This window comes from Nocardia sp. NBC_01388 (genome assembly GCF_045040085.1).
Lineage (GTDB): Bacteria > Actinomycetota > Actinomycetes > Mycobacteriales > Mycobacteriaceae > Nocardia.
The window spans coordinates 8,810,038-8,856,540 of sequence record NZ_CP109553.1 but is presented as its reverse complement, the minus strand read 5'-3'; the positions used below and the strand labels follow the sequence as shown (position 1 = coordinate 8,856,540).

40 protein-coding genes (1 of these 40 only partly in view) are annotated in these 46,503 nt (G+C 66.8%); 22 read left to right on the top strand and 18 right to left on the bottom strand.

What is annotated here, in order from left to right; all coding sequences use genetic code 11:
• Positions 1 to 51: 51 nt before the first annotated feature.
• The gene (locus OG716_RS41840; protein ID WP_405135684.1) at positions 52 to 1,086 is read right to left on the bottom strand and encodes an AAA family ATPase; all 1,035 of its coding nucleotides are present in this window, start codon (positions 1,084 to 1,086) and stop codon (positions 52 to 54) included.
• Between the two features lie 183 nt (positions 1,087 to 1,269).
• On the opposite strand from OG716_RS41840, the gene OG716_RS41835 reads away from it, so the two are divergent.
• Together OG716_RS41835 and OG716_RS41830 are read left to right on the top strand one after the other, a co-directional pair.
• Complete coding sequence (locus OG716_RS41835) at positions 1,270 to 2,610, top strand: IS1096 element passenger TnpR family protein (RefSeq protein ID WP_405135683.1); 1,341 nt, start codon at positions 1,270 to 1,272, stop codon at positions 2,608 to 2,610.
• Positions 2,611 to 2,800: 190 nt separating this feature from the next.
• Entirely contained in the window at positions 2,801 to 4,222 is a 1,422-nt protein-coding gene (locus tag OG716_RS41830; protein ID WP_405135682.1) for a sugar porter family MFS transporter, read from the top strand.
• A 105-nt stretch (positions 4,223 to 4,327) separates the two neighbouring features.
• Here OG716_RS41830 and OG716_RS41825 read toward each other — a convergent pair whose 3' ends face one another.
• The 3 genes from OG716_RS41825 to OG716_RS41815 form a co-directional block, all read right to left on the bottom strand.
• Positions 4,328 to 5,197 (bottom strand): alpha/beta fold hydrolase, encoded by an 870-nt coding sequence (locus OG716_RS41825; protein WP_405135681.1) that lies wholly within the window; start codon positions 5,195 to 5,197, stop codon positions 4,328 to 4,330.
• Between the two features lie 81 nt (positions 5,198 to 5,278).
• Positions 5,279 to 6,475, bottom strand: a complete 1,197-nt coding sequence (gene tuf / locus OG716_RS41820) for an elongation factor Tu (RefSeq protein ID WP_355126872.1) — start codon at positions 6,473 to 6,475, stop codon at positions 5,279 to 5,281.
• A 160-nt stretch (positions 6,476 to 6,635) separates the two neighbouring features.
• Positions 6,636 to 7,190 (bottom strand): RNA 2'-phosphotransferase, encoded by a 555-nt coding sequence (locus OG716_RS41815; RefSeq protein WP_405135680.1) that lies wholly within the window; start codon positions 7,188 to 7,190, stop codon positions 6,636 to 6,638.
• Between the two features lie 228 nt (positions 7,191 to 7,418).
• Between OG716_RS41815 and OG716_RS41810 the strand changes: the two genes are divergently transcribed.
• Positions 7,419 to 8,924, top strand: a complete 1,506-nt coding sequence (locus OG716_RS41810; protein WP_405135679.1) for a leucyl aminopeptidase — start codon at positions 7,419 to 7,421, stop codon at positions 8,922 to 8,924.
• 86 nt (positions 8,925 to 9,010) lie between these two features.
• Here OG716_RS41810 and OG716_RS41805 read toward each other — a convergent pair whose 3' ends face one another.
• Complete coding sequence (locus OG716_RS41805; protein WP_405135678.1) at positions 9,011 to 9,343, bottom strand: oxidoreductase; 333 nt, start codon at positions 9,341 to 9,343, stop codon at positions 9,011 to 9,013.
• Positions 9,344 to 9,831: 488 nt separating this feature from the next.
• On the opposite strand from OG716_RS41805, the gene OG716_RS41800 reads away from it, so the two are divergent.
• The 10 genes from OG716_RS41800 to OG716_RS41755 all read left to right on the top strand — a co-directional run bounded on the left by OG716_RS41800 (position 9,832) and on the right by OG716_RS41755 (position 20,542).
• A complete protein-coding gene (locus tag OG716_RS41800; RefSeq protein WP_327141168.1) occupies positions 9,832 to 10,158 on the top strand; it encodes a WXG100 family type VII secretion target in 327 nt (108 codons plus the stop codon).
• 3 nt (positions 10,159 to 10,161) lie between these two features.
• Entirely contained in the window at positions 10,162 to 10,449 is a 288-nt protein-coding gene (locus OG716_RS41795) for a WXG100 family type VII secretion target (RefSeq protein ID WP_405135677.1), read from the top strand.
• The gene (locus tag OG716_RS41790; RefSeq protein ID WP_405135676.1) at positions 10,446 to 11,435 is read left to right on the top strand and encodes a hypothetical protein; all 990 of its coding nucleotides are present in this window, start codon (positions 10,446 to 10,448) and stop codon (positions 11,433 to 11,435) included. Before OG716_RS41795 ends, OG716_RS41790 begins: the two co-directional genes overlap by 4 nt.
• Before the next feature lie 324 nt (positions 11,436 to 11,759).
• On the top strand, positions 11,760 to 13,541 hold the full coding sequence (gene sucB, locus OG716_RS41785; RefSeq protein ID WP_405135675.1) for a 2-oxoglutarate dehydrogenase, E2 component, dihydrolipoamide succinyltransferase: 1,782 nt from the start codon (positions 11,760 to 11,762) through the stop codon (positions 13,539 to 13,541).
• Between the two features lie 9 nt (positions 13,542 to 13,550).
• Complete coding sequence (locus OG716_RS41780) at positions 13,551 to 14,447, top strand: TIGR01777 family oxidoreductase (protein ID WP_405135674.1); 897 nt, start codon at positions 13,551 to 13,553, stop codon at positions 14,445 to 14,447.
• 259 nt (positions 14,448 to 14,706) lie between these two features.
• Complete coding sequence (locus OG716_RS41775) at positions 14,707 to 15,219, top strand: GNAT family N-acetyltransferase (protein ID WP_405140288.1); 513 nt, start codon at positions 14,707 to 14,709, stop codon at positions 15,217 to 15,219.
• Positions 15,216 to 15,977: a lipoyl(octanoyl) transferase LipB gene (lipB, locus tag OG716_RS41770; RefSeq protein WP_405135673.1), complete on the top strand. Its 762-nt coding sequence runs from the start codon at positions 15,216 to 15,218 to the stop codon at positions 15,975 to 15,977. Before OG716_RS41775 ends, lipB begins: the two co-directional genes overlap by 4 nt.
• A 118-nt stretch (positions 15,978 to 16,095) precedes the next feature.
• A complete protein-coding gene (lipA, locus tag OG716_RS41765) occupies positions 16,096 to 17,079 on the top strand; it encodes a lipoyl synthase (RefSeq protein WP_405140286.1) in 984 nt (327 codons plus the stop codon).
• 327 nt (positions 17,080 to 17,406) lie between these two features.
• Positions 17,407 to 19,602, top strand: coding sequence for an elongation factor G-like protein EF-G2 (locus tag OG716_RS41760; RefSeq protein WP_405135672.1), 2,196 nt, complete (start codon positions 17,407 to 17,409; stop codon positions 19,600 to 19,602).
• Positions 19,603 to 19,795: 193 nt separating this feature from the next.
• On the top strand, positions 19,796 to 20,542 hold the full coding sequence (locus tag OG716_RS41755) for a DUF4191 domain-containing protein (RefSeq protein WP_327141176.1): 747 nt from the start codon (positions 19,796 to 19,798) through the stop codon (positions 20,540 to 20,542).
• A 309-nt stretch (positions 20,543 to 20,851) separates the two neighbouring features.
• On the opposite strand, the gene OG716_RS41750 is transcribed toward OG716_RS41755, so the two are convergent.
• The 5 genes from OG716_RS41750 to OG716_RS41730 form a co-directional block, all read right to left on the bottom strand.
• Positions 20,852 to 21,145: a DUF6510 family protein gene (locus OG716_RS41750; RefSeq protein WP_405135671.1), complete on the bottom strand. Its 294-nt coding sequence runs from the start codon at positions 21,143 to 21,145 to the stop codon at positions 20,852 to 20,854.
• 2 nt (positions 21,146 to 21,147) lie between these two features.
• Positions 21,148 to 22,041: an FAD-binding oxidoreductase gene (locus tag OG716_RS41745; RefSeq protein ID WP_405135670.1), complete on the bottom strand. Its 894-nt coding sequence runs from the start codon at positions 22,039 to 22,041 to the stop codon at positions 21,148 to 21,150.
• The gene (locus OG716_RS41740) at positions 22,041 to 22,640 is read right to left on the bottom strand and encodes a sulfite oxidase-like oxidoreductase (protein ID WP_405135669.1); all 600 of its coding nucleotides are present in this window, start codon (positions 22,638 to 22,640) and stop codon (positions 22,041 to 22,043) included. The genes OG716_RS41745 and OG716_RS41740 overlap by 1 nt, the downstream gene beginning before the upstream one ends.
• 155 nt (positions 22,641 to 22,795) lie before the next feature.
• Positions 22,796 to 23,710 carry an alpha/beta hydrolase gene (locus tag OG716_RS41735; RefSeq protein ID WP_405135668.1) on the bottom strand — a complete coding sequence of 305 codons (915 nt, stop codon included), beginning with the start codon at positions 23,708 to 23,710 and terminating at the stop codon, positions 22,796 to 22,798.
• 279 nt (positions 23,711 to 23,989) lie between these two features.
• Positions 23,990 to 24,520: an RDD family protein gene (locus OG716_RS41730; protein ID WP_405135667.1), complete on the bottom strand. Its 531-nt coding sequence runs from the start codon at positions 24,518 to 24,520 to the stop codon at positions 23,990 to 23,992.
• A 413-nt stretch (positions 24,521 to 24,933) separates the two neighbouring features.
• On the opposite strand from OG716_RS41730, the gene glnA reads away from it, so the two are divergent.
• Positions 24,934 to 26,370 carry a type I glutamate--ammonia ligase gene (gene glnA / locus OG716_RS41725; RefSeq protein WP_327141182.1) on the top strand — a complete coding sequence of 479 codons (1,437 nt, stop codon included), beginning with the start codon at positions 24,934 to 24,936 and terminating at the stop codon, positions 26,368 to 26,370.
• Between the two features lie 72 nt (positions 26,371 to 26,442).
• Here glnA and OG716_RS41720 read toward each other — a convergent pair whose 3' ends face one another.
• From OG716_RS41720 to OG716_RS41700, 5 genes are all read right to left on the bottom strand, one after another.
• A complete protein-coding gene (locus OG716_RS41720) occupies positions 26,443 to 26,742 on the bottom strand; it encodes a hypothetical protein (protein ID WP_405135666.1) in 300 nt (99 codons plus the stop codon).
• A gap of 130 nt (positions 26,743 to 26,872) precedes the next feature.
• Positions 26,873 to 28,549 (bottom strand): 3-oxosteroid 1-dehydrogenase, encoded by a 1,677-nt coding sequence (kstD, locus tag OG716_RS41715; protein WP_405135665.1) that lies wholly within the window; start codon positions 28,547 to 28,549, stop codon positions 26,873 to 26,875.
• Positions 28,550 to 28,582: 33 nt separating this feature from the next.
• Entirely contained in the window at positions 28,583 to 29,176 is a 594-nt protein-coding gene (locus OG716_RS41710; RefSeq protein ID WP_405135664.1) for a TetR/AcrR family transcriptional regulator, read from the bottom strand.
• Between the two features lie 160 nt (positions 29,177 to 29,336).
• Positions 29,337 to 29,804, bottom strand: a complete 468-nt coding sequence (locus OG716_RS41705) for a TY-Chap domain-containing protein (RefSeq protein ID WP_355127007.1) — start codon at positions 29,802 to 29,804, stop codon at positions 29,337 to 29,339.
• 119 nt (positions 29,805 to 29,923) lie between these two features.
• Entirely contained in the window at positions 29,924 to 30,100 is a 177-nt protein-coding gene (locus OG716_RS41700) for a hypothetical protein (RefSeq protein WP_405135663.1), read from the bottom strand.
• A 406-nt stretch (positions 30,101 to 30,506) separates the two neighbouring features.
• Here OG716_RS41700 and OG716_RS41695 point away from each other — a divergent pair, with 406 nt between their 5' ends.
• The 7 genes from OG716_RS41695 to OG716_RS41665 all read left to right on the top strand — a co-directional run bounded on the left by OG716_RS41695 (position 30,507) and on the right by OG716_RS41665 (position 38,683).
• Complete coding sequence (locus OG716_RS41695; RefSeq protein ID WP_405135662.1) at positions 30,507 to 31,421, top strand: oxygenase MpaB family protein; 915 nt, start codon at positions 30,507 to 30,509, stop codon at positions 31,419 to 31,421.
• Positions 31,422 to 31,546: 125 nt separating this feature from the next.
• Positions 31,547 to 33,193 carry a CocE/NonD family hydrolase gene (locus tag OG716_RS41690; RefSeq protein WP_405135661.1) on the top strand — a complete coding sequence of 549 codons (1,647 nt, stop codon included), beginning with the start codon at positions 31,547 to 31,549 and terminating at the stop codon, positions 33,191 to 33,193.
• Positions 33,194 to 33,200: 7 nt separating this feature from the next.
• Positions 33,201 to 34,766, top strand: a complete 1,566-nt coding sequence (locus OG716_RS41685) for a M20/M25/M40 family metallo-hydrolase (RefSeq protein WP_405135660.1) — start codon at positions 33,201 to 33,203, stop codon at positions 34,764 to 34,766.
• 321 nt (positions 34,767 to 35,087) lie between these two features.
• Positions 35,088 to 35,924, top strand: a complete 837-nt coding sequence (locus OG716_RS41680) for an alpha/beta hydrolase (RefSeq protein WP_405135659.1) — start codon at positions 35,088 to 35,090, stop codon at positions 35,922 to 35,924.
• A 56-nt stretch (positions 35,925 to 35,980) separates the two neighbouring features.
• Entirely contained in the window at positions 35,981 to 36,808 is an 828-nt protein-coding gene (locus tag OG716_RS41675) for a class I SAM-dependent methyltransferase (RefSeq protein ID WP_405135658.1), read from the top strand.
• Positions 36,805 to 37,137 carry a glyoxalase superfamily protein gene (locus OG716_RS41670; RefSeq protein WP_405135657.1) on the top strand — a complete coding sequence of 111 codons (333 nt, stop codon included), beginning with the start codon at positions 36,805 to 36,807 and terminating at the stop codon, positions 37,135 to 37,137. The genes OG716_RS41675 and OG716_RS41670 overlap by 4 nt, the downstream gene beginning before the upstream one ends.
• A 163-nt stretch (positions 37,138 to 37,300) precedes the next feature.
• Positions 37,301 to 38,683 (top strand): hypothetical protein, encoded by a 1,383-nt coding sequence (locus tag OG716_RS41665; protein WP_405135656.1) that lies wholly within the window; start codon positions 37,301 to 37,303, stop codon positions 38,681 to 38,683.
• 286 nt (positions 38,684 to 38,969) lie between these two features.
• Here OG716_RS41665 and OG716_RS41660 read toward each other — a convergent pair whose 3' ends face one another.
• From OG716_RS41660 to OG716_RS41650, 3 genes are all read right to left on the bottom strand, one after another.
• Positions 38,970 to 41,966, bottom strand: coding sequence for a bifunctional [glutamine synthetase] adenylyltransferase/[glutamine synthetase]-adenylyl-L-tyrosine phosphorylase (locus OG716_RS41660; RefSeq protein WP_405135655.1), 2,997 nt, complete (start codon positions 41,964 to 41,966; stop codon positions 38,970 to 38,972).
• Positions 41,967 to 42,211: 245 nt separating this feature from the next.
• On the bottom strand, positions 42,212 to 43,552 hold the full coding sequence (locus tag OG716_RS41655) for a glutamine synthetase family protein (protein WP_327141199.1): 1,341 nt from the start codon (positions 43,550 to 43,552) through the stop codon (positions 42,212 to 42,214).
• 323 nt (positions 43,553 to 43,875) lie between these two features.
• A complete protein-coding gene (locus OG716_RS41650) occupies positions 43,876 to 45,396 on the bottom strand; it encodes an alpha/beta hydrolase (RefSeq protein ID WP_405135654.1) in 1,521 nt (506 codons plus the stop codon).
• A gap of 284 nt (positions 45,397 to 45,680) precedes the next feature.
• Between OG716_RS41650 and panB the strand changes: the two genes are divergently transcribed.
• A protein-coding gene (gene panB / locus OG716_RS41645; RefSeq protein WP_405140284.1) for a 3-methyl-2-oxobutanoate hydroxymethyltransferase crosses the window boundary here: on the top strand, positions 45,681 to 46,503 show its 5' portion. Its footprint extends 11 nt past the window's final position; 823 of the gene's 834 nt are visible here — the first part of the coding sequence; it begins with the start codon at positions 45,681 to 45,683; its stop codon lies beyond the right edge, outside the window.

Genomic DNA, 46,503 nt, shown 5'->3' with positions numbered 1-46,503 from the left:
CTAAGTTACGGACGGCAGCGAACGAAGTCAAATCGGCTGCAAAAGGGCTGGTCACCGCCCCCAGGCCAGTTTTATGCGGGTCGTGGCGAGGAAGTCGGCGGTCAATTCGCGCAGCGCCAGGAACTGGCCGCCGGAACCGTACTTCTGGCGGAGGGTGCCGAAGTCGGTGAACTCGGCGGCGGCGGCGATCTGATTGGACTCCGGGATCCGGGTCGGGAAAAGGCGCGGCAGGCTGCGGTTCTCGCGCAGGTCCTCCAGGATGCGGCGATGGATCGCGGAGGAGCGGCGGTACTTCGTGATCACCACGCCGAGCTCCTCTATAGGAGTGGACCACCGCGTGGAGAGGTGACGGATGTGCGATTGCACCGGAGGAATGCCATAGGTGGACATCACGTCGGGGATGGTGGGGATCAGGTAGCCGTCGGAGATCCGGAGGCCGTTCTGGGTGATGATGCCGAGATTGGGCGGGCAGTCGATGAGGACGAAGTCGTAGCCTGCCAGGACTGCGGTGAGAGCATCAGCGAGGACCCTGGTCGGGTCGATTCCCGCGAGGCGCGTCATATCATCCTGCAGCGCAATGAGTTTCGGCGACGACGGCAGCAGGTCCACCGAGGTGACCATCTGCATCGGGGAAACCTCGTGCTGGACCAGCGCCGAGACATCCTTCAAACGTTTTCGGTTCAGCGCGGCGGTGAATACCGCGGTGAGGGTCTGATCATTCGAATCCAGTTCCGCCGCACGAGTTTCCCCGACCATCATGGTGGTCAGATTTCGCTGCGGGTCGAGATCGATGAGCAGGACTCGTTTTCCGAACTCTGCGGACAGTATTTCGGCCAGGGCAGCGGTGGTGGTCGTTTTTCCGACGCCGCCCTTGAGGTTGAAGGTGGCGACCACATAGGGGCGGACTCGGCCGGCGACCGGGTTCGGTTCCCAGACACGTTTAGGGCGGTCGAATTCCAGAGCCCGGGTGTTCTTGCCGGGCAACTCCCAGCCGAAACCGTTCTGGGGCGCAGCGATATCCGTCGAACGTGCCCGCCCGCCGGGCACCACATCACCACGCAACTCCACCAACTCAACACCCTTCATCACCGTGACCGTCACGACAGTCGGCACGAGCCTAGTTACTCGGGCTGCTCTGAGGGGCGCGACACGGAAAGCTGGGAATCGGCGGTTACCGAACTTCGCGACACGGCGGATAACGCGCCGAGTGGCCGAGTTCCTCGCGGCGAAGCACGGTTTCGAGGACAGAGCAGCGAATACACTTGCCGAGTGCAGAGAGATGACGCGCTCCGCAAAGGTTTTACGGACCGCGATGAGGCGCTTCGCAAAGCCCTGGAAACCATCGAAGCGCACTTCGGTCCCAGGCGGGAACCCACGAAGCGTCCCCCGCCGAAGGAGCCGCGGCGCCCGCGGCGCAGCAGCACGCTCACCTACCGGGTGCTGGTCGAGTCCGTGAAGCCGAACGGGCGGATTTGGCGGCGGCTCGAGGTTGCCTCCGATCTGTACCTCGATGAACTGCAGGATCTGCTGGAAACCGCCCTGGGGTGGGAATACCAGCAGCGGAAGCACTTCGGCTCGGCGGCGGTCTACAAGGATTACGACACCCAGCATTACCTGTGCTCATGGGAAATCGAGCGGGGATGGCGGGGCGTTCCGCTGGATCGGGTGCGGCTCGATGAGCTGCTGGTCGAGGCCGGGGATGAGCTGTTCCATCGCAATGGGCCCCGGAAGGAATGGCAGCGGGTCGTCCGTGTCGAGGCCGTGAGCGAATTTCACGCCGACTCCCCGCGCGCGGTATGTCTCGAAGGCCCCAAAGGTGTGGATGTCGAAGCCGTCAATCTGGAGCTGAGCACCTTCGGGCAGGGTCCGGCCGATGAGTCGCCCATCAACCCCGAGGGTTTGCCCGAAGCACTGGTGCGGATGCTGGGCGGTCCGCCGGGAAGGTCACTGCGGCGATTGCGGCATTTGACGGGGCAGGCCATGGTGAATCAACCGGTCACGATCGATCCCGTGGGGGCGGCCGATGCGATGCGGCCATATTTGCGGTTGCTTGCGCATATCGGCGCCGATGGAACTCCGCTGACCGACACGAATACACTGCCGCCGCAGGTTCTTTCACCCCTGCTGGCCGAACTTCAATTGAATGCGCGATGGCTGCACGAACGGGGTGAGCCGGTACCGGTCGACGAATTGCGGGGCACCGCAGCCTATTTCGGTTTGACCGAGGAGAGCGGCGACCGTGTGCGACTGACCGAAACCGGTATTCGACTGCTCGCGGATCCGGTGGCGCTGTGGTGGTATATCGCAGATCATCTGCCACGGTCACCGCGTGACGAAATGACTGTGCTGCAGGTGCTGGCACTGGCGACCGATACCGGCGATCCGATCCGCGCGACCATGGGAATCTACAACGACCTGTACCAGTGGCCCGGGCCGGACCCCGAGGAAGCGCCGGTAATCAGCTCGATGCACGATTCGTGGCGGGTTTTCCAATGTCTGCGGATGACGCCGCGAAATCAGCACTCGTACTATCGAATCCAGCATTCTTCGACCCGCAAATTCGCGCGAGCGGTGCTGCAGCGGTGGCCGCGCAGCACCGACTCCGACTAGGACGGCGAGCACAGTGCCCGCTCCCCCGCGCTGACTTCACCGAGACTTCCGTTGCGTGGCCCGTTGACAAGCAACTCCTCAGCAACAATCGTCGATGTTTGAGATCGTCGACAGGCGGAATGCTCGAGCTGATCAGGCCGCGCGGTTGGCTCGGGCCTGCTGAGCCTCGGGCCGGGACAGAGGAGTCTGCGTGAATTCACCGGTGGGTGCGCACAGGTCGACGGGATCGGGGGCGGACAGCCTCGGGTATGTCATCTTCATTACCGCGGCAGCCGCCATGGGCGGATTCCTGTTCGGGTACGACAGTTCGGTGATCAATGGCGCGGTCGAGGCCATCCGCGACCGGTACGACATCGGGTCGGCGACCTTGGCGCAGGTGGTGGCCATCGCGCTGATCGGCTGTGCGATCGGTGCGGCCATCGCGGGGCGAATCGCGGATCGGATCGGGCGGATCTGGGTCATGCGAATGGCCGCGGCGCTGTTCACCGTCAGTGCCATCGGGTCGGCGCTGCCGTTCGCGCTGTGGGATCTGGCCATGTGGCGTGTACTGGGCGGCATCGGGATCGGCATGGCATCGGTGATCGGGCCTGCCTACATTGCCGAGGTTTCGCCGCCGGCGTATCGCGGGCGGCTCGCCTCGTTTCAGCAGGCGGCGATCGTGCTCGGCATCGCGATTTCGCAGTTGGTCAATTTCGCGATCCTGAAGATGGCGGACGGCAACCAGCGCGGGCATATCGGGGGGCTGGAGGCTTGGCAGTGGATGCTCGGGGTGATGGTCATACCGGCGACGCTGTACGGGCTGTTCTCCTTTGCCATTCCGGAGTCGCCGCGGTACCTGATCTCGATCGGGCGGATCGATCGGGCCAAGAAGGTGCTCGAAGAGGTCGAGGGTGACAACCCCGATCTGGATGCTCGAGTCGCGGAGATTCAGCAGGCGATGCACCGTGAGCACAAGGCCTCGTTCCGGGATCTGCTCGGGTCGAAATTCGGCTTCCTGCCGGTGGTCTGGATCGGTATCGGGCTGTCGATGTTCCAGCAGTTGGTCGGCATCAATGTGGTGTTCTACTACTCCGCGACGCTGTGGCAGTCGGTCGGGATCGATCCCTCCAGTTCGTTCTTCTACTCCTTCACCACCTCCATCATCAATATCGTCGGCACCGTGATCGCCATGGTGCTGGTCGACCGGATCGGCCGGAAACCGCTGGCGCTGATCGGATCCAGCGGCATGGCGATATCGCTGGCGCTGGAGGCCTGGGCGTTCTCGGCCAAGCACGGATCCGGTGACAGTGTGGCGCTGCCACACCTGCAGGGCGTTGTCGCGCTGGTCTCGGCGCATGTGTTCGTACTGTTCTTCGCCATGTCCTGGGGTGTGGTGGTGTGGGTGCTGCTGGGCGAGATGTTCCCCAACCGGCTGCGCGCCGCCGCACTCGGAGTCGCGGCCTCCGCGCAGTGGATCGCCAACTGGGCCATCACAGCCAGCTTCCCCAGCCTGGCCGACTGGAACCTGTCCGGCACCTACGTCATCTACGCCGCCTTCGCCGTGCTCTCGATTCCCTTCGTGCTCAAGTGGGTTCCCGAAACCAAGGGCAAAACTTTGGAGGAGATGGGCTGAGCTGCGTGGTCACGCTGCGCTGTCTCATGGATGAAGCTAAACAGCCTGCCGAGGGGTGCGCTTCTGGTTCGAAAGGTTCGCACCCCAACACGCCGGTGCGCTGAGTTAGTTGTCCAGGACCTGGTGCAGCTTGGCGGCGAAGCCGTCCGGATCGCCCTGTTGGCCGAACTCGCCGCCGAGGAATCCGGCGTGGTTGCTCGGGAAGACGACGGGGTCGGTGCCCAGTTTGGCCGCGATGGCTTCTGCGCTGCGGCAGGCCAATTCGCCTGCGGACTCGACCCCGATGGCGATGACTACCCGGGTGGATGCGGTGCGGAGAGCGTCGAAGTCGACCTCGTAGTGGGTACAGGAGACGACGTTCTGGCCGAGCAGGGGGTCGCCGCGGGTGCCGTCGTCTTCGGTGGGCAGGCCGAATATGGCCGGATCCATCGGCTGGTCGACGAAAGCGGCGGGGATCTCGCCCTTCATCGAGACCAGGGCGATGAACTTGGCCATGGCGGGGCCGAAGCCGGCGCGCTCGTAGGTCTCGTGGATGTTCGTGGTGGCGGCGAGGGCCTGTTCGGCGTCCGCGCCGTAGCGGACGGCGGGCGGTTCGTGCACCACCACGGTGAGGATCTGCTCGGGATGCTTTGACACCACGGCGAGGGCATTGACCGCGCCGCCGCTGCTGCCGAACAGGTCGACCGGGCCGCCGCCGAGCGCGTCGATGACCCGGTGCAGGTCATCGGCGTGCTGGTCGGGGGTGGATTCGCTGGCGGGGTCGGCCTTGGTACTGCGGGCGGTGCCGCGGGGGTCGTAGGTCACGACGGTACGGTCCGAGAAGCGTTCGGCCAGGCTGACGAAGCCGCTGGCATCCATCGGCGAGCCGATGATCAGCAGCGTGGGCTTGTCGCCGGTGCCGCTCTCGGCCTGCCGTACGTCGTAGGTGATGACGGCGCCGGGGGCTTCCAGGGTGTAGGTCTTCATCTCGGACATCGGTGGCTCCTTGCTAGGTCGGTTGCTGGGTAGACGAACCGCGCCGGCAAAAATCATCGGTCTCCGCAGAGCCTACGACGGCTATTTGATGATCTTGGTGATCTGCCCCGCGCCCACCGTGCGGCCGCCCTCGCGGATGGCGAACTTCAGCCCCACCTCCATGGCAATCGGCTGGATCAGGACGACGCTCATCAAGACATTGTCGCCGGGCAGGACCATTTCGACCTCCTTCGGGAGCGTCACCATTCCGGTCACATCCGTTGTGCGGAAATAGAATTGGGGACGGTAATTGACGAAGAACGGGGTGTGGCGGCCGCCCTCCTCCTTGGACAGGATGTAGGCCTGGCCCTCGAATTCGGTGTGCGGGGTGACTGTGCCCGGCTTGATGACGCATTGGCCGCGTTCGACGTCCTCGCGCTTGATGCCGCGCAGCAGCAGGCCCACGTTCTCACCGGCTTGGCCCTCGTCCAACAGCTTTCGGAACATCTCTATGCCGGTGACGATGGTTTTGGTGGTCTTCGGGCGGATGCCCACGATCTCGACCTCGGCATTGACCTTCAATACCCCGCGTTCGATGCGGCCGGTGACCACGGTGCCGCGGCCGGTAATGGTGAAGACATCCTCGATCGGCATCAGGAACGGCTTCTCCACATCGCGGATGGGAGTGTCGATCCAGTCGTCGACGGCATTCAGGAGTTCGGTTATGCCGGAACCCCATTCGCCGGTGGGGTTTTCCAGCGCCTTGAACGCCGAGACACGGATCACGGGGGTGTTGTCGCCGTCGAAGTCGTACTCGCTGAGCAGGTCGCTGACCTCCATCTCGACCAGCTCCAGAATCTCCTCATCATCGACCATATCGCACTTGTTCAGTGCCACAACCATTTTGGGGACGCCGACCTGGCGGGCCAGGATGACATGCTCCTTGGTCTGCGGCATGGGGCCGTCGGTGGCGGCGACCACCAGGATCGCGCCGTCCATCTGCGCGGCGCCTGTGATCATGTTCTTGATGTAGTCGGCGTGCCCGGGGCAGTCGACGTGTGCGTAGTGGCGGTGCTCGGTCTGATACTCGACGTGCGCAATGGAAATGGTGATCCCGCGCTGGCGCTCCTCCGGGGCCTTGTCGATCGCCTCGAACGGCGTGAAGGGATTCAAATCGGGGTATTTGCTGTGCAGCACTTTGGTTATCGCCGCGGTGAGGGTGGTTTTACCGTGATCGATATGACCGATGGTGCCGACATTGACGTGCGGCTTGGTTCGCTGGAATTTCGCCTTCGCCACTGGAATCCTCCTGCGCGCTACGATCCGAAGCGGGCGGCAGGGGCTCGGAGTGGACACCGCCTGGCGGGCCCGACGACAGTGTCTTCCCAGCGTAGGGCGCGAATGCGGTGCGATGTCGGGGAAATGCGGGAATACGACGTCCAGCGGAGTTGACGGAAGATCAACTGGGAGTGCGTAGTTCGAGATACCCGGGTGCGACCGCGCCGGTGAGCCAGACGCCGTTTCCGGTGACGTAGAAGATGTGGCCGTCTCGGCGCATGGCGGCGGTGTCGACGGTGAATACCGCAGGGCGGCCGTGCCTGCTGCCGACGTTCGTCGCGGTATCCAGGTCCGCCGACAGGTGCACGGCGTGGCGATTCATCGGCAGCAAGCCCTCGGCCAGGATTACCGGGACCGTTCGCTCACCGGTGCCGTGATAGAGCACGGCGGGCGGATCGGCGGGCTCGTAGCCGAGATCGACCGGAATCGAATGCCCTTGGCGCGCACGGATCATGACGCCGGTGTCGTCGAATTCGAAGCGCTTCTTGCTGTTCTGCTCCACCACTGTCTCGAGGTGCGCGCGGGTGAAACGGTGACCACGGGCAGCCGAGAGTCGCAGCAGGTCGTCTACGCGCACCCAGCCGGCCGAATCCGGGTCCAGCCCGATGGCTTCCGGGCGATGCCGCAGCCAACTCGACAGGCGCTTGGACAGGCGGACGATTTCCTTTTCATTCATACCCGGCATACCGTCGCGCATCCCCGAGCGCGGCGCAAGCGAAATTCGCGAGTGTTCCCGGCCACGATCACGCGCAGCAGAAGCACATGCCTCTGTCGGCATACGTCATACGACCGGCACGGACCCTGTCGCACCGCATTCGAACCACCGCGGAGACGCGCGCCGGACGGCCGAGCAGCGGGGCGCGCCGGACAGGTGGCCGCTCGGCGCTCCCAGTAATCTGGGCGCATGACAGCTGTTGCAGATCGTTCGCTCGGACCGGAATTGGCACGTACCGAGAGCATCGGCGAGGCCGATGTGCTGGTCGTCGGACTCACCTCCTCCGATGATGGGCCTGCGATCGCGCCGGCGGATGCCTTCGAGGATGTGCTCGACAGCGATGCGCGGGACACGCTGCTGGCCGCACTGCGCGCGGTCGGCGCGAAGGGCAAGCCGGAGGAACTGACCCGGATTCCCGCACCGGCGGGACTCGGCGTGGACAGCGTGCTCGCCGTCGGGCTGGGCGCGGCAGACAAGATCGATGCCGAACAGATCCGCAAGTCGGCGGGCGTGGCGGGGCGGGCGCTGACCGGCGTCGGCACCGCGGTCACCATTCTCTCGGGGCTGGATCTCGGGGCGGCGGCGGAGGGGTTCTACCTCGGCGCGTACCAGTTCAGTGAGTTCAAGTCCGGCAAGTCCGCGCCGAAGCCCGGTGACCAGCCGGTGCAGCGGGTCGAATTCCTCGTTCCCGATGCGGGATTCGGCGAGGAGGCCTTCTTCCGGGCTCAGGCGGTGGCCGAAGCTATCGCTACCGCACGGGATTTCGTGAACACTCCCCCGAGCCACCTGTACCCGGCCGAATTCGCCGACCGGGCAGCGGAGTTGGCCAAGGCGGCCGGGCTGCTGGTCGAGGTCATCGACGAGAAGGGGCTCGCCGCTGACGGTTACGGCGGCATTCTCGGCGTCGGCAAGGGGTCCTCGCGGCCGCCCCGGCTGATTCGCATCACCTATGCCGGTGGCGACACCAAGGTCGGGCTGATCGGTAAGGGCATTACCTTCGATACCGGCGGCATCTCCATCAAGCCTGCTCAGGGCATGGAGAACATGACCTCCGATATGGGTGGTGCGGCCGCGGTCATCGCCACCACGCTGCTGGCGGCGCGGTTGAGCCTGCCGATCACGGTCACGGCGACCGTGCCGATGGCGGAGAACATGCCCTCGTCCACCGCACAGCGTCCGGGCGATGTGCTCACGCAGTACGGCGGGACCACCGTCGAGGTCATCAATACCGATGCGGAGGGGCGGCTCATTCTTGCCGACGCCATTGTCCGTGCGGGAGAAGATGATCCGGATTACATCATCGATGTCGCGACATTGACCGGTGCGCAGATGGTTGCCCTCGGCACCCGGACGCCCGGTGTGATGGGTACCGACGAATTCCGGGATCGGGTTGCGCGCATCTCGCAGGCGGTCGGCGAAAACGGCTGGGCCATGCCGCTTCCTGCCGAGCTGCGGGCGGATATCAACTCCAGGGTTGCCGATCTGGCCAATGTCGCGCCGCATCGGTGGGGTGGAATGCTTTCGGCCGCGCTGTTTTTGAAGGAATTCGTGCCCGAGGGTGTGCAGTGGGCGCATCTCGATGTGGCGGGGCCGGCGTACAACACCGGTGGGCCGTTCGGGTACATCGGGAAGGGCGGGACGGGTGTGCCGGTGCGCACGCTGATTTCGACTCTCGAGGACATCGCGGCCGAGTAGGTGTGATCCGGCCTGAGCGGTCAAAGATTCGCCTGGAGCGTCAAAAATTGACGGCTCAGGGCAGTCTTTGACCGCTCAGGCCGGTTTCAGTAACCCTCGCGCGCCCGGCGCCGCAGGATCCGGAGCCGGGCGTCGTGGTCGCGCATGCGCTGCGGGTAGCCGACCTTGCGCACGTCGTAGACGGGGATGCCCAAGGTGGTGGAGAGCTTCTGTGCGCCGCGCTCACCCACGACTCGGCGGGTCCATTCACCGTCGAATGCCACCAGCACGACTGTCACATCGGTGACCGTGGTGCGTGGTTCGACGAAAGCCTCGACGCCGCGGTGGGTTCGCGTCCATTCCGCGAGGTGGGCCGCATCGGCCGGGTCCGCGCCTCGGTTCGAGGCGACGCTGCGGCCGAGAAAATCCAGGAAACTCATGTCGTAACCTCCTCCCCGGAGGTCGACTACGCACCGCCGGTACTTCGATAGTGCCAGCTCTTCGGGGGTAAGCGCGGGTCTCGCGGCAATTCCGAAGGGATACCTCAGCTAGTCCTCAGGAGCGGCTCAGGAGATGGCGTGTGAGAGGGGCTTTGAGCGGGTAACGACGGCCGAGCCGCGGATGCGCTGCTGGTGCGAGGGGATTGGAGGACGGTTCCTCCGCACCGATGCAAGCCGGCCTCGGGCGCCGTCGGGGGCCGCGCCGATTCCGGCCGAAACGCTCGACTTCTTCCAGCCCGGGCAGCAGTTTGCCGGGAGCTACTCGCGGCGCTACCTCGAGGTGGCCATTTCCATAAATGGTCATTCGCGACATTTAGCGCAATTCACGGCAACCGAGTGGCCGAATCCCGCATATCGACAAACCCCCTATTCACAATTGCGGAATGGCAGTTGCCGATTTGTCGCCGGTACCCGCTAATCTCATCGTCGTGGGCACTGGGGTGGAGGTGTATGCCGTCGAATTGCGCAGTGCGGCTGACTGGCTCGATGGCGCGGCACGGGATCTGGGTGAGCGCATCGACTCGCATATGCGTGCGGTGCGCGGGTTCGTCGGCGCGGAATGGACAGGCGCTGCGGCGGGTTCGCACGAAGAACCATGGACGGATTGGGAGGACGGGGCTCGGCGCACCATCGCGTCCTTCCGCGCGGATGCGGGGATGCTGCGGCAGGCGGCCAATGAGTACGAGTTGGATGACCGGTCCCGCGCCGATGCGACCGACGCCGCCGGGTCGAGCCTCGATCTGCCCGGGGTGTGAGCGGTGGTCGACTATCGGGTGGATCTTGTTGGGCTGCAACAGCTGATCGATGCGACCGCCAAGCTGGAGTCCGCGATCGAACAGCAGGTGACGGCTATCGAGGAACGTGTGGACGCGCTGCACGTGAGCTGGTCGGGCGAGGCGGCGAGCGGGCATCGGCGGGCGCACGACCAGCGGATAATCGGAGTCGCTGAAATGCGCACGGCGCTGCGGGAGTTGCGCGCCAAGCTCGGGATCGCGCGGGATGCCTATGCGAAAGTCAGCGAGACCAATCACGGGATGTGGCCGTGAGCGCCCCGGCTGTTCCGCTGATCCTGTGCCGGTCCGACGAATATCATTCCGCCGCAGCGATATTCGGCACGCTCGCGCAGGATGCGGCCACCACTCACATCGCGCTGCTCGGGGTGCTCGATTCCGGTGCGGGCATGGCGGGCAGCGATAGCATCGGGCAATCGTGGGCGGCCTCCTATAACGAGGCTGCCGGCTTGGCCCTGTCGGCATCGGAGCGCCTCATCACCGCGTCCTCGACCACCGCCGACCTCATCACGACCGGTGCCCACAACCACGAAACCGGTGAAGCCACAGCGAGTTTCGGCAATGCCGCTCCTCCGCCCGCGCCTGCGGAGTGGCCGGTCCCGTGCGTTGCCACCCGAGCCGCGTCGGCCGCAATGGCCCAGGATTGGCGTGCTGTCATGAACGCGGTGCTCTACGGTATTCAGTTTTCCAAGGTGCTCGGACCGGAGGAGGTCGACCGCATCTCGACCGGTCTATTGGCGAATCCGCTGTGGAATCTCACGCCGGACGATGAATACCAGGCCCTCTCGGCCGCACTGGACTCCGGTGAGAAGCTCGACAACTTCGTCGGCACCGGCCATTCCGAGTCCGAGCTGCGCGACTTCTTCCAAGCCGTCGTCGGCGAGCTCGATGGAAGACGACCGTGGCCGCCAGCTGGATTCCAGCAACTCCCACTGACCGAGATCGGGCAGTTCACGGACAATGAGCCCATAGCCCGAATCGATGTTCCGTGGCCCGCGATCAATGGACCACTGCGCCGGATGCTCGAGAAGCCCGAGGGGGGCGACCGATACTGGCTGCTGCTGCGACTGCGATCCGGCTCCGAGGTCGCACTGGTGTGGCCTGGATGGCCGGGCGAATCCGCGACCGCGTTGATAGCCAAGGATCGAACGATCCAGCCGCAGGCGCTGATTGATGAGGTCCTGGCGACGACAGCTCTCGATCCGAAAAGCGTCGCGCTGGTATCGGCCGGAGTGGACTGACCGGCCTACTGAGCATTGGGCTCAGTCAGCGAATGTAGGGCGAACTCGGGGTGCGACACGCGTGGGGCTTGTGATGCAGGCCTCGTGGCGTGGGTCGGTCGGGCTCGTGGGGGGTTTTGTCGGGTTGGTGGTTCCGGTGAACGGCCGCCCTGTGACACGCCGCACGCGATCGAGTGCAAGGATGGGGAACCGGAACAACAACCTACGGGTCTCCGGGGCTGCCGAAGGGTTGGCGGCCGCACGGGCTTTCGTCGCGACCAGCGGCGGACGCCCGCCGGGGGACGAACTGTTTAACCCGACGAGCAGTTAGAGGAGTCAAAGCACATGGCCTTCTCCGTCCAGATGCCGGCTCTTGGTGAGAGTGTCACCGAGGGCACTGTGACCAGGTGGCTGAAGCAGGAAGGCGACACGGTCGAGGTCGACGAGCCGCTGCTCGAAGTCTCCACCGACAAGGTCGACACCGAGATCCCGTCGCCCACCGCGGGCGTGCTGGTCAAGATCAGCGCCCAGGAAGACGATGTGGTCGAGGTCGGTGGCGAACTCGGCGTGATCGGCGACGCCGGCGAGGCTCCGGCCCCTGCCGCCGCCCCGGCCCCTGCCGCCGCCCCTGCCCCGGCACCCGCACCCGAGCCCGCCCCGGCCCCGCAGCCCGAGGCCGCCGCACCGGCACCCGCCGCTGCCGCGCCCGCTCCGGCCGCCGCCTCCGGCAACTCGGCCTCCGGCACCTCGGTGAAGATGCCCGAGCTCGGAGAGTCCGTCACCGAAGGCACCGTCACCCGCTGGCTGAAGCAGGTCGGCGATTCGGTCGCGGTCGACGAGCCGCTGCTCGAGGTCTCCACCGACAAGGTCGATACCGAGATCCCGTCGCCCGTCGCCGGCACCCTGCTGGAGATCACCGCGCAGGAAGACGACGTCGTGAACGTCGGCGGCCAGCTCGGTGTAATCGGCAGTGGCGCACCGGCTGCCGCTCCGGCACCTGCCCCGGCTCCCGCTCCGGCCCCGGCACCGGCCCCCGCGCCAGCCCCCGCAGCCGCTGCTCCGGCCCCCGCGCCCGCCCCGGCCCCCGCCCCGGCCCCGGCCCCGGCCCCGGCCCCGGCTCCCAAGCCTGCTCCGGTTCCCGCCGCGGCCACCCCGGCCGACGAGCCCTCCACCAATGGCGGCGGCCCCTACGTGACCCCGCTGGTCCGTAAGCTCGCCACCGAAAACGGCGTCGACCTGGGCACCCTCCAGGGCTCCGGCGTCGGCGGCCGCATCCGCAAGCAGGATGTGCTGGCTGCCGCGGAAGCCAAGAAGGCTCCGGCTCCGGCCGCCGCCCCGGCTCCCGCTGCCGCCGCTGCTCCGGCCGCGCCCGCCGCCACCGCGGCCGCGCGTCCGAACCTGGCACACCTGCCGGGCACTGTGCAGAAGGCCAGCCGGATCCGGCAGATCACCGCCACCAAGACCCGTGAGTCGCTGCAGACCACCGCGCAGCTCACTCAGGTCCACGAGGTCGATCTGACCAAGGTCGTGGCATTGCGCGCAAAGGCCAAGGAGGCCTTCAAGGCTCGCGAGGGCGTGAACATCACGTTCCTGCCGTTCTTCGCGAAGGCGGCGATCGAGGCGCTCGGGGTGCACCCGAATGTCAACGCCTCCTACAACGAGGACACCAAGGAGATCACCTACCACTCGGTGGTCAACCTGGGCATCGCCGTGGATACCGAGCAGGGGCTGCTGTCCCCGGTCATCCACAATGCCAACGACCTGTCGCTGGCCGGGCTGGCGCGTGCCATCGCCGATATCGCCAACCGTGCGCGCAATGGTGGGCTCAAGCCGGACGAGCTGTCCGGTGGCACCTTCACCGTCACGAATATCGGTTCGCAGGGCGCGCTGTTCGACACCCCGATCCTGGTACCGCCGCAGGCGGCCATGCTCGGCACCGGCGCAATTGTCAAGCGCCCCATGGTGATCACCGATAGTGGCAGCGAGTTCATCGGCATTCGCTCGATGGCCTACCTGCCGCTGACCTACGATCACCGCCTCATCGACGGCGCCGACGCGGGCCGCTTCCTCACCACCATCCGGCACCGGTTGGAAGAGGCGGCCTTCGAGGGCGACCTCGGCCTGTAAGTAATCGGCATGAAGGTCGTGGTCGCCGGGTCGTCCGGGTTGATCGGGACGGCGCTCGTCGCGGCACTGCGCCGCGACGGGCATGAAGTCACCCGTTTGGTGCGCCGTCCCGCGAATGCACGTGATGAATTCCGCTGGGACCCGGCCCGTGCCGACCTGGACGAACGCGCGCTGCGCGGTGCCGACGCCGTAGTGAATCTCTGCGGCGCCGGTATCGGGCGGCGGCGCTGGAACGGCAGCTACAAACAGGAGCTGCGCGACAGCCGCATCGTCCCGACCGATGTCCTGGCCTCCGCGGCCGCCGCCGCGGGAGTGCGAACACTGGTGAATGCCAGCGGTGTGCACTACTACGGCGGCGACAGCGGCGACCGCATCGTGACCGAAACCTCGCCTGCCGGAACAGGATTCCTGGCCGGGCTGTGCCGGGATTGGGAAGCCGCCGCGCAACCGGCCGCCGATGCCGGAGTTCGCACCATTCTGCTGCGCAGCGCTGTTGTCCTGGCGAGACACGGCGGCATGCTCGGAATGCTCTATCCCCTCTACTTTCTCGGCCTGGGCGGCAGACTCGGCAGCGGACGGCAATACGTCCCGTGGATCTCGCTCGACGATGAGGTCGGCGCAATTCTGTTCGCCCTCACCGATGACGCGCTCTCGGGTCCGGTGAATATGGTCGGCCCCGCGCCCGTCACCAATGCGGAATTCACCCGCGCACTGGGACGCGCCCTGCACCGCCCCACTCCTCTGATGGTGCCCGCCTTCGCGCTCCGCGTGACCGTGGGCGAATTCGCCGATGAGGGAATCCTGCACGGCCCCAGGGCAATACCCACCGCTCTGGAAGACGCCGGCTATTCCTTCCGGCACCCCACCATCGGCGCCGCCCTGGCCGCCACCGTCGGCCGCTCCTGAGTCGCTCGCGCGACCCCCGATCCGCTGTGGCTTTGCCGCGCACACGCTCGTTGTCCCACGCACAAGTTGACGCGCCACTCGCGAGCCAGCTGTCGATTCTGTGCGCGCCCAGCGAATCCTGCACGGTAATCCGGCGGGTCGAGGAGCGGCACAGGCCTGCGGGCGCAATGTCGGGGGCAGGCGCGATCCAGATCACAAGGGTTGCGGGGATAGCGTATGACCTGTGAGCAATGAACCCTCCCTGCTTGCGCCCGCCGGCCTGCTGGTGCGGGATGCGCGCGAGAGCGATCTGCCGGAGATCCTGGCGATCCACAACCATGCCATCGCCGAGACCACGGCCATCTGGGATACCGAACTGGCCGATCTGGCCGAGCGGCAGGCCTGGTTCGCGGCCCGGGCCGCGGCCGGATGTCCGGTGCTGGTGGCCGAGATCGACGGCGCGGTCGCGGGATATGCCAGTTACGGGCAGTTCCGGCCGAAGTCGGGTTACCGGTTCTCCGTGGAGAATTCGGTGTACGTGTCCGAACGGTTCCATCGGCGCGGAGTGGCCAAGGCGCTCATGGTGGAGCTGCTGTTGCGGGCGCGCCGGGGCGGGGTGCACACCATGATCGCGGCGATCGAATCCTCCAACACCATCTCCGTCACCCTGCACGAGAAGTTCGGATTCCAGGTGGTCGGACAACTGCCCGAAGTGGGACACAAGTTCGGGCGCTGGATGGATCTGACGCTGATGCAGCTGACGCTCCCCGATGGCGTAGCGTCGCAGCGGTGAGTGATAGCAAGACGGCCGCCGCCCCGGCACACCGGGGGGCATCGGCTCGGCTCGACGACACACCCATGCTCGTCGAAGATCTGGGCCTCATCGACTACAACGACGCCCTGGAAGTGCAGCGCGGCATCGCCCGCGAGCGGGCCGAGGGCATCGGTCAAGATCGGCTGCTGCTGCTGGAGCATCCCTTCGTATTCACCGCGGGCCGCCGCACCGAAGCGGCGGATCTGCCGATGGACGGCAGCCCGGTGATCGAGGTGGATCGCGGCGGCAAGATCACCTGGCACGGTCCGGGGCAACTTGTCGGCTACCCGATCATCCGGCTCGCCGAGCCTGTGGATGTGGTCGCGTACGTGCGCCGGCTGGAGGAGGCGCTGATCACCGTATGCGCCGGGCTCGGGCTGGAAACCGGACGCGTGGACGGTCGTTCGGGCGTCTGGCTGCCCGCCACCGAATTCCTGCCCGAGCGCAAGGTCGCGGCCATCGGGGTGCGGGTGCAGCGCGGCGTCGCCATGCACGGCATCTCGCTGAACTGCAATTCGACCCTCGACGGTTTCCAGGCCATCGTGCCGTGCGGCATCCGCGATGCCGGCGTCACCACGCTGACCCGCGAACTGGGTCGCGAAGTGACCGTCGAGCAGGTGCGCCCGCTGGTTGCCGATGCCATCACCCGGGCACTCAATGGCGAACTGCCCGTCACCGACCACAGCTTCGCGCGCCCGGCCCCCGTTGCCGCACCGGTGCCCGCCAAGGCCGAATGATCACGAGCGTAGGGTGAACTGAGTGACCTCCGTCGATACCCCGACATCGAATACCCCTGAACCCACTGGGGCCCGGCCGAACACCGCGGCAACCGCGTCCGCTCCCGCCGGTCGGAAACTGCTCCGCATCGAGGCTCGCAACTCCGAGACCCCGATCGAGCGCAAGCCCAAGTGGATTCGCACCAAAGCCACCATGGGCCCGGAATACACCGAGCTCAAGGGGCTGGTGAAACGCGAAGGGCTGCACACGGTCTGCGAGGAAGCCGGCTGTCCCAACATCTTCGAATGCTGGGAGGACCGCGAGGCCACCTTCCTCATCGGCGGTGAACAGTGCACGCGGCGCTGCGACTTCTGCCAGATCGACACCGGCAAGCCCGCGGCGCTCGACCGCGATGAGCCGCGACGGGTAGCCGAGAGTGTGCAGGCCATGGGGCTGCGGTACTCCACCATCACCGGCGTCGCCCGCGACGACCTCGACGACGGCGGCGCCTGGCTGTACGCGGAAACCGTGCGCGCCATCAAGCAACTGAACCCGCACACCGGCGTGGAACTGCTCATCCCGGATTTCAATGCCGTGCCGGAGCAGTTGGCCGAGGTCTTCTCGACCCGCCCGGAGGTGCTCGCGCACAATCTGGAGACGGTGCCGCGCATCTTCAAGAGCATTCGCCCGGCGTTCAAATACGACCGTTCGCTGTCGGTGCTGACCGCCGCCCGCGAAGCCGGGCTCGTCACCAAATCGAACCTCATCCTCGGTATGGGCGAGACCCCAGAGGAGGTCACCCAGGCCATGCGCGATCTGCACGAGGCCGGATGCGACATCCTCACCATCACCCAGTACCTGCGGCCCTCCCCACGGCATCACCCGGTCGATCGCTGGGTCAAGCCGGAGGAGTTCGTCGAGCACTCCGATATGGCCGATGAGATCGGCTTCGCCGGTGTGATGGCCGGGCCGCTGGTCCGCTCCTCGTACCGCGCCGGTCGCCTCTACGCGCAGGCCATGAAGCATCACGGCCGCGAAATCGCCCCGGAGATGGCACATCTCGCCGAGGGTGGCGCCGCATCGCAGGAAGCGACCAGCGTCCTCGCCCGCTTCGGTTCCTGAACCCTCGGCAGACCGACCCGAGCAGGCCGGAACTCATCGATGAGTTCCGGCCGCCCTGTTCTCAGCCCTCGACTAACGCGCTCAGCCGCCGACCAGCTGACCATGGCGGCGGTCGGCGGAGGCTGTCCGTCGCCCGCTCCGGACCGATCGCCTCACCGCACTCACTATTGCGGGACTGGTTGTATTCGGCCGACTACCTTGCTGTTTCCGGCGAAAGAACACGCCGGTGAAATGGCGATGAACGTCTTATAGTCCGATTCGTGGACGGGAGCACCTCGCCGGTGGGAAGCTCGAAGTACCGCACGAATCGACCCCGGAGCGAGCCATATGGTCGAGCGAACGACGACGTCGGTAGGCGCCAACGGCAAGATGATCACGGCCGAGCGGCCGGAGGACATCCGCAATGTGGTGCTCGTCGGCCACAGCGGGTCCGGAAAAACCACGCTGGTGGAAGCTCTCGCCCTGGCGACGGGGGCGGTGCCCCGGGCCGGGCGGGTGGAGGACGGCACCTCGGTCTCGGACTATGACGATATCGAGCAGCGACAACATCGTTCGGTGCAATTATCGGTGATACCGATGGGCTGGGACGGTACCAAGGTCAACCTATTGGACACCCCCGGCTACGCCGATTTCGTCGGGGAACTCAGGGCCGGTCTGCGGGCAGCGGATGCGGCCCTTTTTGTGCTCTCGGCCGCGGCGGGGGTGGAGGGGATCAGCGGGCCCACCCTCGCCCTGTGGGAGGAATGCGCGAGCGTCGGTATGCCGCGCGCCATTGTGCTCACCCATTTGGATACGGCGCGAGCAGATTTCGAGGAAATGACCGATACCTGCCGGGAGATCCTGGGCGGTGGCAGGGCGGAAAGCATGCTGCCGCTGCATCTTCCGGTGTACGGGCCGAAGAGTGCGGACGGCCATCGGCCGGTCACCGGGCTGATCGATCTACTGTCGCAACACGTTTACGACTACTCCGCCGGGGAGCACACCGAAACGCCCGCCTCCGAGGAGCAATTGCCGCTCATGGCGGATGCGCGGGACCGGCTCATCGAGGGGATCATCGCCGAGAGCGAGGACGAGACGCTGATGGATCGGTACATCGGCGGTGAGGAGATCGACCTCGCCACACTGGTGGAGGATCTCGAAAAAGCGGTCGCGCGCAGCAGTTTTCATCCGGTGCTGATCGCCGCGCCGCCGCCGGAGGGTGCGCGGCAGGGGCTGGGCACGGTGGAGATTCTGGATCTGATCACGCGCGGATTTCCCACGCCCGCAGAGCATCCCGTCTCCGCGACCAGTGCGGGCAGGTCCGAGCAGCTGGTCTGCGATCCCAAAGCACCGCTGGCGGCGGAGGTCATCCGCACCGCCTCCGACCCGTACGTGGGCCGAATGTCGCTGGTACGAGTGTTCTCCGGGACACTGCGCGCCGATGACACCGTGCACGTGTGGGGGCATCGGACGGGCGGTGTGGAGGTCGAGCACGACTCGGATGAACGTATCGGCGCTGTCTCCGCCCCGTTCGGTAAACAGCAGCGGCCACTGGGTCAGGCGATTGCCGGTGACATCGTGTGCGTCACCAAACTCACCCGCGCCGAGACCGGAGATACCCTGTCCGCCAAGGACACTCCGCTGCTGATCGAACCGTGGTCGATGCCGGATCCGCTGCTGCCCGTGGCCGTCGAAGCGCACAGCAAGGCCGATGAGGACAAGCTTTCGCTCGGGCTCGGCCGATTGGTCGCCGAGGATCCGACGGTACGACTCGAGCAGAATCCCGATACCCATCAGCTGGTGCTGTGGTGCCTGGGCGAAGCGCATCGCGATGTCGCACTCGAACGCCTGCGTTCCCGTTTCGGCGTGCAGGTCGATGTGATCGATCACCAGGTGGCGCTGCGTGAGACCTTCGCCGGAACGGCGAGTGGACGCGGACGGCATGTGAAGCAATCCGGCGGTCACGGCCAGTTCGCCATCTGCGAGATCGAGGTGGCGCCGCTGCCGGGTGGGTCCGGGATCGAATTCGTGGACCGGGTGGTGGGCGGAGTTGTTCCGCGCCAGTTCATTCCGTCGGTGGAGAAGGGTGTCCGGGCCCAGGCCGCGCGGGGCGTGGTGGCGGGATATCCGCTCGTGGACGTGCGGGTCACGCTGTTCGAGGGCAAGGCGCACTCTGTCGATTCCTCCGACGCCGCGTTCCAGATGGCGGGCGGGCTCGCCCTGCGCGAAGCTGCCGCGGCCGCTCGGCTCAGCTTGCTGGAGCCGATAGCCGAAGTGCGCGTGGTGGTCTCGGACGACTACGTGGGGCCTATTCTCGTCGACCTCTCCGGTCGCCGCGGCCGCGTGCTCGGCACCGAACCGGCGGGGCTGGGCCGCACCGCAATCCGCGCCGAAGTCCCCGAGCTCGAGCTCAGTCGCTATGCCGTGGATCTGCGCTCCCTCGCGCACGGCGCGGCGACCTTCACCCGCACCTACACCCGCCACGAAGCCATGCCCAGCCAGCTGGCGGACACCATTCGCGACAAGACCAAGAGCGCCGGTTAGGTTCGGACCTGCTACTCGCGGGCCACGCCATCGTTGTCACGATCCAGCAGAACCAGGTCCAGGCGCGGTTACCAATTTTGAGTCATTTCAGATCACAATGGGGGGGGGCATCGGGCAGCGCTGGCGGAACACACGCGGACGTCCGATTGATCCCGTCGCGAACCAATCGGTACCGGGCCACTATCCTGATCCCATGGCAGCAGGTAAGGGCGGCAACACCCCGTCGAAGGAAGCGAAGGCCGCGGCGAAGGCGGCGCGCAAGCAGGCGTCGAAGGAGCGCCGCCAGCAACTCTGGCAGGCATTCCAGATGCAGCGCAAGGAAGACAAGCTGCTGCTGCCGCTGATGATCGGCGCTCTGGTCGGCGTGACAGTGGTGTTCCTGGTGATCGGCTTCATATTCGGCCTGCAGTGGTTCCTGCTGCCGATCGGTCTGCTGCTGGGTGCGCTGGCCGCATTCATCCTCTTCGGACGGCGTGTGCAGAAGAGCGTGTACGCCAAGGCCGAGGGGCAGGCGGGCGCCGCGGCATGGGTGCTCGACAATCTGCAGGGCAAGTGGCGTGTCACCCCGGGTGTCGCCGCCACCACCCAGATGGATGCCGTGCACCGCGTGGTCGGACTGCCGGGCGTGGTGCTGGTCGCCGAGGGTTCCCCGCAGCGGGTGAAGTCGCTGCTGGCGCAGGAGAAGAAGAAGGTCTCCCGCCTGGTCGGCGACACCCCGATCTACGACATCGTCGTCGGCAACGAGGGCGATCAGGTGCCGATCAAGGATCTGCAGCGCTACCTCACCAAGCTGCCGCGCAATATCGACGCGAAGCGGATGGACCTCATCGAGGGCCGCCTCTCGGCGCTCGCCACCCGCGGCGGCCCGGCGCTCCCCAAGGGCCCGCTGCCCGCCGGCGCGAAAATGCGCGGCGTTCAGCGCAGCATGCGCCGCCGCTGAATCACCCGTTCCTCTCCGAGGCCCGCGTCCACCGGACGCGGGCCTCGCGCTTTCTCAGGCGAAGTCCGCAGAGCGGTGCACCGTCGGCCCGACCGGTGATGCGGTCCCCACTGCCCGCATGACGCACCGTCCGGTCGAGTGATCCATCTTCGGATAAACGACCCGCCTTTTCGCCATCGCCTGTTACTGGGCAGCTGATCACCAGGAACTGATGGCGGCATCGGCCGAGAGACGACCGCCATCAGTTCCTGGTGATCATGAAAGGCGCTCGGGTGTCAGCGAGTCCGCCCACCGGACCGGCCAGGCGGGCTAGGCGTCGGGCGCCGGGAGGCAGATCGCGGCGCCGTCGCCCAGGTCTAGCCAGCGGCCGGAGGGGGTGGTGGTTATGCGTAGTACCACCGCAGTGCAATGGGGGCAGCGGGCTACCGTGCCGGGACAGCAGAAGTAGACGAGGGCGCGGGCCAGGGGTTCGACGACTCCGCATGTGCCGCAGCGGCATCCACAGGCGGTGAGATCGGCGGCGAAGATCTCGGACAGGACTCCGGCGAGAGCATTGCCGTCCAGGTAGAACGCTTCGGAGGTGCCGGTCACGTCGTTTGTCATGGCTACTTCCCTGTCGGTCCGAAGCGCTCGGTTCTGATCATGGCCGGGTCGTGCCCGGCGGATACCAGTGCGGTGGCAGCGAATTCGACGAACGGGGTCGGGCCGCAGACGTAGCAGGTGACGTCGGGCGCGGGCGGCAAGGCGTGGACCGCGATTTCCGCGGCGGTGAGCCGAGTTGCCGGGCGGGGATCAGCTACGGGCGCACGCCGGCTGTAGGCGAGGAATACGCCGACGTCGCCCTCGGATCCGCCGGGCACAGTGAGGTCGCCCGGGCGAACGGACAGGTCACCGCGGGATCCGGTACTTCCGTCACGAAGTCCGATCCGTCTGCCGCCAGGTCCGGGCACTCCGTCGCGAGTCTCGGTGAGGTCGTCGCGGGGCCCGGCGAGCTCGTCGGATGCGCCAGCGAATTCGCCGGGTGGGGCGAGGAGTTCGTCGCGGTAGTAGAGATCTTCTGTGGCACGAAGGGTGTAGATGAGTCGGAAGGGTTTGGCGGCCATGGTATTTCGGCGAGCGCGGAGCATGGCGGCGAGGGGGACTATGCCGGAGCCGCCCGCTACCAGGACGGCCGCTCCCCCGCTGTCGGGATTCCAGACGAACCAGCCGCCGACCGGGCCCCGGATCTCGATGAGCGCGCCGACCGGAAGTACGTCGACCAGATAGCTGGAGACTTCGCCCTCGGGGACGCGCTGAACGGTGAGTTGGATGCGGTCTCCGTCGGCCGGAGCGGCGAGTGAATAGCTGCGTTCGGCCTGGTAGCCGTCGGGCGCGGTGAGCCGGACGTCCACGTGCTGGCCGGGCAGGTGGCCGGGCCAGCCGGGCACCCGCAGGGTCAGGGTGCGCGCCGAGGGTGTCTCGAATCGGGCGGCCAGGAGTTCGGCGGGCTGCCAGCGCATCAGTCGCCCTGATACCGCTGCTCACGCCACGGGTCACCGTAGCTGTGATAGCCGGCGCTCTCCCAGAAGCCGGGCTCGTCGTAGTCCAGGAGCCGAATTCCCTTGACCCACTTGGCTGATTTCCAGAAGTACAGGTGCGGAACGAGCAGCCGGGCGGGACCGCCATGTTCCGGATCCAGGTCCTGACCGCCGTAGGTGTGCACGATCCACGCCTTGCCGCCGGTGAGATCTTCCAGCGGAAGGTTGGTGGTGTAACCGCCGTAGCTGCTCACCAGCGCGAATTCCGCTTGGGTTTCGACGGTTTCGAGCAGGTCGTCCAGGGAGACGCCCTGCCAGTTGGTGTCGAGTTTGGACCACCTTGTCACGCAGTGGATATCGACGTGCGGGCGTTCCTGCGTCAGCGACATGAACTGCGGCCAGCTCCAACTGTATTGGCGCCCGGTCTCATTGGTGATGGAGAATTGCCAGCGGGTCAGGTCGACGCGCGGGGTGGGTCCGGCGGACAGCACCGGAAAATCCTCGGTCAGATACTGCCCCGGCGGTGTTCGATCACTCTGCGGCCGGGGACGACCTTGGAAACCTGGCGAGAAGATACTCATGCGATCCCTTCCGGCGGAACGGCAGGTGTCACAGCGTGGGCGGCGTCGGCCTTGCACTTGGGGACAGATTACGCCGCGTTCGGCCAGAAAAACCGGCGATTCGGACAGCGAGAAGTCGTGGGCACAGCGCGCCCTACCGATGTACCGAACCGGCCTCAGCCGACGTGACGGCCGAGGAAGCGGACCACATCGGGAGTGACCGTGGACCAGTACTCATCGGTGTGCGCACCCGGAGTCACCAGCGCGACCTCCAGGCGAGCCCGGCTCATGAACTGCCGGCAGCCGTCGATGAATCGGTCCCGATCCCCGACCCACACACCGGTCGGGGCCGGACCCAGCTTCGCAATGTTCTGCAGCGGATCGAGGGCGGCCCAATCGTCGGCATTGGCGAACGCATTGCGCTTGCTCATCTCGTTCCAGGAGGTGATGAGCCCCGGCGACATGGTGGCAATCGCCTTCGCCGGACGCCCGCGTTCGGCCCGGCGGCGCGAGTACAGCAGTGCGCCGAAGCCGCCCATGGAGGTGCCGGTGCAGGCGAACGGCTCACCATTCGCGCCCGCGAGTCCGCGCGCGGCCAGCCAGCGCGGGGCCTCGTCGAGCAGCATGGTCATCGGGTCGTCGCCGGAGAAGTGCTGATGCCAATAGTTGTCGCCGCCGTCGATGGCCATGAATCCGAAGGGCTGCACGAGCCGGGTCGAGACTGCCGCGGTAAGCACGTCGCCGAGCCTGCCGACCGCGGCATTGCGGGCATTGCCGTGTAAACCGTGCAGCAGCAGCGACATCGGCAGACCGTCGGCAGGCACGCCCGGCGGCAGGATGGTGACCACATCCACCTCACGCCCGCGCGCGGTGGAGTACACCCGATCGGTTCTGACCACCGGTTCGATGCCGAGCACGGTCCGCTCGATCGGACCCCCGTACATCGCGCGCTGGTCACCGTCGGCGTCGGGAGCCGCGTTCACGCCCGCGCTCACCGCCGCTCCGGCCGCGACCAGACCCAGCAGACCCGTGGATGCCAGTACCGACCGCCGGCTGAATTTCCGCGCGGCAGCCCGGTAGCCCTCATCCATGGATCCTCCATCAGCACATCAACAGCTATCCGCCGGGGCGCACATTCGCATGCTCAGCCCCGCCAGACCGCCTGCGACCATACCGATCGAAAGCAACACGCGGTGAACTACGGGCTACATCTGCGAAGACGCCAGACCAGCAATCACATGATGGAACCGGACATATGAGGAAAGCGTGAGGATTCGAATCTGCTCGCGCAGAAAAGATGCTCGAGTCACATAGCAAGCGACCGAGCCGCAGGCGATCGACCGCGATCACCCGGAAATATCGGGCAACCCTCAGCGGGTGTGGGTCAGGGCAGTGCCTGTTGCCCGGTCGTGCATGCCACGGCCGTCGGAATCGGTGAAAAGCGCGGGGACCACGAAGACCAGGATGGCCTGGCGAGCCAGCGCACGAACGAAACCGACCGGCCCATCCGTATCAACGCGACTCACGCGGATCTTCATGAAGTACTGGCCGGGCGTGAACCCGAACAGGGTCACCGCGACCACGCCGAGCACGAACCACACCAGCAGCGTCGGCGTGGACAACGAACCCATCACCACCACGAAGTGCGGCGGCGGCGCCTCACCCGCGGGCAGCTTCATCTTGGCGATGAGCTGATCGGCATTGGGCCGCACCAGAATTGCCGCGAGACCGATCGAGATGAACCAGTCGAACAGCAGCGCGCCGATGCGGCGCGTCATCGGCGCGAGCGCACCCGCACCGGATTTCGGCAGCCCCAGTTCCTTGCCCTGGTAGTCACCAGCGGGGTCGTCACCGGGATCGGCGTTCGGTCCGGACAGCCAGGAGCCGGTGATGCGTGCCATGTCTCCACCTTATTCGCCGCCGGCCTTCCGCTCCGCACAGCCCTCGCCACGCAGGATTGCGACGGCGCGCGATCGGTGCGAAGCTACCCGCACAATTCGTCCGAGGGATTGTGCAGCTCGGTGAGGATTCTCACGGCGCTCGGTCACGACTCGGTAAGACCTCTATATTTTCGCAGTCTTAACAACGCCGCACCCGAGGTCGGTGGCAGGATATCGATGCTGGTCGAACGCCGCTCGGCGGGCGAAGCCGATGTTTCCGACATGTCGGGACACCGACGAACCCCCGGCCAGCTGTACGTGTAACACTGGCGAAACACAGCCTTGATTGCGGGGAAACACCGCGTCCATACCGTCTGGTCGCGACGAACCCATGCAGTAGAACTGGCTGGGAACCGATCCGTAAGGAGTACTAAGTGGCGTTCAGCACGGCCGACGAGGTCATCAAGTACATCAAGGAGGAGGAGGTCGAATACGTCGATATTCGCTTCACCGACCTCCCCGGTGTGCAGCAGCACTTCTCGATCCCGGCGAAGGCTTTCACGGCCGACCTGGCTGAGGAAGGCCTCGCGTTCGACGGCTCGTCCGTCCGCGGCTTCCAGTCGATCGACGAGTCGGACATGCTGCTGCTGCCCGATTTCAGCACCGCGCAGCTGGACCCGTTCCGCGCCGCCAAGACGCTGAACCTGAACCACTTCGTGCACGACCCGTTCACCCGCGAGGCGTACTCCCGCGACCCCCGCAACGTTGCCCGCAAGGCCGAGCAGTACCTGGCCTCCACCGGCATCGCGGACACCTGCTTCTTCGGTGCCGAGGCGGAGTTCTACATCTTCGACTCGATCCGCTACGACTCGAAGATGAACGGGTCCTTCTACGAGATCGACTCGATCTCCGGTTCCTGGAACACCGGCAAGGAGCGCAACGCCGACGGGTCCCCGAACCTCGGTTACAAGGTGCGCAACAAGGGTGGTTACTTCCCGGTTGCCCCGTACGACCACTACGTCGACCTGCGCGACAAGATCTCGACGAACCTGCAGAACGCGGGCTTCATTCTCGAGCGCGGCCACCACGAGGTCGGCACCGCCGGTCAGGCCGAGATCAACTACAAGTTCAACACGCTGCTGGGCGCTGCTGATGATCTGCAGCTGTTCAAGTACATCGTGAAGAACACCGCGTGGCAGGAAGGCAAGTCTGTCACCTTCATGCCGAAGCCCCTCTTCGGTGACAACGGCTCGGGCATGCACGCCCACCAGTCGCTGTGGAAGGACGGCAAGCCGCTGTTCCACGACGAGGCTGGTTACGCGGGCCTGTCGGATCTGGCGCGTCACTACATCGGCGGCATCCTGCACCACGCCCCGTCGCTGCTGGCGTTCACCAACCCGACCGTCAACTCCTACCACCGTCTGGTGCCGGGCTACGAGGCCCCCATCAACCTGGTGTACTCGCAGCGCAACCGCTCGGCCGCGATCCGCATCCCGATCACCGGCGCCAACCCGAAGGCCAAGCGCATCGAGTTCCGCGCGCCGGACTCCTCGGGTAACCCGTACCTGGCCTTCGCCGCCATGATGATGGCCGGCCTGGACGGCATCAAGAAGAAGATCGAGCCCCAGGCTCCGGTCGACAAGGACCTCTACGAGCTGCCGCCCGAGGAGGCCAAGAACATCCCGCAGGCCCCCACCTCCCTGGCGTCGGTCATCGACCGCCTCGAGGACGACCACGACTACCTCACCGAGGGTGGCGTGTTCACCACCGACCTGATCGAGACCTGGATCGACATCAAGCGCACCCAGGAAATCGCCCCGGTCAACCTGCGGCCGCACCCGTACGAGTTCGAGCTCTACTACGACGTCTAAATCGTCTGAGCTACAAGCGTTCTCGTGAAGCCCCAGCTGCCTCGGCAGCTGGGGCTTCGCCCGTTCCGGGGGTTATGCGCAGGGCTGGGTGCCGGCGGCTGCCACCGGTAGCCACATCTCACCGGCATAGCCGGGCAGCACGATGCCGTCGGGGAAGGCGGCTGTGGCGCCGGTGTCGTACTGGCCGGTCAAGTGGTGGTAGCCGGTGGTTGTGGGGGTCCATTTCATGGTGATGGTGCTGCCGGTGATCGCGGTGGTGCCGAAGTTGGTCCCGTTGTCGGCCACCCACGCATTGCGGGTGGAGGTTCCGCCGCTGAGGCTCGGCGCATTCGCGGCAAGGTGGACATCACCGAGGACCGGGAGAATTTCCACGATGTGGTCTACGGCCGGTATATGGACCGCGCCACTCCCCCGCCCGAGCCCGGGGCCGAACGGCTGATTGTTCGCATTACTCTGGACCGGATCTACGCCTTCCCTCCCGCGTGGATCCGGTGCCGAATCATCAGGAGCCGGCGGCGTCCAGCACGGCCAGATAGCCGAAAACCAGGCCGGGTCCGATGGTTCCGCCGGGGCCGGGGTAGGTGTGGCCCATGACGGGAGCGCTGGCGTTTCCGGCGGCGTAGAGGCCCTCGATGATCGAGCCGTCCGCGCGCAGGACGCGAGCGGCGGTGTCGGTGACGAGGCCGCCCTTGGTGCCGAGGTCGCCGGGGACCAGTTTGGCGGCGTAGTACGGACCCTGTTCCAGGGCACCGAGATTCGGGTTCGGGTGGTGGCGGGGATCGCCGTAGTAGCGGTCGTAGGCGCTTTCGCCGCGCCCGAAGTCTTCGTCCTTGCCACTGTGGGCGAAGGTGTTGAAGCGCGTGATCGTGGCTTGCAGGTTGTCGGCGGGGATATCGATCTGCGCGGCCAGGTCGGCGAGCGAGTTCGCCCGGGCGAGGACACCGGCCTTGAACCAGCGGCCGGGCAGCGGCTGGCGCGGCGGCAGGCCCGCGAAGAGGTACCTGTTGCGGTAGCGCTGGTCGAAAATCAGCCAGGCGGGCAGGTTTTCGGCGGGGCCGGCGCCCTGGCCGTTCTCGCCGCCGTACATGTGGTGGGTCGCCTCGACGTACGGGAGGGATTCGTTCATGAAGCGCTCGGCGCGGTCGTTGACGATGAGGCTGCCGGGCAGATTGCGCTCGGCGAGACAGAACCAGGGCTGGCGGGGTAGCGGAATCGACGGCCCCCACCAGGCGTCATCCATGAATTGCACTGCCGCGCCGATGGATTGACCGGCACGGATGCCGTCACCGGTATTGGCCGCGGCGCCGACGGTCCAGTCGGTGGTGATCGGATCGCGCTGGTACTGCTTGCGCATGGCCTCATTGTTCTCGAACCCACCGGCCGCGATCACAACGCCGCGCCTGGCGGTGAGCACCTGCTCGACGCCGTTGCGCCGCACCACAACCCCGGTGACCCTGCCGTCCTGCGCCTGGAGCTCGAGCAGCGGAGTATCGAGCCACAGCGGCACCTGTGCCGCGAGCAGACCGGCGCGCAGCATGGCACTCAGCGCCTGACCGCGCGCGAGCAGATGCTGCCGCAGCACCTGCGCCTTCGCCCAGCGCGCACCGATGCGAAGCACGCGCAGCGGCGCACGGGGATTGCGCAGTCCCAGGTGGAACTGCCGGAAGTCCGCCTGGGTAGCGACGAAGTTCTTCGCCGCGGCCACGTAGTCGGGTTCGAGTGTGGCCAGTTCCGCGCCGAGTCCCTTGGCGTCGAACGGTTTCGGCTCGACGGACCGGCCGTGCGCCCGGCCGCCGGGTGCCTCCGGGTAATAGTCGGAGTAACCCGGCACCCACTGCAGATCCAATGCCGAGTGCGCCGTGAGGAAGCCGAGGGCTTCGGGCCCGCGGTCGATATAGGTGTCGATCCGCCCGGCATCGCCGTATTCACCGACAATGCTGGTCAGGTAGGTGCGGGCGGCCTCGATATCGTCGGCCGGAGCCTGTCGCCGGAGCACCGCATTGCCGGGGATCCACACTCCCCCGCCGGACCGGGCCGTGGATCCACCCCAGCACCGGGACTTTTCGATGATCACGGTGGACAGGCCGTGGTGGGCGGCGGTGAGAGCGGCCGCCATGCCCGCCGCACCGGAGCCGACGACGATCAGGTCGAAGGTGTCGGCATTGTCGTTGTGCTGCATATTCTTCGAATCCTTTGAAAGAGTGGTGTGGCGTCAGCTACCGGCGCGCCAGCGGTCGTCGAGCACGGCACTCAGCGCCCCTTCGACGCACAGCAGCAGCGACGCCGCCCGATTACTCGGATTGCGCAGCCACTGCAGGTAGCCGAACTCCGCCGCCGCGAGCATCAGATGCACGAGCAGGCCGGGATTGCTGTCCGCGGCCGGATCACGTGACATGCGTTGTGCGACAAGCTCGACCAGCCGGGTGCGATGCTCCGGCGTGATCAGCGCGACGCGGTCGAGCAGATGCGGCGCCGTCCGGAAGGCGGCCCGCCACTGTTCGAGATCGGTCGCCGACAGCGTGGTGGACCGGGTCTGAATGGCCTGTGCGAGCGCCACATCGGCCGCTTCGTCACCGGGTCGCTCCTCGAGCAGCGCGGCAATGCCCGCGCCGCCCTCGCGCACCGGGTCCAGCAGCAGATCCTCCTTACTGCGCACATGCCGGAAATAGGTGCTCGGCGAGATACCCGCGGCGGCGGCGATCTGCTCGGTGGTCACCTCGTCGAATCCCTTGTCCGCGAACAGCTCGAAGGCTGCCCGCTGGATCTCGGATCGAATCTGACGTCGTTGCCGCTCACGTAGTGACATCGGCTTGCCTCCTACTGCTGCGCGGACACGGGAGAGCTTGTCCTCAGGTACCAGCCGCGCGGTGACAGTATCTGCGGATGTGACAGTTACTGTCAAGAAGATGAGTACTGTCACCACTCAGGACACAGCGATAGCCACCTTTCCCAAGGCCGAGAAGGGTCTAGCCGAGTCCCCGGCGGGCGATCGCACCCAGGGGGCTCAGGTCGAGGTCGCCGGAGGCCTCGGTCCAGCCGGTGGCGCGCAGCTCGTTCGGTGAGCCGATGCCGAGTGCGTCGTGCAGGCCGATCGCCGCGGAGCGGGCGAGCTCCATCAGGCGGCTGGGCGGGATGGGCCAGAGCAGGGAGCGGCGCCAATTCTCGATCTCGTGCCGCACCACGGGGGCGGACCAGCCGAGCTCGCGCAGTCGCTGGGCGGCGGCCTCCGGAATCGGTTCGGCCAGATAGTAATTGCCGGTGAGCTCGGCGGAAAGTTTGATGTCGAACTGCTGGAACTGAACGTATCGGTTACCGGCGGCCGTTATGACCAGTGTGGCGCGAGAGGGTAATTCCTGCAGACATCGCGCCAGTGCCTGCACAAACGCGTCCCAGTCGGAAGTTACTAATGCCTCGTCTTGCCCCCGGGTGCCCATCGAGGCCGATCATACGCCGTCGAATCTTTCCGGGCACCGAATAATTCTGGCGCACTTGCGCTTCGGCGGGAGGCGCGGCCGCGTCGACCGAAAACGGCCGCGACCCCCAGCTGAGAGGCCTACCGGCGGTGGTGCACGGCGCCGAGTACGGCAACCGGAGTGCAACCCACCAGGCGGGCGGTGCGTTCATCGGCCGTGAAACTATGGCGTGCAACGAATTCCCGAACCTGAACGCGCACCGTCTCGAACACCGGCACCGACGATGTGATCGGCAGGACCGACGATACCGCGCTCATTGCACTCCTCCTCGTGAATTTCTTTCTCCTGGCAAGCCATTGTTCCAAGCAAAAGCCCAGGTGGCCGTAAATTACTCGTGAATATCACCGCACCGGGGCGGGGATTCGCGCAAAGATATCTCCGTTCGGTGCCGCGAGGGCGCCAATCTCTACCGTGCAGCGGAAGATGTTGCGGGCGCGCAAGATTCGCGCAAGCGGATTGACGAATCCTTTTCGGCCGGGCAATTCCACCTCGAGTGCGCGGTCACCGCTCGCCTACTCCGAATGTGACAGCCGGGCGGCAGATCGCGACCACTACCCGTGTGACGGTTGCCACCCAGCCGATAAGGTGAGACGATTCGATCGTAACTCTCTCATCCTGTCGGGCGGTGGTGGCCGGACAGGATCGTGATCAAAGGAGATCACCATGACCGCCGCCGTAGCGCCGATCGATCATGCGTCCAGAGCAGCACGCCCCGAGCGCCGACCGTTCGACCCGGACACCCGCATCTGGGCGGACACCGGCCTCATCACCTTCTCCCTGACCGCCGGCTCGGCCTTCCTGCTGCAGACCATGGAACCGAGCATTGCCGCGGTCGTGGACGAGCACTCCACCTTCCGCACCGACCCGCTCGGCCGCGCCTTCCGCAGCATCGCCTCGGTCATGATGTGGATCTACGGCGGCGACGAGGCCCTCGCCGAGGCCGACCGGCTGCGCGTCATGCACGCGAGCCTCAACACCACCGATGCGCACGGGGTGAAGCATCAGGCGCTGTCCTCCGGGCCGTGGGCGTGGGTGCTGCACACCGCGATCCACGCGTTCACCGAGGGCAATCGGTACTTCTCCACCGAGAAGCTCTCCGAGGCCGACAAGGAGTCGTACTACCAGGAGGTGGTGCAGCTCATGCGCAATTTCTCGGTGGCGCCCAAGGAGATTCCCGCGACCTATGCCGAATGGGAGCCGTGGTTCCAGGATCAGGTCGAAAACCATCTGGTGGCAACCACTGTCGCCGAGGACTACCTGCGGGTCATTCGAAAGATCGCGCCGCCCAAGCAGGTTCCGGCGCCGCTGCGACCGGTCTGGCGGGCCGCGACCACCCCGATCGGGAAGCTGCAGTACTTCTTCACCGTCGGCACCACGCCCGAGATCATTCGCGAGAAGCTCGGCCTCACCTGGACCGAGAGCGATGAGCGCACCCTGCGCGCCCTCGGCTGGATCATCGGCCGGACCGTTCCCGTGCTGCCGGAGCGCATTCGCTACTTCCCCATCGCCTACGAGGCACGCCGGCTCGAACGCGACCGCGCGCGCCTGCGCAAGATCATCGATCTGCGCCCCATGTAAACGGCGAGTCACCCGCCGTCCCGGCGCGGGGTCACTCCGGCGCGCGGCTGGCGAGGCGGCGCCTGCACCCCGTTTCCTGGGGCTGGTTCGCGGCGGCGATTCACAGCAAGGTCACTATGGTGATCATGCGGATGGTGTTGTGGCGGGCCCTGGCCGGCCTGCTACTGGTGGTGGGGGTGGCGGCAATACCGGCTGGGGCCGGGGCGGATCCGGCGTTCCAGTGGCGGCAGGAGTACATCACCGCGCCTGATGGGACCCGGTTGCACGCGGATGTGCTGCGGCCGGTGGGTATCGCCGATGATGTGAAGACCCCGGTGATCATGACGGTCAGTCCGTATCGGGCGCACCTCGCGTATCTCAGCGAGCCACGGCTCGAGGGCGGGCCGTCCATCGCGGATCTCGATGTGGGGACTTTCCTGGGTGCGGGTTACACCTATGTGATCGTGGATTTACGCGGGTTCGGCGGATCGAACGGGTGCCCGGATTTCGGCGGGCCGGGCGAGCGGTCCGATGTGAAGACGGCCGTCGAGTGGGCGGCGGGGCAGTCCTGGTCCACCGGCAAGGTCGGACTGGTGGGCACCTCGTACGAGGCGTGGACCGGATTGATGGGTTTGGCCGAGAAGCCGGCGGGGCTGGCCGCGGTGGCGGCGTTCGAGCCGGTGGTCGATCCGAACGCGTATCTGTACATGCAGGGGATCGCGTGGAAGTTCTCCGGTAAGCCGGTGACCGAAACCGGTGTGCGGCCATCGGATCTCGCGGGATTCGAGCATCTGCTCATCGCCTCCACACCGGGACGCCCGGACGATTCACCCGAGTACCAGGCGAATGCGGTGAGCATCGACCCCGCGTGCTATGCGAATTACATCGCAGAGATCACCAATCATGATGACGCAACGGCCTTCTGGCAGGACCGGGATCTGGTGGCGAAGCTGCGCGGGAACACGATTCCACTGTTCCTCGGGCAGGGGTTCATCGACTACAACACCAAGCCGGATCGGGTCTTCCAGCTCTGGAACGGGCTCGGGCCGGGCGAGCACAAGGCGTGGTTCGGGCAGTGGGGGCACCGGAAGTGTGAAACACATTGCGGTACTCCGCAATTCATGTCCGAGCTGCTCGGATTCTTCGATCACCTGGTGGCGGGCAAGGAGGCGCCGGTGCCCGGGCCGCGGATCACCGTCGGGCAGTTCGACGGGAAGTATCGTTCGGAGACGGCGTGGCCGCCCGCCGACAGCCGCCCGGTGCCCGTCGATCTGCGCACCGGGATCTACACCGACCGGGGTCTGGTGCCCGGGGCCGATCGCGAAATTTGGTCTGTCAGTCAGCCTTTGGCGCAGGATCAGCATCTCGCGGGGATCACCACCGCGGCCCTGACGCTCGATGCGCCGCCGCAGACCACGGTGGCGCTGGAAATGTACGACATCGCGCCGGACGGGCTGGCCACCGTCATCACGCGCGGTATCGCACCGGCGACCGCCGATACACAACTGCGCCTGCTGGCGCAGGATTGGCCGCTCAGCGCGGGGCATCGCATCGGGTTCCGGATCACCGATGTGGTCGACGATATTTGGGCGCATCCGCCGGCTTTCACCAAGGTCACCGTGAACTCGGCCCGGGTGCAGCTGCCGCTGCTCAGCGGAATCCGCACCCCCGACCTGCCCGGCGGCGTCTCCGACGGCATCCCGAAGTGGCATAGGGAGAAGTCCGTCCCGCTGCCCGCCGATCTGCTGAACAATGCGACTGTGACCGTCGACTTCCCGCCCCGGACAGGCTAGGCGACCCATGACCCGCACCGTATCCGCCGCCGCACCCACCGTGGACGATGCCACCGCCGAGCGCCTGGCCGCCGCCCTGCGCTGCGCCACCGTCTCCCGCGAGGACCACACCGAGACCGACCCCGCCGAATTCGACCGTCTCACCGCTCATCTCGAACACTGCTTCCCCCTGGTGCACACCCACCTCGACTGCGAAACCTTCGGCCACAGCCGCCTCTACCGCTGGACCGGGGCCGCCGATGGACCGGTCACCACCTTCGACGGCTCGACCCGGACCGGTCCGGCAACGGATGCCGACTCCGGCGGTGCGGTCGCGAATCGCAATACCCCGGCCGGTGGCAACACGGCGACGCCCCCCGCTGATTCAGGCGCGACCGCGGACGGTGCGGCGATCTCCGAATACCGCCCAGCGACGGCTGTGGATGCTGTCGAGATGGGCGGCGCCGAGCGGGTGAGCGCAATTCTGCTGGCGCATATGGATGTGGTGCCGGTGGACGATGAGGCGGGGTGGACGCATCCGCCGTTCGCGGGGGTGGTGGATGACGAATTCATCTGGGGGCGTGGGGCTATCGATGACAAGAGCCGGGTGATGGCGATCCTCGAGGCGGTCGAGGGGGCGCTGGAGGCGGGGGTGCGGCCCAGGGGGACGGTGTATCTGGCGTTCGGGCATGACGAAGAGGTGTTCGGGGAGGGCGGGGCCGGGCGGATGGCGGCGCGGCTGCGGGATGCGGGGGTTCGGGCCGAGCTGCTGATCGATGAGGGTGGTGTGATCACCACGGGGGTGGCTGCCGGGGTGGCGCAGCCGGTGGCCACGATCATGGTGGGCGAGAAGGGTTTTGCGACGGTGCGGCTGTCGGTCAGCGCGGTGGGTGGGCATTCGTCGATGCCGGGGCGGCAGACGGCGGTCGGGCAGTTGGCGCGGGCGGTGGCGCGGCTTCAGGATCATCCGTTTCCGCTGCGATTGACGCCGGTGACGCTCGACATGCTCGCGCGTTTGCGGAGTGTCGTCTCGGAGCCGCGGCGCACGCTGCTCGGCGCGGTGGGCTGGGCCGGGCCCGCGGTGGCGCGGGTGCTGGCGGCACAGCCGACCACCGAGGCGCTGGTGCGCACCACCACCGCGCCGACGATGATCAGTGGCGGCGTCAAACCCAATGTGCTGCCGCAGCGCGCCGACGCGTACGTGAATTTCCGTATCCTGCCCGGTGATTCGGTCGCCGATGTGCTGACGCACTGCCGTCGGGTGATCCGCGACAAGGGCGTCACCGTCGAGCTGTCCGGCACCGCCTCCGAACCCTCCCCCGATCCCGCCGCCGGACCCGCCTTCGAACTCATCGCCGACCTGACGCGCGAGGTGGTACCGGGCGTCGCGGTCACCGTCGGCATCGTTCCCGGCGCCACCGACGCCCGCTACTACGACGATCTCGCCGCCACCCGCTGCAATTTCGCACCCATCATCCTCACCGCCGCCGATCTGGCGCGTATTCACGGCACCGACGAGCGCATCTCCCGCGCCAACTACGCCCGCCTGATCACCTTCAACCGCCGCCTCATCGACCGCCTCGCCCAGTCCTGACGGCTGCGGCGGTCGCCTCGAGCCCAGTCGAGGCCAGTTGCGATGGTCGCCTCGACCGTCGCGCCCGATCCTGACCGATGCGATGGTCGCCTCAACCAGGTGGCACCGGCGAGCATGAGCCGGGCGGATGAGCGGCGGACGCGTTCGCCGAGTTGCCTTAGGGGGCCGGACGGCAAGGGACCCGAATCGGCAGGAGGGGCGACGGGAGGGGTGGTGGTGCGCGAGAATAGCTCGGCCGGTACGCGACAATTCGGGCTGAGCATCGTGCGGTGCCGATGCCCGGCAGCGTGACGACACCCACCCCATCGAGAGGGAGCGACGATGACCCGAAACGAAACCGGCGAATTCCAGGGCAAGGGCGGGCGTGTGTTCTGGCAGGCCTGGCTGCCGGAGGGCGATCCGCGGGCCGTGGCCGTGATCGTGCACGGGTACGCCGAACATTCGGGGCGCTATGCGCATGTGGCGAAGCGGTTGAACGATGCCGGGATCGCGGCGTACGCACTCGACCACATCGGGCACGGCCGTTCCGACGGCGGCAATGGGAATGTCGATTCGCTCGACGGGGCCGCCGACAATGTGCAGACGCTGCTCGACCTGGCCACCGCGGCGCATCCGGGGCTGCCGCACTTCGTCATCGGGCACAGCATGGGCGGGCTCACCACCGCCTACCTGGCGACCCGCGCTCCCCTGGACGTGACCGGCGTGGTGCTCTCGGGCCCGGCGATCGTCATCCCCGCCGGCAATGTGGTACAGCGGACCCTCGCACCGTTCGTCTCCCGATTCCTGCCGAATCTCCCTGTGCTGAAACTGGATTCGACACTGGTGAGCCGTGATCCGGAAGTGGTGCGGGCCTACGACGCCGATCCGCTGGTCCATCACGGCGGCGTCCCCGCCCGCACCGGCGGTGAGATGCTGCGCGCGGGCACCTTCGTGCTGGCGCACCTCGACCGGCTGACCGCCCCGCTGCTCGTGCAGCACGGCGCCGCCGACGGTCTGGCCTCCCCGACCGGCGCCGATCTGCTCGAACGCGATGCGGCGTCCAAGGACAAGACCGTCATCCGCTACCCCGGCCTGTTCCACGAGATCTACAACGAGCCCGAACAGGACAAGGTCCTCACCGACCTGGTGAACTGGCTCGACGCGCACATTCCGGCGTAGCCACGCGGAGAAAATAGCCGACGGTCACGGGGCAACCCGTGGCACAGTCGGTTGACGTGACCGACTATCGCACAATCAACCGGGACAATTGGGACGACCGTGCGCCGTTGCACGCCGCCTCCGCGGACTACGGACTGAACCGCTTCCGCACCGATACCAGCTTCCTCAGCGATGTCGTCCGCTTCGATCTGCCGCGTCTCGGCGACATCCGCGGCCTGCGCGGCGTGCACCTGCAATGCCATATCGGCACCGACACCCTCTCGCTGGCCCGGCTCGGCGCGGATATGACCGGCCTCGACTTCTCCCCCGCCTCGCTGGCGGAGGCCCGGGCGCTGGCCGAGACCAGCAGCACCGCAATCGAATACGTCGAAGCCGAGGTCTACGATGCCGCGGAGGTGCTGGGCGCCGGGCAATTCGATCTGGTCTTCACCGGTGTCGGCGCGCTGTGCTGGCTGCCCGATATCCGGCGCTGGGCCGATACCGTCGCCGCGCTGCTGCGGCCCGGCGGACGGCTGTTCCTGCGCGAGGGCCATCCGGTGCTGTGGTCGATCGACGAGGCCCGGCCTGACCATCTGACCATCGGGTATCCGTACTTCGAAACCCCCGAGCCGATGGTTTTCGCCGAAGCCGGCACCTATGTCGAGACACCTGGCGAGATCACCAGCACTGTCACACACGAGTGGAATCATGGGCTCGGTCAGATCGTGGGAGCGCTGCTGACCGCCGGCCTGACCCTCACCGAACTGGTCGAACACGACAGCGTGCCCTGGGAGGCGCTGCCCGGCCGCATGTTTCGCGATGAGGGCGGCGAATGGCGGCTCACCCAGCATCCCGAACGCGTACCGCTGTCCTACACCTTGCAAGCCCGTAAGGAACCTCGGTGAACGAAGAACTCATCCCCATCCTGCGCGTGGCCGACGCCGCCGCCGCGGTCCGCTGGTATGAACGCCTCGACTTCGTCAAGGAGTCGGAGCACCGCTTCGAACCCCACCTGCCCGCCTTCGTCGGCATCGCCCGCAGCGCCGTCCGCATCTTCCTCTCCGAACACCTCGGCGACGCCCGTCCCGACACCCTCGTCTACCTCCGTGTCCACGATGTGGACGAGGTGGCAAGGGAATTCGGCGTTGTCCCCGAGGAAGCTCCCTGGGGCCGCGAGATCGAACTCCGCGACCCGGACAGCAACCGCCTCCGCATCGGCACACCTCCCCGGTAGTCGACGGACCCCACTCCGCATCAAGATCACCAGGAAACTGTGGCGGCATTTCGCGAGTAACCGCCGCCACCAGTTCCTGGTCGATGCGCAGCCGATCCGCAGCGCGGAGGGAACCGGCGGCCCGCTTCGTGCGTCCAATCGGGTGAGCGAGGGGAGGACTCCGGTGGACCCGAATATGCTGCGCCGCAGTGCGCAACAAGCCCAGCAGGGGGCGCAAAACGAAGGGCGGCGGATTTCGCAGGGTGGGGTCGATCCGGACTACATCCAGCACTTGGAGGATTTCGCCGGGTTCTCCCATGCGGAGATCTATGCAGGCGTGCAGGCGATGGATCCGGGAGCCATGCACGCGCATGCCGAGGTGTGGGTGGGGATCGCGGACAACCTCTCGGGAGCGGTGAACGGCCTGTACACCGCGGTGCAGGGCGCGCTGGCGGATGGAATGCGGGGGCATACGGCGGCGGCTGCCGATACGGCGGCAAGGGAATTCGTGCGGTGGGCACTGGACGTGACCGAGATCGCGCACAGCACCGGGCATCGCATCCTGGCGGCCGCCTACGGCGCCGAGGCCGTGCGCAGAAGCGTTCCCCCACCGCCGGTTCCCTCACAGTCCGACGGCGCCGACCGGCTCGCGCCCTACATCGCACTGATGACCGGCACTACCGCACCCGGTGACGCGCACCAGTTCGAGGCGGTCTGCGAAGAGCAGCACCAACTGGCGCTCGCGGCGCTCGAAGCCAACTACATCCCGACGTATCCGCCTGCGGGGTCGGGTGTCCCGGCCTTCGGATCGAATGGAACAGCGGATGGCGGGGTTGTCTCCGATGCTGTCCCTGTCGCGGGCATGAGTGCACTGCGTCAGAACTCCATACGCTCGAACTACGCCTCAGCGCCGGTCAGCCAGAAGCCCGCACTCCGAAACGACACGGTCAACTCCGGCGGCAACGGAAAACCAGACGCCGCAGCGAACCCCGCCGACTCAGTGGTCTCCCGTAACCCGAACCAGCAGTCCGGGCAGCGGGCAGACAGCCGGACCGACGGCATGAATAACACTGGAGCACAGTCGGTTCAGGCTGCCCCGCCGATTTCGTCGAGGCAGGATTCCCCGATCCGCGATACCGACCTGGCTGCCGAACCCGCGAATCTGTCCACCGAGGCCGCGAGTATCGATGACCGCCCCCTGTCCCCACTCGCGCACATCGTTCCGAACCGACCGGGAACACCAGGCTACCCAGGCGGCTCCTCCACCCCGGGCGGCCCCGGCACCAGCTACCCGGCTCCACCCAACTCCGGAATCCCCTCCACACCAACACTTTCCAGCACTCTCACCCGACCAGCAGGACCGCCCACAGCCGGAATATCCGGCATGTACCCACCCGCAAGCCGCGGCACCTCCGACGCCGACAGCACCCACCGCACCCCCGAATGGCTGATCCGAAACCGCGAACAGGAACTCCTCGGCACCCCACCCCCAACCGTCCCCGCCGTCCTGGGAGCCGACTTCCCCGCAGCCCGAACAGATCTCACCCCCACCGACACCCTCACCTGAAATCCCGATCGTCCACCATCCAGCCCGAACCACACAGCCCGTCTACGCATCGAACACTGCGTATACGAGCTGCTCGATCGGGACACAGCCTGCGCGACGTCCCACAACGCGGCCCGCAGTGCATCCTCGGTGACGCGATCGAATGGGGCAGCGCCGATGTCGACATGACCTGCCGCCCACGGAGTTCAGCCGCACACCAACCGTCCCCGCACACCAACCGTCCCGCGCGCACGAAATCTACCGCGATTCACGCGCGGCGGGATGGCGCGGTGGCGGGCGGGCCGGGCTAGCCGCCGAACACTCTCTCCACCACGGTTTTCGCGCGGCGGGTGACGCGCATGTAGTGGTCGAGGAATTCGCTGCCGTCGTCGTTGGGCCAGCCGGCCACGCGGGCTACCGCCGATAGTAGGAGGCCCGGGCCGGGGAGTTGGTCGGCGGGTTTGCCGCGGACCAGGACCAGGGCGTTGCGGGCCTTGGTGGCGGTGAGCCAGGCGTCGCGCAGCAGTGCCACGTCGGCGGCGTCGATGAGTTCGGCGGCCTCGATGACGTCCAGGGATTCGAGGGTGGAGGTGTTGTGCAGGGCGGGGACCTCGTGGGCGTGCTGCAGCTGCAGCAGCTGCACGGTCCATTCGATATCGGCCAAGCCGCCGCGGCCGAGTTTGGTGTGGGTGGCCGGATTCGCCCCGCGCGGTAGCCGCTCGGCGTCGACACGCGCCTTGATGCGGCGGATTTCGCGCACGCCCTCGGGCGACATGCCCCCGGCCGGATAGCGCACCGGGTCGATCGTGTGCAGGAAGCGCACACCCAGCTCCGGATCACCGGCCACCTGGCGGGCCCGCAGCAGTGCCTGGACCTCCCACGACTGCGCCCACTGCTGGTAGTAGGCGGAGTAGGCCGCCAGTGTGCGCACGAGCGCGCCATTGCGGCCCTCCGGCCGCAGTCCGGCGTCGACCTGCAGCGGCGGATCGGTGCTGGGCGCGCCCAGCAGTCGCTGCACCTGCTCGGCGACGCCGATGGCCCATTTGACGGCGACGGTCTCGTCCACGCCGGGCCGCGGATCGCAGACGAACAGCACATCGGCGTCGGAGCCGTAGCCCAGTTCCTTACCGCCGAGCCGGCCCATACCGATGACCGCGAAGTCGGCGGGTTGCGGTCCACTGGCCCGAATCACCGCCTGCAGTGCGGCTTCCAGCGTCGCGATCCACACCGAGGACAGCGCCTTGCACACCTGCTGCACATCGAGCATGCCGAGCACATCGGCGGAGGCGACACGCGCCAGTTCATGTCTGCGCAGTGAGCGCGCGGTCGCCACCGCACGCCGGGGTTCATCGTAACGACCTGCGCCCGAGAGGATTCCGCGCGCGACATCACCGACATCAGGGGCCAGCAGCAGCGGCCCGTTCGGTCCGTCGGCGTACATGCGAATGGTCTCGGGAGCGTTGATGAGCAGGTCCGGCAGGTACGCCGAGGAGCCGAGCACGATCATCAAACGCTGTGCGATGGCCCCTTCGTCGCGAAGCTCACGCAGGAACCAGATCTCATTGTCGAGGCCCTCGGACACCCGCCGGTACGCGAGCAGTCCGGCATCGGGATTCGGTGTCTCCCCGAGCCATTCGAGCAGGGTCGGCAGCAGCAGCGCCTGAATCCGCCCCTTGCGCCCGACCTCACCGGTGAGCGCCTTCAGATGCCCGAGCGCGTTCTCCGGCGCGGCATAACCCAGTGCCGCCAACTGCCGTACGGCCGCCGCCGGACTCAACCGCAGTGAATCGGCGTCCAGGCGCGCCACCGATTCCAGCAGCGGGCGGTAGAAGAGTTTGGCGTGCAATCGCCGCACCCGCACCGCATTGCGCCGGATCTCACTGCTGAGCACGCCGACCGCGTCCTGCCTGCCGTCGGGCCGCATATGCGCGGCCCGCGCCAGCCAGCGCATGCCCTCCTCGTCATCGGGGGCGGGCAGGGTGTGGGTGCGCTTGAGCCGCTGCAACTGCAGGCGATGTTCGAGCAGGCGCAGGAATTCGTAGGAGGCGGTCAGATTCGCGGAATCGTCACGGCCGATATAGCCGCGCGCCGCCAGCGCCGCCAGCGATTCGACGGTGCCCTGGGTATGCAGGGTCTCGTCCGCCTTGCCGTGCACCAATTGCAGCAGCTGCACCGCGAATTCGACGTCCCGCAGGCTGCCGTGCCCGAGTTTGAGTTCCCGCTCCCGCATATCGGCGGGCACCAGATCCTCGACGCGGCGGCGCATGGCCTGCACATCGGTGACGAAGTCGGTGCGCTCGGACGCCGCCCACACCATCGGCATGAGCGCAGCCTGATACTGCCGCCCCAACTCCAGATCGCCTGTGGCGGGCCGCATTTTGAGCAGCGCCTGGAATTCCCAGGTGCGCGCCCAGCGCTTGTAGTAGGCGATATGCGATTCGAGGGTGCGCACCAGCGCACCCGCCTTGCCCTCGGGCCGCAGTCCGGCATCGACCTCGAAGAAGGCGGCCCCACCCACGCTCATCGTTTCGGCGGCCAGGCGGGTGGCGGTGGTATCGGCGGGCTCGGCGACGAAGATGACATCCACGTCGGAGACGTAATTCAGTTCCCGCGCACCACATTTGCCCATGGCGATGACGGCCAGCCGCACCGGCACCTCCCGATCGACGCACACCCTCGCCACGGCCACCGCGAGTGCGGCGGTCAGCGCGGCATCGGCGAGATCGGTGAGATGCCAGCCCACCCGCTGGTACGGCAGTACCGGTTCGTTCTCCACGGTGGCGGCCAAGTCGATGGCGGCCAGCAGCATGAGCTGATCGCGATACCGCTTGCGCAGCAGGGCAACTGCCTCCGGGCCCGCGATACCGGCGCGGAACAGCATGGGTCCGGCGTCTGCGCCCGTCTCCGGTTGCGCGTGCACCGCCTCGAGGAGTTCGGTCAGCACTTCCTCGCGCGAGGGCAGTTCGGGCCGCCGCAGCAATCGCCAGGCGACCGGATCGGCCACCAGATGATCGGCGAACGCACTCGACGACCCGATCAGCGCGAACAGCCGCCCGCGCAGTGCGGTCTCCGCGCGCAATGCGGAATCCAGCTCACCCCAATCGCTTCCGAGCTGTTCCCGCAAACGCATGAGCGTCAGCAGCGCCAGATCGGCATCGGGCGAGCGCGACAGCGCCCACAGCAGCGGAACACTCTCGACGTTGTCCCACGCCAACTCTCGAAGCGAGTCGGCGGCCGACGGCTCGAGCAAACCGAGCCGTCCAACACCTGGGACAGCGGAACGGGCAGTCGGTGGCCGGACCATGTCATCAAATTACATGTCACGTTCCACCGGCGTACCGGCGAACCCGCCGATACCGGACATTGTTGCCAGCCCGCCACCCAGCTGCCCCCGAAGCGAGCCAATCAACTACCCGCGCCGCGCAGCGTCACCCACCCCAAGTTCGCGGCCCGCCCGGGTCTGGACTGACGGAGCGGGGGAGCGAAGCGGAGGAGGGAAGACCCGGGTAACAGGGCCGCGAACCCGCCGCAGCGAAGCGGAGGCAGATATTACAGCCCGAGGTATTCCTTCAGCTCGTAAGGCGTCACCTGGTTGCGGTAGCCCGCCCACTCGCGGCGCTTGTTGCGCAGGAAGAAGTCGAAGACGTGCTCGCCGAGGGTTTCGGCGACCAGTTCGGACTTCTCCATGTTCTTGAGCGCCTCGTCGAGGCTGGCGGGCAGCTCGCGGAAACCCATGGCGCGACGCTCGGCGGCGGTCAGCGACCACACGTCGTCCTCTGCCTCCGGGGGCAGCGTGTAGCCCTTCTCGATACCGCGCAGACCGGCGGCCAGGATCACCGCGAAGGCCAGGTACGGGTTGCAGGCGCTATCGGGGCTGCGGACCTCGACACGGCGCGAGGACGACTTGTTCGGCGTGTACATCGGAACGCGAACGAGCGCCGAGCGATTCGACCGTCCCCACGACGCGGCGGTCGGGGCCTCGCCACCGTGGATGAGCCGCTTGTAGGAGTTCACCCACTGGTTGGTCACCGCGCTGATCTCGTGCGCATGCTCGAGAATGCCCGCGATGAACGCGCGTGCGGTCTCCGACAGGTTGATCGGGTCGTCGGGATCGTGGAAGGCGTTCTGCTCGCCCTCGAACAGGCTCATATGCGTGTGCATGGCCGAACCCGGGTGCTCGGCGAAAGGCTTGGGCATGAAGGTGGCCCGCACGCCCTCGTCGATCGCCACCTCCTTGATCAGGTAGCGGAAGGTCATGACGTTGTCGGCCATGGACAGTGCGTCCGCGTACCGCAGGTCGATCTCCTGCTGGCCGGGCGCGCCCTCGTGATGGCTGAACTCGACGGAGATGCCCATCGACTCCAGCGCGTCGATGGCGTGCCTGCGGAAGTTCGGCGCCTCGTCGTGCACGGTCTGGTCGAAGAAGCCGCCCTGATCGACCGGCGTCGGCATGCTGCCGTCCATCGGGCCGTTCTTGAGCAGGAAGAATTCGATCTCCGGGTGCACATAGCAGCTGAAGCCCAGGTCAGCGGCCTTGTTCAGCTGCCGGCGCAGCACGTGCCGCGGGTCCGCCCAGGACGGCGAACCGTCCGGCATGGCGATATCGCAGAACATGCGCGCGGAATGCTGATGGCCCTTGGAGGTGGACCACGGCAGGATCTGGAAGGTCGACGGATCCGGTCGTGCCACCATGTCCGCCTCGGATACCCGGGCAAACCCCTCGATGGCCGAACCGTCGAAGCCGATGCCCTCCTCGAAGGCGCCCTCGAGCTCGGCGGGCGCGATGGCCACCGACTTGAGATAGCCCAGGACATCGGTGAACCAGAGGCGCACGAAACGAATATCGCGCTCTTCGAGCGTGCGGAGGACGAATTCCTTCTGACGGTCCATGACCGCGAGCGTAAGCACCCGGAGTTAAATCCGTGTTACATGAATGACTCCAACTCTCGGAGACTCCCAGGGACCGCGCCCCCGGACCCCCTGAAGACACGCGGAGACTCCGGCCCCGAACCCCCGGAACGCCACTCACGAACCCTGGAAATAGCCCGAAAACGCCATCGCAAACCCCGGAAACAGCCCGGAGACTCCACTCGCGCAAGCCCGGAAACGCGGCTCGCGAACTTCCGAAAACAGCCCCTGAGCCCTCGGCGAGCCGTTGATTGCGGCTGCCGAGTGCATTCGGGGGACCTCGTTTCGAGTCTTCGAAAAGCCGTTCAGCAGGTGAGACCCTGGGCGGGCACCGTCAGGTTCACGAGGTAGGCGATGACCGGGTCGTCGACGCACTGCACCCCGGACAGCGACACCGTGTGGCGGGTGCCCTTGTAGGTGATGAGCGCCGCGCCCAACTCATTGGCCAGATTCACACCGGCCTGATACGGCGTGGCCGGATCCTCGGTGGTGGAGATCACCACGGTCTTGGGCAGATTGGGGATCGAAAGCCGGTGCGGAGTACTCGTACTGGGCACCGGCCAGATGGCGCACATCTCCAGCGGAGCCGCATTGCTGCCGTGCCCGTCGTCCAGGAACGGGGCGACGCGGCGGTAGTCGGCATCCTGCTGCGCGGCGACGGCCCGGTCGGTGATCGGCGGATCATCCACGCAGCGAATCGCATTGAAGGCATCGGAGCTGTTGTCGTAGCTGCCGTCGTCGTGCCTGCCGTCGTACATATCGGCCAGGGCCAGCAGGGTGTCGCCGTGTCCGGCGGCCAATTCGCGCAGGCCCTTGGTCAGCGCGCCCCAGAGCCGATTGGAGTACAGCGTCTGCTGCACACCGGTGATGGCATCGCCGTAGTGCAGGCCGCGCGGGTCGTCGGTGGGAACGGGCTTGTCCCACAACGGGCTCACCAGCGCCCGGAAACGGGCGGTGGACTGCGCCGGGTCAGTGCCGAGCGGGCAGTCCGGCTTGGACGCGCAGTCGGCGGCATAGGAGTCGAAGGCCTTCTGGAAGCTGGCGGCCTGGGCCACCGATTCCTTCACCGGATCCTGTTCCGGGTCCAGCGCGCCGTCGAGCACCAGGGCGCGGACGTGGTCCGGGAACTTCTCGGCATAGGCGTAACCGAGGCGGGTGCCGTAGGAGTAGCCCAGGTAGGTGAGCTTGGCATCACCGAGCGCCGCCCGGATGACGTCCATGTCCTGCACGACTTCCCGCGTACCGACGTGCGCGAGGAAATCCTTACCCGTGCGCTGCACGCACTTATCGGCGAACTGCTTGTTCTCCGCTTCCGAGGCAGCGATGCCAGCGGGCGAATTGTCCTTGTTGGGTTCGGCGCGCTCGGCATCGTTCTCCGCGGCGGTCATACATTTGATCGACGGCTGCGAGGCGCCGATCCCCCGCGGATCGAAACCGATGCGGTCGAAGCTGTCGGCCAGCGCGGTGGTGTCGGCAATGTTCACGATCGACATGCCGGGCACGCCCGGGCCGCCCGGATTGAACATCAGCGAACCGATCTTCTTACCGGTGGCCTTGATTCGCGATACCGCGATCTTGGCGGTCGCGCCGTCCGGATTGGCGTAGTCGACCGGAACCGTGACGCGGGTGCACTCCGCGTTCTTCGGCATGTCCTCATCCCCGAACTCCGCACAGCTCCCCCACCGCACCGCCTGGTTGTAGTACTGCCCCATGCCCGCCGGGGCCGTCGCCACCGGCTTCCCGTCAACCACCGTGGAACACGCGGTCGCGGTCACTGCCAAGGCCGTCGCCAAGAGCACAACCCGCCCGGTTCGCATCAACGCCATGCTGCGTATTCTGCCTGCGCTTCGCTGCGGCGGGTTCGCGGCCCTGTTACCCCGTTCTTCCCTCCCTCCGCTCCTCCGCTTCGCTCAGTCCAGAACGGGGCGGGCCGCGAACTTGGAGTGGATGTTGTTCGGGGTGTCTGGGGCTGGGATGTGAGGAATTGCATTCGGGGTAGAGCCGTGCGCGGTGGCAGACTTGGAGCCGTCAGCAAAGCCCGGGGACCCGCAAGGGCCTCGAGGAAACGACGAAAGGGACGATGATGTCCGTATCAGACGCGACGGAAACCATGGCTTACGGCTCAGCACCGGCACCGCATACCCCCGCCAAGCGGAAGACGCGAGTGCATCACCTGCAGGAGCTCAAGGCCTCCGGTGAGCGCTGGTCCATGCTCACCGCCTACGACTACTCCACCGCCCGGCTGTTCGAAGAGGCCGGAATTCCGGTGCTGCTGGTCGGCGATTCGGCCGCCAATGTGGTGTACGGCTACGACACCACGGTCGCCATCTCCATCGATGAATTGATTCCGCTGGTGCGCGGCGTGGTGCGCGGTGCGCCGCACGCCCTGGTGGTCGCGGATCTGCCGTTCGGCAGTTACGAGTCCTCGCCCGAGCAAGCGCTGGCCACGGCCGTGCGCTTCATGAAGGAGGGCGGTGCGCACGCGGTGAAGCTGGAGGGCGGCGAGCGCATGGCCGACACCATCGCCAAGATCACCGCGGCCGGCATTCCGGTGATGGCGCATATCGGCTTCACTCCGCAGAGTGTCAATACGCTCGGCGGTTTCCGGGTGCAGGGGCGCGGTGACGGCGCCGAGCAGCTTGTCGCCGATGCCATTTCGGTGCAGGAGGCCGGCGCGTTCTCCGTCGTCATGGAGATGGTGCCCGCGGATCTGGCCGGACAGGTCACCCGCAAGCTGACCATTCCGACCGTCGGCATCGGCGCCGGCGCGGAATGCGACGCACAGGTGCTGGTGTGGCAGGACATGGTCGGGTACACCAGCGGCAAGACGGCCAGGTTCGTCAAGCAGTTCGGCAATGTGGGTGGCGAATTGCGCAATGCCGCAGCCACTTACGCGGACGAGGTGCGTCGCGGGGTGTTCCCCGGACCGGAGC

What these genes read in the sequence shown, in the direction of transcription:
- OG716_RS41840 (WP_405135684.1), bottom strand. Translation starts at nt 1,086, where the DNA reads ATGAAGGGTGTTGAGTTGGTGGAGTTGCGTGGTGATGTGGTGCCCGGC.
- OG716_RS41825 (WP_405135681.1), bottom strand. Translation starts at nt 5,197, where the DNA reads ATGTCCGAGATGAAGACCTACACCCTGGAAGCCCCCGGCGCCGTCATC.
- OG716_RS41815 (WP_405135680.1), bottom strand. Translation starts at nt 7,190, where the DNA reads ATGAATGAAAAGGAAATCGTCCGCCTGTCCAAGCGCCTGTCGAGTTGG.
- OG716_RS41810 (WP_405135679.1), top strand. Translation starts at nt 7,419, where the DNA reads ATGACAGCTGTTGCAGATCGTTCGCTCGGACCGGAATTGGCACGTACC.
- OG716_RS41805 (WP_405135678.1), bottom strand. Translation starts at nt 9,343, where the DNA reads ATGAGTTTCCTGGATTTTCTCGGCCGCAGCGTCGCCTCGAACCGAGGC.
- sucB (WP_405135675.1), top strand. Translation starts at nt 11,760, where the DNA reads ATGGCCTTCTCCGTCCAGATGCCGGCTCTTGGTGAGAGTGTCACCGAG.
- OG716_RS41780 (WP_405135674.1), top strand. Translation starts at nt 13,551, where the DNA reads ATGAAGGTCGTGGTCGCCGGGTCGTCCGGGTTGATCGGGACGGCGCTC.
- OG716_RS41760 (WP_405135672.1), top strand. Translation starts at nt 17,407, where the DNA reads ATGGTCGAGCGAACGACGACGTCGGTAGGCGCCAACGGCAAGATGATC.
- OG716_RS41755 (WP_327141176.1), top strand. Translation starts at nt 19,796, where the DNA reads ATGGCAGCAGGTAAGGGCGGCAACACCCCGTCGAAGGAAGCGAAGGCC.
- OG716_RS41750 (WP_405135671.1), bottom strand. Translation starts at nt 21,145, where the DNA reads ATGACAAACGACGTGACCGGCACCTCCGAAGCGTTCTACCTGGACGGC.
- OG716_RS41745 (WP_405135670.1), bottom strand. Translation starts at nt 22,041, where the DNA reads ATGCGCTGGCAGCCCGCCGAACTCCTGGCCGCCCGATTCGAGACACCC.
- OG716_RS41740 (WP_405135669.1), bottom strand. Translation starts at nt 22,640, where the DNA reads ATGAGTATCTTCTCGCCAGGTTTCCAAGGTCGTCCCCGGCCGCAGAGT.
- OG716_RS41735 (WP_405135668.1), bottom strand. Translation starts at nt 23,710, where the DNA reads ATGGATGAGGGCTACCGGGCTGCCGCGCGGAAATTCAGCCGGCGGTCG.
- OG716_RS41730 (WP_405135667.1), bottom strand. Translation starts at nt 24,520, where the DNA reads ATGGCACGCATCACCGGCTCCTGGCTGTCCGGACCGAACGCCGATCCC.
- kstD (WP_405135665.1), bottom strand. Translation starts at nt 28,549, where the DNA reads ATGCAGCACAACGACAATGCCGACACCTTCGACCTGATCGTCGTCGGC.
- OG716_RS41710 (WP_405135664.1), bottom strand. Translation starts at nt 29,176, where the DNA reads ATGTCACTACGTGAGCGGCAACGACGTCAGATTCGATCCGAGATCCAG.
- OG716_RS41705 (WP_355127007.1), bottom strand. Translation starts at nt 29,804, where the DNA reads ATGGGCACCCGGGGGCAAGACGAGGCATTAGTAACTTCCGACTGGGAC.
- OG716_RS41700 (WP_405135663.1), bottom strand. Translation starts at nt 30,100, where the DNA reads ATGAGCGCGGTATCGTCGGTCCTGCCGATCACATCGTCGGTGCCGGTG.
- OG716_RS41695 (WP_405135662.1), top strand. Translation starts at nt 30,507, where the DNA reads ATGACCGCCGCCGTAGCGCCGATCGATCATGCGTCCAGAGCAGCACGC.
- OG716_RS41690 (WP_405135661.1), top strand. Translation starts at nt 31,547, where the DNA reads ATGCGGATGGTGTTGTGGCGGGCCCTGGCCGGCCTGCTACTGGTGGTG.
- OG716_RS41685 (WP_405135660.1), top strand. Translation starts at nt 33,201, where the DNA reads ATGACCCGCACCGTATCCGCCGCCGCACCCACCGTGGACGATGCCACC.
- OG716_RS41680 (WP_405135659.1), top strand. Translation starts at nt 35,088, where the DNA reads ATGACCCGAAACGAAACCGGCGAATTCCAGGGCAAGGGCGGGCGTGTG.
- OG716_RS41660 (WP_405135655.1), bottom strand. Translation starts at nt 41,966, where the DNA reads ATGGTCCGGCCACCGACTGCCCGTTCCGCTGTCCCAGGTGTTGGACGG.
- OG716_RS41655 (WP_327141199.1), bottom strand. Translation starts at nt 43,552, where the DNA reads ATGGACCGTCAGAAGGAATTCGTCCTCCGCACGCTCGAAGAGCGCGAT.
- OG716_RS41650 (WP_405135654.1), bottom strand. Translation starts at nt 45,396, where the DNA reads ATGGCGTTGATGCGAACCGGGCGGGTTGTGCTCTTGGCGACGGCCTTG.